Here is a 56824-nt window from a genome sequence, read left to right as displayed (position 1 = left end):
GCCCTCGACGCCGCCGTCCAGGGCGGCCTGGGCCATCTCTACTCCCGCGATGTGGTGGGTGGTCATCAGCTGCAGGTAGAGGATGTCGGCCGCCTCGCCCTCCGCGGCGCGCAACGACTCCATCTGCTCGGGGCTGGCCATGCCGGCCATGGGCGCGCCCTCGACCAGGTGCATGGTGTGGCCGGAGTGGTGCCCGTCCATCCACTCCATGCGGTCGCCGGGGCGGGCCATCGGCAGGCCCCACTGACGGATCCAGCCCTCCATCTGGCCCAGCTGGTTGCCCTGGGTGGAGGCGATGTCGGTGGCGAGGGCGCGCACGCCGTCGTCCTCGGTCGTCTGCAGGACCTCCAGGGACATCTCGACGGCCTGGGCGTGGTGCTCGGCCATGTCCCGGGTGAAGCCGGCGGCGACGCTGTCGTCGCCCGGTGTGGAGCCGCCGAAGACGACCCAGCCGAGCAGGGTGCCCAGGACGAGGCCGAGGACCGCCGTGCCCGCGACCACGCCGACCCGGACGCGGGCCCAGCCGCTCTCGGGCTGCGCTGCGGCCGTGCCCACCTCAGCCCCCGATGAGGTCGACCGAGGTCCCGCCCGTGCAGGCAGCACCCGGCTCGGGCGTCTGCGGTCCCTGGCGCCAGTCGCGGATGAACTGCTCGAGGCGGGTGTCGCTGCCGTTCTGGACCCCCAGCTGGCGGCCCCACGCGGTGGCCATGATCGGGTGCTCCTGCCCCTCGTTCGGCGAGAGCAGGATGAACTCCTGGGAGGCGAGGTCGCGCAGCGCGTCGAGGTCGCCCTCCGGGATGCCCGGCTGGTAGGTCAGCCAGATCGCGCCGTGCTCCAGCGAGTGCACGGCGTGGTGGTTGGGCACCGGCTCCTCATAGATCCCGCAGTTCAGCCAGGTGGGGTGGTGGTCTCCACCGACCGGCGGGTTCTGCTGGTACTCCACCGCGGTCTGGACGTGGTTGCGGCCCAGGTCGTCGCTGGGGTCGTCGAGCTCGTCGTAGGTCACGACGGCGCCCATACCGGGCCGGTTGGTGTTCTGGTCGACGACGGCCCACACCACCAGACCTGCGATGAGGACCAGGACCACGGCGAGGGCGACCCAGATCATCGAGGTGCCCTTGCGGTCCGCGGACCTTGCCTTCTTCTGGATCGCTGCCACCCGGGCCTGACGGTCGGCGGCGGCGCCCTGCGGCGCCTTGGCGCCCTTCTTCTTGCCACCCGCGGAGGCGTTGGTGGGCGTGGATCGGTCCGGCCTGGGCATGCTTCTCCTGCGGGTCGTGGGCGTCGAGGGACATGGTAGGTGCTGGACCTGGGATGCGGATAGCCGACCTTGGGCGTCCCGTCAGTAGGATCGAGGTCAGACCTGCGCGCGATGGAGGCCATGCGATGACCGACCTGATCGACACGACCGAGATGTATCTGAAGTCCATTCTGGAGCTGGAGGAGGACGGGGTGGCGCCCCTGCGGGCTCGCATCGCCGAGCGGCTGGGTCACTCCGGACCCACGGTCTCCCAGACCGTGGCACGGATGGAGCGCGACGGGCTGGTGACCCTGCAGGACGACCGTCACCTGCAGTTCACCGATCACGGTCGCCGCACCGCCGTCCGGGTGATGCGCAAGCACCGCCTGGCAGAGCGGCTCCTCGTCGATGTCATCGGGCTCGACCTGCCCCACGTGCACGAGGAGGCCTGCCGCTGGGAGCACGTGATGAGCGACCAGGTGGAGGAGCGGATCCTCGCGATCATCAAGGACCCGCTGATGTCGCCCTACGGCAACCCGATCCCGGGCCTGTCCGAGCTCGACCCGGAGTATGCCGTCACGGCGGGCGCGGGGGGACGGCACCTGCTCGACGTGCTGGCTGCCGAGGACGACCAGGAGGTGGTCGTGGTGCGCATCGGTGAGCCGGCCCAGGTCGAGCCGGACGTGCTCGCGCTCCTGGGTGAGGCCGGCGTGGCGCCGGGCCAGACCGTCCGGGCCAGCACCCAGGGTGACCGGGTCGTGGTCACCGGGACCCGCGACGGTGACACGGCCGTCTCGCTGCCCCACGACGTCGCCTCGCACATCTTCGTGAACAGCGCCGCCGGGACCGCTGACACCGATCCCCGGTAGACGTCGGCAGCCCTGCAGATGTTGCAGTGTCGTGATGTGAACTCACTCACAAGAACACTGGGAGTTTGACCAAGTCGCACGGGATCTGCGCAGGTCAACGGCGTTGTGGCGCCAGATCCGCCGTGAGTTTTCCACAGAGCCTTTACCGAAACGTGACAATCCGCGGATCGGGTGTGTACTCTCGTCTCGCTGCCTCTCCCCGGAGGAGCTCCACCCGCAGGCGCTGAGTCCTGTCACTGTGGGTGGATCTTTGAGTACACCGCTGGCAGGAGCGGGGGACCCACTACTGGGGCTTCGGCCCCTTGGGGCTAAGAGTTTCGGTTCGCCGTTGCTCCGGGCGCACTCCAGCCCGAGCCCGACAGCTCACCCCGTAGGCATTTGGAGAGGTACCACCGTGACCCACCGCACCCCCGGTCGCCACCGCGCGCCCAGCCGGCTCACTGCAGCAGGCGCCACGATCACCCGCTCGGCGAAGACGACCGCTGTCGTTGCGACCTCCGGTGGCCTCCTGGCCGCCGCCGTTGCCCCCGCGAGCGCCAACCCCCAGGGCATCGTCGACGAGGTCGCTACCGTGGTGACCGGCGCCGTCAACTCCCCGGTGAGCGTCGACCTCCTCGCGACCTCTATGCCGGTCATGGCCGAGCCCACGGACCTGCCGGCCGTGGCCGTCGCCGCACCGGAGGACGTTGACATCGAGTTCGGCTCGCTGGGCTTCACCGGCGTCACCCCGGTCGTCGAGGAGCCCGAGCCCGTGGCAGAGGCTGCCCCGGCCACCACCGACGACTCCGTGTCCTCCACGGACTCCTCCACCTCCGAGCGGTCCGGCTACTCCGCCAGCCGCAGCACGGAGCGCGAGGCGGCCCCGGAGCCGGCCCCGGCTCCCGCCCCGCCGTCGAACGGTGGTGGCGTCCTCGGCGTCGCCGCGGCCTACACCGGCATCATGTACCAGTACGGCGGCAGCACCCCGGCCGGCTTCGACTGCTCGGGTTACACCTCCTACGTGTACGCCCAGATCGGTGTGAACCTGCCCCGTTCCGCGGCTGCCCAGCAGGCCTACGCCACCCCGGTCAGCAACCCGGTGCCCGGCGACCTGATCTTCTGGGGCTACCCGGCCTACCACGTGGGCATCTACGCCGGCAACGGCATGGTCTACGACTCGGGCAAGCCCGGCATCCCGAGCCAGCTGCGCCCGATCTTCAGCGGCGTGAGCGGCTACGGCCGCGTCCTCTGACGCACAGCGCCCCGCACCACCAGGAAGGCCCCGCTCCGGCGGGGCCTTCCTGCGTCTGTGGCCCTCAGCCAGACCAGGGCCCGACGACTCAGGCGGGCGCGTCGGTGACGTGCCACTGCGCCGTCGGCCGCCCCGCGACGCGCCAGGCGTGCTCGTCCTGCAGCCTGGGCCACCCGTCGGGCGAGGTCTCCCACGCCTCCTGCCGCCCGTACACGGTGCGGTCGAGCAGGCCGTAGCTCCAGTCCATCACCTCGGTGCCGCGGCCCGTCGTCCACCAGGTCTCGAACACCCGCTCGCCGAGCCGCAGATAGCAGGCGAGCATGCCGAACCCGCGCCCCGCGACCAGCTCGTCCGCGGAGTCCCTGGCCGACCACCAGGGCAGCCGGTAGCCCATGAACTCCGCATACGGTGCGCTCTCCTCGTAGCTGCCCTCGCTGAGGACCGCCAGGGTGACGTCCCGGGCGTTGAGGTACTCCGGCACCTGGATCTGTGCCGTGGAGAAGGTGCAGCCCTCGCACTGCCCCGGCCAGGCATGGCCGTCGTGCCACATGTGGAAGTAGGCCACGAGCATCGACCGCCCCTCAAAGGTCTCCCGGAAGGGCACCGGTCCGTCCGGACCCACCACGGTGGCGGTCGCCGGCACCTCGGTCATCGGGAGCCGCCGCCGCGCCGCCGCGAGCGCATCGCCCTCCCGGGTGTGCGCCTTCTCCCTGGCCAGTTGCTCGGCAACGGCTGCTTCCCAGGTGGCGCGGTCCACGATCTCTGGGTGGTGGCTGACGGCCACAGGGTGTCTGGGCAGGCGCATGCTTCCTCCTCGGTATGCCGTACGGCTGGGTGAGGAGGTAGACCGGGGCTGTGCCCCGGACTCATCGCGGCACCGGCCCGGCCGGTGCCGCGCGGCGTGCGTTCAGCAGGCCGTGAGTCGGGTCAGGACATCGACGGCTGCGCCACCGGGGCCGGGTCCGGCTCCGGCTCGTCGGTCTCGTCGTCGAACTCACCGAGGATCTGCTCCAGGAGGTCCTCCAGCGAGATCAGCCCCACGACGGTGCCCTCGGGATCGCTGACCAGGGCGAGCTGGGCGCGCTCCTGACGCATGCGCTGGACGCCGTCGATGAGCGGCAGGCTCGCCGGGAGGGTGATGGCCTCCTGCTCGAGGTGGGTGACGGCATACTCCCGCTGGGCCGCGGCCGTGGCGCGCACCGCGTCGCGGACGTGGACCAGGCCGGTGATCCGTCCGTCCCGGGTCACGAACAGGCGGGACCGGCCGCTCTCCCGGCAGATCTGCTCCACGTCCCTCGCAGTGCCGGTGTGCGGCACGCAGACGGCCTCGGCGACGGGGAACATGACCGCGGCGATGGTCTCCTCCTCGAGCTTCAGGGCGCCGGTGAGGATCGCGTGGTCCTCGTCGTCCAGCACCCCGTGCTGGTGGGACTGGGCGAGCAGCAGCTGCAGCTCGGCGGGCCCGTGCGTCGCGCTCACCGTGTCGACCGGCTGGACCCCGCCGATCCGCAGCATGAGGTTGGCGAGCTCGTTGAGCACCCAGAGGAGGGGGCGGCTCGCCCAGGTGAAGCCGCGGAACGGCATCGCCAGGAGCACCGCCGAGGTCTCGGGGTGGGAGATGGCCCACGACTTCGGTGCCATCTCGCCGACCACCATGTGCACGAAGACGACGAGCGCGACGGCGATGATCACCGCGATGACGTGCGTCAGCGCACCCGGCAGGCCGGCCCAGTGCAGGGCGGGCTCCAGCAGCGTGGCGACGGCGGGCTCGGCGAGCGCGCCCAGGCCCAGGGTGCACAGGGTGATGCCGAGCTGGGCACCGGCCAGCATCAAGGAGAGCTCCTTGCTCGCGGCCACGGCCGACTTGGCGGCACGGCTGCCGGCGGAGGCGCGCTCCTCCAGCCGGTGACGCTTGGCGGCGACGACGGCGAACTCCGCCGCGACGAAGAACGCGTTGAGCACCAGGAGCAGGACGCTCACCAGCAGGGCGGTGCTCGTGCTCATGAGGCCACCTCCTCGACCGCGGTGGCCGCGTCGTCGGCCAGCGAGCCCGGCTGTGTCCGGGGTGCGTGCAGCCGGACCGTCTCGGGCACGTAGCGCTGCACCGAGAGGACGTCGAGCCGCACCCGGTGCACCACCGGCGCACCGCTCTCGTCCCGGCCGTCCCAGGCGACCTCCAGGGTGTCGCCCTCCTCGGCCACGCGGCCGAGGCGGTCCATGATCAGCCCGGACACCGTGTCGTAGTCCTCGTGCTCGGGCAGCGTGACACCGGTCATCTGGTGCACCTCGTCGAGTCGCAGCCGGGCCGGGACCTCCCAGGTGCCGTCCGGCTGGACCTCGACGGTCTCCTCCTCGAGGTCGCCCTCGTCCCAGATCTCGCCGACGACCTCCTCGGCGACGTCCTCGAAGGTGATGACACCGGCGAAGCCGCCGTACTCGTCGACGATGACGGCGATCTGCCGGTGCGCCTCGCGCATCTGCTCCAGGACCCGCGGCAGCGGCAGGCTCTCGGGCAGGATCAGCGCCTCACTCGCCAGGTCGCGGACGGTCGTCGTCGGGCGCTCGTGCGCGGGCACCTCCAACAGCTCGTGCAGGCCGATCACCCCGACGATGTCGTCGATGTCCCGGCCGATGACCGGGAAGCGGGAGTGCCCGGTCTCGAGCAGCTCGAGCACGCGGGCGGCCGGCTCGTCGGCCTGGACGGTCTCGACGTCGATGCGCGGGGTCATGACCTCCTCGGCCACGTGCTTGCGGAAGGCCAGGCCCCGGCCGAGCAGCCGGGACAGGTCGGCGTCGAGCAGGCCGCCGGTGTGGGCCTCGTCGATGATGCGGTGCAGCTCCTCGGGGGTCGCGCCCTGCGGGAGCTCCTCCAACGGCTCGATGCCGACCGCGCGGAGCAACCGGTTGGACGCCTTGTCGAACAGGCTGATGATCGGGCCGGCGAGCGTGAGATACAGCAGCGTCGACCTGGACAGGGCCCGGGCCAGCGGGACCGGGCGGGCGATGGCCAGGTTCTTGGGGCCGAGCTCGCCCAGGACCATCTGCACGCCGGTGGCGACGAGCAGGGTGACCGCGACCGACAGCGAGGTCGTTGCCGCGGGGGAGAGGTCGGTGACGCCGAGCACCCGGACCAGGCCCTGGCCGAGCAGGGGCTCGCCGGCGAAGCCGACGAGCAGCGCTGTGAGCGTGATGCCGAACTGGGCGCCGGACAGGGTGAAGGAGAGCCGCGAGGTGACCCGGAGCGCGCGCTCGGCGGCGGCATCGCCCTCGTCGGCGAGCTTCTGCAGCTGCCCGCGGTCGACGGCGACATAGGCGAACTCCTGCGCGACGAAGTAGCCGGTCAGCACAGTGAGAAGAAGGATGACGAGCAGGCCGCTGACGATGAGCATCAGAGGCTCCCCTGCCGGACGGTGTGGGTGGAGCGCCGGGCCTGGCCCGGCCCGGTACTACTGGGCTCCGAGGGTTCGTCCGTGGGTTCTGCCTGTTTATGCATGTCATCAAGGGTACTGGACGGTGGGGGCACCAGCGCATTTCCACAGTGGCCGAGGACCGGGTCCGGGACGGATCCGGGCTCGGCCGGTGAGCCAGCCCGGCTCTGTCGGTGGTCTCTCCTACGGTGAGGCCATCACTTCGGGAGGAGAGGCATGGTCCGGTTCCTGCACACGGCCGACTGGCAGATCGGCATGACGAGGCACTTCCTGCAGGGCGAGGCGCAGGCACGTTTTGCGGCCGCGCGGATCGACGCGATCCGGCGCCTCGGCGCCGTCGCCCGCGAGCAGGAGTGCGAGTTCGTCGTGGTGTGCGGGGACGTCTTCGAGACCAACCAGCTCTCCCGCCAGACCGTGGGCCGGGCGCTGGAGGCGCTCGCCGCCGTCCCGGTCCCCGTCTATCTGCTGCCCGGCAACCACGACCCGCTGGACCCGTTGACGATCTACCGCAGCCCCCAGTTCGTCCGCGACTGCCCCGATCACGTCCACGTGCTGACCGGCAGCGAGCCCGTGGTGGTGCGCGAGGGAGTGGAGCTGGTCCCTGCGCCGTGGTCCGGCAAGCACCCTGACACTGACCTGGTCGGCGCGGCCGTCACAGCCGCGCTGGCGGCAGAGGAGCGTATGCCGACAGCCGGCCGGGGCGGCACGGTCCGGATCGTGGTGGGTCACGGTGCCGTCGACGTGCTCGACCCCGACCGCGCGAACCGGGCCGCGATCGCCCTCGCGCCGCTGGAGCAGGAGCTGGCCGCAGGGTGTCTCCACTACGTCGCGCTCGGCGACCGCCACTCACGGACGGACGTCGGGTCCAGCGGCGCGGTGTGGTACTCCGGCGCTCCGGAGGTGACCGACCACCGGGAGGCACTGCCCGGGGACGTGCTCGTCGTCGAGCTCGACGACGAGCGTCCGCCGGTGGTGACTCCCGTGCACGTCGGCACGTGGACGTTCCGGACGCTCCAGCACGAGCTGACCGGGGCCGCGGACGTCACCGCCCTGGCGCGGGACCTGGCCGCCCTCCCGGACAAGGACCGCACGGTCGTGCGCCTGGCCCTGCGGGGTGTGCTGGGCGTCGCCGAGCACGCGGAGCTGTCCGACCTGCTGGAGGAGCAGGGAGAGGTGTTCGCGGCCCTCTACCTCTGGGATCGGCACACGGACCTGCGGGTCAGCACAGAGGCCACCGGGTTCGGCGACCTCCGGCTCGGGGGCTTCCTGGGGGCGGCGGCCGAGGAGATGCGCGACCTGGCCGGCACCCCGCTGCCTGTCGCGGAGCCAGTCGTTGCGGAGGGTCCTGAGCCGGGCGACGTCGACCCCCTGGCGTGGGACTTCACACCGGAGGCCGGACCCGACCACGAGAGCGCCACCGACGCCCTGACCCTGCTCTACCGCTTCTCCCGGGAGGTCGCCCGATGAGGCTGCACCGGCTGCACCTGCAGGACGTCAAGGGCGTGCACGACCGCACCGTCACCTTCCCGGACACGGGTGTCGTCGTCATCGAGGGGCCCAACGAGGTCGGCAAGACCACCCTCCTCGAGGCGTTCGACCTGCTCCTGGACCCGCGCGCCAAGGCCACCTCGCAGTCCCGGGCCGTCAAGGCGCTGAAGCCGCTCGGCCGGGACGCCGGCCCCCGGGTGGAGGCGGAGTTCAGCGTGGGCCGGCACCGGCTGCGCTTTGCCAAGCAGTGGCTGCGCGGCACCTCGACCGAGCTGGAGATCCTCTCGCCGGTGCACGAGCAGCACACCGGTGAGGCGGCCCAGCAGCGCCTCGACGGCATCCTCGCCGAGTCGCTCGACCGGCCGCTGTGGGACGCCCTGCGGTTCACCCAGGCCGGCGAGATGGGGCAGGTGGCGCTGACCGACAGTGCCGTCCTCACCGAGGCCCTGGACGGTGCCAGCGGGGTCGACCTGCACTCGGCCGACGGGGCGCCCCTCCTGGAGCGGGTGGAGGAGGAGTTCCTGCGCTACTACACCCGGACCGGCCGGGTCGGTGGCGAGCTCAAGACCGCGGCCGCAGCGGCGTCGGCTGCCCGGGACGAGGCGGTGCACGCCCACCAGGCGCTCATGGAGACCCAGGAGCTCGTGCAGCACCACGACCGGCTGCGTGACGAGATGGCCGCGCTGACGGCGCGGGACGCGGCAGTCGCGGAGGCCCTCGACCGGGCCCGGGCGCACGATGCCGAGGTCACCAGGGTCGTCCGGGCCCACGAGGAGTCCACAGCCGCCCTGGCCCGCGCCCGGAGGGACTCCGTGCAGGCGCGGGAGGCGCTCGCTCGCCGGGAGAGGGCGGTCCAGGACCTGGCCGACGCGCAGGAGCGGCTGGACCAGGCGGCCGAGTCCGTCGGAGAGCATCGGGTGGGGCTCGCGGCGGCGCAGGAGGCCACGACCGGTCTCGTCGCGGCCCGCGACACGGCCAGGGCAGCGCGCGACCGGGCGTCCGAGGTCGCCGACCTGGCGGCCGCCGACGTCGAGGAGATCGACACGGCCGAGCGGGTGGCACGGCTGTGCGCCGTGCTCGAGCGGCTCACCCGGCTGCGCGCCGAGGAGGCCACGGCCCGCGCCGAGCTCACCGAGTGCCCGGAGGTGGACAGCTCGACCGTCCGCTCCCTGGAGTCCGCCGAGCGCTCCCTCGTGCGGTTCCGGGCACAGCTCGAGGCGAGCAGCCCCCGGGTGGCCCTGGTGGCGCTCGGACAGCCGCGCACGGTGGTCATCAACGGTGAGTCCCTCACGGTGGACGGTGTGGACGGATCGGACCTGCCGGTGCGCGGGGGCCTGGAGCTCGAGCTGCCGGGAGAGCTGCGCGTCACGGTGCGACCCGAGCAGGGCTCCGCCCAGCTCGCGACCGACCTGGCGCACGCCGAGGCACACCTCGCCGACCTGCTCGAGCAGAGTGGCGTGAGTGACCTCGCGGACGCACGCGGTGCCGCCGAGCGCCGGAGTGCGACCGCAGCGCGGATCCGGCACGTCACCGAGCGGATCACCGACCTCTTGGAGGGGCGCAGCGAGGAGGAGCTGACCGCGGAGCTCCAGCAGCTGCGCGAGCGGACGGACGGACCGGGCGCCAGCCGGCCCGTGGACCACGCCCTGCCACCGGACGCTGCGACCGCCCGGGCCGTGGCTCGTGCCGCCGTCGCAGCACGCCGCACGGCCGACGAGCAGGTCGAGCTCGCTGAGTCGGCGCTCCGTCGCCACGAGCAGCGGTGCGCTCAGCTGGAGCTGCAGATCCAGAAGTCGCTGGGGGTCAACGAGACACTGACCGAGCGGCTCCAGCGGGATCGCGAGCGTCTGGCCGAGGGCCGCCAGGAGGCCTCCGACGAGGCGCTGCAGGAGGCGGTCCGGGCCGCCGGGGTCGCCTACGCCCAGGTGGAGGCCCGTGCGTCCGTGACCGGCAGGGAGCTGGAGGAGGCCGACGTCGACGGAGTCCGTGCGCGGCTCGCCGACGCCGACCGGGAGAGGGTCGAGCACGAGGCCGAGCTCTCGCGGGTCCGGCACGCTCTGGCACAGGTGCAGGGACAGGTCGAGATGGTCAGTGGCGAGGGGCGCCAGGAGACCTACGACCTGGCCGTGGCCGAGTTCGTCCGGCTGAGGCAGGAGCTCGACACCGTGCACCGACGGGCGCGTGCGGCACGACAGCTCCGTGAGACGTTGGGGCGCCACCGCGACGCCGCCCACCGTGCCTACGTCCGCCCCTACCAGCAGGAGATCCGCCGCCTGGGTCAGCAGGTCTACGGACCGTCCTTCGACGTCGAGGTCGCCGAGGACCTGACGATCACCAGTCGCACCCTGGAGGGCACCTGCGTCCCGTTCGACCAGCTCTCCGGTGGCGCCCGGGAGCAGCTCGGCATCCTGTCCCGGCTGGCGGTCGCGGGGCTGGTCGAGGAGGGAGCAGGCGTGCCCGTGGTGATCGACGACGCCCTGGGCTACACCGACCCGGAGCGGCTCGACCGGGTCGGCAGCGTCTTCGCGGGGCCGGGTGAGCGGACCCAGGTCGTCCTGCTCACGTGCACCCCGGAGCGCTACCGCGGCATTCCGGGAGCGACGACCATCGAGCTCACGGCCTGACGCGCCGCCCCACGTTTCTTGCTGGCACCTGAATGACCCCCGGCGTACACTAGGTGTTCATCCGATGTTTACCTAGGGAGCCAGTGATGGAGCTGCACAGCACGACCTACGAGCGCGCGATGGCCCGTGTGCTCACGGACCTGACCGAGCGCTACGCGGAGGGTGGCTTCCAGCCGGAGGAGATCGCGGCGGTCGTCGCACGGACCCGGTCCGCGCTGGAGCGGGCGGGCAAGCATGCAGAGTTCATCCCGGCGCTGGTCGAGCACGCTGTCCGGGACGAGCTGGCCTCCCTGGCCCGCGCGGAGGGCAGGAGCCTGTCGCCGCGACCCAAGGTCCTGTTCGTGTGTGAGCGCAACGAGGGGCGGTCCCAGGTCGCCGCGGCCCTGGCCGAGCACCTGTCGGACCGCCACGTCCTGGCCAGGTCCGCGGGGCTGCACCCGACCGGGCGCCTCAACCCGCACGCCTCGGAGGTGCTGGCCGAGCGGGGCATCGAGCTCCGTCACCCGCTTCCCTCGGAGGTCCAGGAGGACGTGCTGGACGCCGCTGACGTGCTGGTGCTCATCGGCTGCCCGGGCGCACCGCTGCTCGGTCGCCGCACCGTGCACTGGGACATCGACGACCCCTACGCCCAGGACCTCTCCACCGCGCGACGGATCGCGGACGAGCTCGAGGCCCGGGTGCGGGAGCTCCTCGGCGAGCTCGAGGTCCCGATCGCCCAGCGGCGCCTCGCCACCGCCTCCTGAGCGGAGCGTCACCCTGGCGTTCCACGATGCGGAGCGTCCCCCTGTCCGGATGAAATTGTTCGTTCGGGTTTGGCCAAGTACGCCGCAGTAGCTCAGCGCTGCCCATAGGTTCGGCCTCGTCCACCTCGGGGGAGGAGAGACCAATGGAGGTCCAGATGAGCAGAGGTGTTGTGGCAGCCGCCGTGCTGGCACTGGTGACGGGAACGGGCGGTGTCCTCGCGCTGGGGGGCGTCGCCTCAGGGGCGCCGCCATCGGCGGGGCTGGTGGTCGAGACCGTGTCCAGCGCCCCCGACATGGTCACCGGTGGTGACACTCTCGTCGAGGTCACCGTCCCGCGGACCGTCCCGCCTCATGAGGTGCGGGTCACCCTTGATGGCGCGGACACGACCGACGCCTTCTCCTGGGACGCGGAGCGTCGCGTCCTGGTCGGTCTCGTGGACGGGATGACCGACGGGGAGCACACGATCGAGGCGAAGGGCCCCGGCGACGGACGCACCGGCGCCAGCATCGAGGTGACCAACCACCCCGACGAGGGGCCGCTCCTCTCCGGTCCGCACGAGGACCCGTTCATCTGTCAGACCCACCAGTTCCGTGTGCCGGTCGTCAACCAGACGCTCGGTGCGCCGGTCGATGAGCACTGCGGCATCGACAACCGGGTCGACTACATCTACCTGACCACCGGCGGCGGGTGGGCGGTGTGGCCGGCGGGCGCCACGGCATACCCGGAGAACCTCGCCCGGACGACCACCTCCGAGGGCGCCGACGTGCCGATGATCGTGCGGATCGAGACCGGCACGGCCAACCGCGGCATCTACGAGCACTCCGTCCTGCACGACCCCCTCGCGGAGCCCGAGCCCACGCCGGTCGACCGGCCCGCAGGGTGGAACGGCAAGGTCATCTACACCCTCGGCGGTGGCTGCACGAACGGGTGGTACCGGCAGGGTGCCGGCACGGGCGGCGTCACGGACCGCTTCATGCTGCGCGAGGGCTACGCCGTCGTCTCGTCCTCGCTCAACGTCTTCGGCAACAACTGCAACGACCTGCTGGCCTCCGAGACCGCGGCGATGACCAAGGAGGAGTTCATCGAGGTCTACGGCCGGGACCAGTTCACGATCGGCTTCGGCTGCTCCGGCGGCAGCTACCAGGCGCACCAGACCGCGGACAACTACCCCGGGATCTTCGACGGCATCGTCGTGGGCTGCTCCTTCCCGGAGGTCGGGTTCGGCACGGTCGACTTCATCACCGACGCCCGCCTGCTGAACCACTACTTCAACGACAGTGCCCAGGTGGAGTGGACCGACGAGCAGAAGCGGCAGGTGACCGGCTTCCAGACCCTCGCCACGATGCCGAACGTCGCCAACGGTGCCCGTCGGATCGACCCGTCGGCCTTCTGTCCGGGCGAGCTTCCCGTCGCCCTGCGCTACCACCCGGACACCAACCCGGACGGTGCGCGCTGTGACGTCTATGACCACACGATCAACGCCTACGGCGCGGACCCCGAGACCGGCTTCGCGCTCCGTCCGCTCGACAACGTCGGGATCCAGTACGGGCTCAAGGCACTGCAGGACGGGACGATCACCGTCGACCAGTTCCTCGACCTGAACGCGGCCGTCGGCGGTTACGACCATGACGGCCAGTACCGGGCCGAGCGGTCGGTGGCCGACCTGCCGGCAGTCGAGGCGGCCTACCAGACGGGGCGTCTCACCAACGGCGGTGGGGGCCTGGCGAGCACGCCGATCATCGACTACCGCGCGTACACCGACGACGCCCGCAACGGTGACATCCACGTCCGCTACCACACCAACTCGATGCGGGAGCGGCTGATCGCGGCCAACGGCAGCGCCGTCAACCACGTCAGCCTCCTCGAGAACAGTCGGTACGGCGGGTTCAGCACCAACAGTCCGTTGCTGCGGCACGCCATCACCCAGATGGATGCCTGGCTGACCGAGATCGGCGTGACCGATGACGAGCTGCCCTCGCTGGACGACATCGGCGCGGCCCGGCCGGAGGCTCTCGTCGAGGGCTGCATGACCCGGGACGCCGCGCCCGAGTTCCTGCCGATGACGCTCGACCGTGACCCGTCGACGGAGTGCGAGCAGCTCTACCCCTCCGCGAGCTTCCCGCGGGAGGTGGCCGGTGAGAGCGTGCGCGCTGACGTCATCAAGTGCCAGACGACCGCGCCGGTCCGGGAGGACTACCCGGCCATGAGTGACACCCAGTGGGGCCGCCTGCTGGAGGTCTTCGACGAGGGTGTGTGCGACTACACCGTCCCCGGTGTCGAGCAGCAGGGTCTGATCGGGACCTGGTTGCGCTTCTGACCCGGCCCACACCGTGATGTCCCGCGACACCTCAGGGTGGTGTCGCGGGACATCACGCGTCCGCAGGCAGTGACCTACCGGATCCTGTCGAGGCCCGAGGCGCCCGCGGTTGACCGCACGTGGGCGCGGCGTGCGTAGTTCGTGTTGGCGGTGTCGATGATCTCCTGAGCGATATCGCGGAGCTTGACGTTGCTGGTCGTGGAGACACGGACGAGGAACTGGAAGGCGCGGTCCTCATCGATCTCGTAGCGCTCCATCACCATGCCGATGGCCTGCCCGATCACCTTGCGGGTGCCGATGGCCTCGCTCAGCTCACTCTCCCGGCGGGCCCGACCGAGAGCGAGAGCGGCGTGGGAGGCGAAGAGCTCGGCCGTGTGCACCTCATCCGGATCGATGGTGTCGGCCTCGACGGAGTAGAGGTTGAGGCCACCCAGCGTCTTCTCCTCGACGTAGAGCCGCAGGCCGATCTGCGCCCGGACGCCCATCCGCACCGCGCGTGGCACATAGTTCGGCCAGCGCTGGTCGTGGCGCAGCTTGTTCGCCACGGTCACCGGTTCGATATCGATCGCGTGGGCGCAGGGCCCCTCGCGGAGGGCGTACTGCAGGGCATCCAGCTCCCAGACGAGCTGCCCCGTGCCGGCCCTGGTCTCCACCTTGCCGTTGCGGTGTGCGACCGAGATGCCGGCGTGATCCATGCCTGGCAGGGCGCCGACAGCCGTGTGGACGATGCTGTCGAGAGTGGCCTCGAGGTCGTGGCTGGCGTTGATCTCCCGGGCAGCGAGGGCGAGTCCCTCTGCGATGCGTGCGGCGTTTTCCATGACTGGTCCGAACGGAGTAGTGCAGGTGGACAACCTCGACGAGACGTTCGGAAGGACACGTGGCGACGGAGACAGGTGCACACATCTGACCAGGCTGTGGATCAGCTCGGCTCTCACTCATCGTACTCGGATCGGCGACCACCAGGCGGGTGGAGCGCGAGGGCTCTGACATCGGGGTGGGAATGCGACTTGTGTCAATAAAGTTGACTCTTCTAGACTCAAGGTAGCCACACGGGGTGGCTACTGGACCACAGAGGAGGAACCGTGAACACCTTCAGCACGTTTGACCCGTTCCGTGAGATCGACCGTGTCCTCGGTTCGGTGACCCGCGGTCAGGCCGGCCCGGGTATGCCGATGGACCTGTACCGCGAGGGTGACCGCTTCGTCGTGGAGGTCGATCTGCCGGGCGTCGACCCGAGCACCATCGACATCGACGTCGACGACCGCAGCCTGACCATCCGCGCCGAGCGCGCGCCACGGAACACCGAGGCCGGCCAGTGGCTGACCCGCGAGCGCCCGACGGGCACGTTCGCGCGCCAGCTCACGCTGGGTCGTGGGCTGGCCACGGACAGGATCGACGCCAGCTACGCCGACGGCGTGCTGCAGCTGGTGATCCCTGTCGCGGAGGAGGCCAAGCCGCGCAAGATCGAGGTCGCCCACGGCGGGCAGCGCACGCTGACCGCCGGGGCCGGTGACCAGGAGGTCGAGCAGACCACCGGCGCCGCCTGACCTACTAGTCCGGCCCTGCCCGGGCAGGGCGACCGCAAGGCCCCCGACCTGGCGAGGTCGGGGGCCTTCGGCCTCTACCCGGCGGCCGCTCCGACAGCGACCAAGGCTGCGCGACCGTTCCGCTGATTGCCCGGAGGTCGCGGGGAGCGGAGGGGGTGTCGTTGCTTTCCGATCGCCTTCAGTCTTCATGCTCGTTACGGCCGCGAGCTGTGGACAGTCGCCGGGGGTGTCTATGCCTCCAAGCCATGGCCGGCGCTGATCCTGCAGGACGACCTTTTCGAGGGCACGGCGTCGGTGACGGTCGCACCGTTGACGAGCGCGGTGGTTGACGCTCCGCTGCTCCGGGTTCGAGCTGGGGCGGATGAGGTCACCGGTCTGCGGCACCAGAGCCACGTCATGGTTGACAATCGATAACGCACGCCCTCCATGGCGCTCCTGGGACCGGCCAGGTAGGTGCGGAGAGGGCTGCTCCACCGACATCCAGCATCTGACCTGCACGGATACAACGTGCCCCCGGCAGGATTCGAACCTGCGACACCCGCTTTAGGAGAGCGGTGCTCTATCCCCTGAGCTACGAGGGCGGGGACGGCGAGAACCCCGGCGCAGGGCCCCGTGTGACCCTGCTGCTGGCCTGATCGCCGGGGGCGAGCCTACCGCGATGCCGCGCGCAACTCCTACCCTGAGGGTATGCGGCTCCTCTTCCCGCACGGCACCGTGTTCGAGGCATGGGCGACAATCGCCGCCCAGCTCCACGAATACTCCACAGGTGGTCATCAGCTCGACGACCGGATCGAGACCATCGCGGCGGACGCCCTCGCCGAATGCTGATCACTCGCCGAGCCCGGCCGGGTCCGTGTCTGTCCGGTTCGCTCATCGACACTGGTTAACCTGGCACGGTGAACCAACCTGTCGACGTCCCGGGACCCAGCGTCGACGCGACCCCGGACCGCAGGCACCGCGCTGCCATGGAGTCGGCACAGGACCGCTGGCGGGCAGAGCTCGTGGACCTCGGCGGCCGCAACAGCCTCATGTGGCACCGGGAGCTGCCCACCGGCACGATCGACCTGACGGTGGCCCACCCGGGCGGGGTCGCCAAGCTGCTGGCGGGGCACAACACCCTGCTGTCCGAGCTGGTGCGCGAGTCCGTCGCTCTGGCCGAGGCGCGCCGGCGGGTGTCGGCCATCCGGGCCAAGGGGGTCGAGCTGCAGCGCGAGTACGGCATGAGCACCCTGTTCCTTGCCGTCGGCATGGCGTCCTGGCAGTTGCCCCGTGCTCCCATCCCTCCGCGTGCACCAGTGCTGCTGCGTGGCGCCCGGATCCGTCCGACGGACGCCTCGCGCCGCGACTTCGTCCTGCGCCTGGACTCCGACGTCGTGCTCAACCCGGCTCTCGAGCACTACCTGCGTGCGGAACGAGGGCTGGAGCTGGACGGTCACGAGCTGGCGCGGGCCAGCAACGGACGGCATGGCTTCGACCCGCGTCCCACCTACGACCGGCTCGAGGCGATCTGCGCCGGCGTGCCAGAGTTCGGCATCGGTCCGCAGCTGGTGCTCAGCACCTATCCGCTGGCCAAGCTTCCCCTGATCGCGGAGCTGTCGGGGTCGGCCGACGCGCTCACCCGCCACCCGTTGCTGGTGGCAATGGCCGCGAGTTACCCAGACGCCGAGGAGGCCCACGCTCCGGGGGAGCCGTCGCCACCGGCGGGGGAAGTCGATGCTGCCGAGGAACAGCCGCCACCAGCGGGGGAAGTCGATGCTGCCCAGGAGGAGTCGACACCGGCGGGTGAGGCCGACGGTGCCGAGGAACAGTCGCCACCGGCGGGGGAAGTCGATGCTGCCGAGGAACTGCCGCCACCGGCGGGCCACGCCACGACGGTCCTGGAGGCCGACCGCCCGCAGCGCGCGGTCCTCGACCTGCTGGCTCGTGGCAGGTCGGTCGTGCTGGACGCCGAGCCGGGCACCGGACGCACCCAGACCATCGTCAACGCGGTGGCGGACGCCGTCGCCCGCGGAGGCTCGGTGCTGGTCGCGGCGGAGCACCGCCGGGCGCTCGAGGATGTGCACGAACGGCTGCGCGGCATCGGGCTGGGAGAGCTGGTGCTCGAGGTCAGGGAGACTCCTGCCGCGGCCCGCCGCGCCGGGGCAGAGCTCGTCGACGCCCTGGACAGGCACCAGGCCGCGGCCAGCTCCACGGAACCGGCTGCTGAGGGAAGCGTTGCCGACGACCACCCCGCAACCGCCGAGGGCGACCCGGTCGAGGTGCTCCGGGCGCACGAGGAGCACCTGCACGGTCGGCACGAGCCCTGGGGGGTCTCCCTCGCCGAGACCCAGGACGTGCTGACCCGCCTCGCCGCTCTGCCCCAGCCGCCGGCGTCGCACGTGCGGCTCGAGCCGGACGTGCTCGCCGGGCTGACCCGCGAGGGCATGGACGAGGTCCGGGCCGCCCTCACCCGTGCCGTGGCCGCGGGAGCCTGGAAGCGGCGGGGTGAGGACCCGTGGTTCGGTGCGCAGATCAGCACCGAGCCCGAGGCCGAGCGAGCGGCAGCCATCGTCAACGACCTGGTCAGTGGGCGGTTCACCCAGGCCCGCGAGGACCTCGTCGCCCTCGCCCGGTCCGCGGGTCTGCCGGCCCCCACCAACCTCCAGCAGTGGACGAGCACCTTCGACCTGCTGCGCAGGGTCCGGGACACCCTGGATGTCTTCACGCCCGAGGTCTACGAGGCACCCCTCGATGACCTCGTGCGGGGCACCACCAAGCATCCCCGAGGCAGTGGCGACAAGCTGCCGGCGATGACGAGGAGCAGGCTGCGCCGTCAGGCACGGGCCCTCCTGCGTCCAGGAACGCCGCCGCCGGACCTCGCCGAGCGCCTGGCGCACGCCCGCGCCGAACGGACCGAGTGGGAGTCCCTGGCCGGACGTGCGGCCCGTCCGAGCACTCCGCGCGGCTGGGAGGAGGCTGCCGACGAGTATGCGGCGATCCACCGTGACCTCGAGTGGCTCGCAGGAGCGCTGGCCGGCACGGCGCACGGGCGGGATCTGGAGACCACCCACCTCGACCTCCTGCTGGAACGCCTGGTGCGCCTGGACGCCCACACCGACCGGCTGCCGGTCGTGGCCGCGGTCCATGCGGACCTCCAGCCACTGCGCGACCGCGGGTTGGGCCGACTGGTCGACGACCTGGCACGGCGCGGAGTGCAGGCCGAGCACGTCGAGGCCGAGGCCGACCTCGTCTTCTGGGCCTCCGTGCACGACCGGCTGACCGCCGAGGCGTCGCACGCGACCAGTGCCGAGCTGCGCAAGGCGCTGGTCGACCTGGACACCCGGGAGCGGGCGCGCGCGGACACGGCTCGGAGGAGGGTGCTCGCCGCGGCGCGGGAGCGCGTCGATGCGGTCCTCGTTGAGCACCCCGAGCAGGCCGACGCCCTGCGGAGCATCGTCGATGCCGGTCCACCGCTGTTGCTGCTCGACCTGATCAGCGCGGCACCTGATCTCGTGCGTGCCCTGCGACCCTGTTGGCTGGCCAGTCCGCTCACCGTTCCGGCCACGATCCCGAGCGACACCGAGCTCGACCTCGTCGTCCTCGACGAGAGCCACCGCATCCCGCTCGCGCACGCGGTGCCCTCCCTCGCCCGGGCAGCCAGCGTGCTGGTCGTGGGCGACTCCGGGGGCCTGCCCGGCCTGCCGTTTGTCGGGGTCGTTGACGAGCAGCAGGCCGAGCGGGACCAACGCGGGGAGACGGTGCACGCCGCCGCCGTGCGCGTGCTGCCGGTCCGGAGCCTGGACACCCACTACCGGGCGCTGGACCAGCGCATGGTGCCACGTCGCCGCGGCTCCCGCGTCGAGGGCTTCCCGGGTGTCCTGCGCCAGTCCCGGATCGCGGTCGTCGAGGTCCCGGAGCGTGAGGAGCTTGTCGGCCGGGTCGTCGACACCGTGCTGGATCACGCCCGGCGCAGTCCCCGGCACTCGTTGGGGGTCCTCGTGGACGACGTCGAGGTGGTCGCCCAGATCGAGGAGGAGCTGTGGGCGCGCGTCGCGCAGGAGGCGGACCTCATCGGTTCCTTCCGCGAGGACGTCGCGGAGCCCTTCCTCGTCGGCACCGTCGAGCGCGCCGCCGGTGATGTGCGCGACCGCGTCGTGCTCGTGCTCACCGGCCGGACGGACCTGTCCGAGGCGTGGGCAGCGACCGCGCTCAGCACCGCCCGGCGGTCCGTTGTCGTGCTGCTCGACCGGCCCCCGGCAGAGCTCACCGGCTCGCCCGGCGCCGATCTGCTGCGGGAGACCATGACCCGGGCCGCTGCCGACCCGGAGGCTCCCGGCGACCAGAGCCCGGCGGACCCAGCCGGTGCGGCCCTGGTGGCGGACCTGGCGGCCCGCCTCCGTGCCGAGCACCTGACGGTGCGGCCAGGGTTCGGCAGAGGCCCCCACCGGATCGAGCTCGCCGTCGACGACCCTGATGATCCGGGTCGGCCGCTCCTGGCGATCGACAGCGACGCACGGCCGGAGGCAGGCGGACTGGACCCGGACCGTCTCCGCACCCGGTCCCTGCACCTGCAACGACTGGGCTGGACGCCGGTGCAGGTGTGGACGACCGATGTGTTCCGCGATCCGGCGCGGGAGGTCGCGCGGATCGTTGACGTGGCCCGTCGCGCGTCCGCGAACCGGCGGCGATGACCGAGGACGAGGCTCCCCAGCGCCGGCGTCGGCACCGCAGGGTGGTGGCCCCGGCCACCAACGCGCGACCCGAGGACTCCCCGGACTTCACCGAGCCCCGCCACGATCTCGACGAGGGCGACCATGCCGTCGCTGACGGTGCGCAGGAGGTGGGGAGCGATGACTGGTGGCGCGCCCAGCGTCCGCCCCACTGGGGTTAGCCGGCTGCCCGACCGGCCGGGCACCACACAGAGAACCGGCCACGGCGTTCGGATGAACGCCGTGGCCGGTTCCGTGGTGCCAGGGTGGTGCTCCGTCGAGAGGTGGTCAGCGGTTCTCGCGGGCCAGGAGGTCGCGGATCTCGGTGAGGAGGACGACGTCCTCGGCGGGAGCGGCCTCCTCCTCCTTGCCGAAGCCCATCCGCTCGTTGACCTTGTTCATCGGGACGACGATGACGAAGTAGACCACCGCGGCGGTGAGCAGGAAGACGATCAGCGCGTTGATGATCGCGGCGAAGTCCATGTAGGTCGCCGGGTTGCCGCTGATGATGTGGAAGCCGAGGCCGCTGGCCTCTGCACCACCCATCGCGTTGAGCAGCGGCGTGATCAGGCTGGAGACGACCACGTCAACGACCGCGGCGAACGCCGTGCCGATGACCACCGCGACCGCGAGGTCGACGATGTTGCCCCGCATGATGAAATCCTTGAATCCCTGAATCATGATTCCTCCGGTTCTTCCACCCAGTGCGGGTGTCGTGATGCCAATGAATCCTGAGCCGCCTTTGGCGCAGGGCGAGCAGACAATAGCGCACTGAGGCAACGGATCCCACTCTGTGGAGCCGAATGTCGAGAACCCGAAGTGACGATCGGGTAACCGCGCAGCGGACTCCAGCGGACGGTGACGGCGAGGCGGACCGCCGTGGTTCTGGGGGAGCGCCGGGTCGTCCGCACGTCGCAGGACGACGGTGGGGCGGGCCCCTCTCAGCGGCGCAGGACGACCGTGAGGCCTGCCCCGGGGACGTCCCGGCCGCCTGCCACGGCCAGGCTGCTCGCGTCCTCGGGGGTCACCGCCACGAGGAAGCCCAACGCCCCGTCGCTGTCCGCCGGCGACACCTGTCGGACCACCACGACGTCCTCGGCGAGAACCGTCCCGTCCACCGTGGTCAGGACGTCCACCCGGCTCCCGGGCCGCAGCACCCCGGCGAGGTCCGGACGGGTCAGGGGCAGGTGCGCCAGCACCAGGTCGGGGTCCAGCCCCTCGAGGGGGCCGTCCGGGGCCACCCGCAGGTCGGTGAGGATCTCCCCGGCCCGCAGCGGAGCGGTCGTCACCGCGCCGTGCGCCGAGTCGGCGTCGGTGAGGGCCCCTCTGGGCACCAGGTCAGCGGGCACGTGCACGGCGCGCACCGTGTCCGGAGTCAGCTCCGCCCCGACGGCCACATCCGCACCGGCGACGAGCACCAGCGGGCCGGGATCGGGTGGCGGGGGCGCGAGGGCCGAGGTCGCGGCATACACCGCGCCACCGAGGATCAGTGCCGCGGCGGTCTTGCGGGCAACACCCCGTCGCCACACCGAGCGACGATCGCGCCCGCGCAGCAGGAGTCGTGTGGGTCTGGACACCCGGCCACGCTAGGCGGCGGGTCAGGCGCTGGCTGCTGCCTTCGAGGAGCCTGTGGACGCGGAGCTGCCCGAGGACCCACCTGTGGAGGACGAGGAGCCCGCACCGCCGGAACCGCCGCTCGAGGACGAACCGCTGGAGGACGAACCGGTCGATGACCCACCGGTCGAGGAGCCGCCGGACGCGGAGTCGGCGGCTGTCTTGGCGGGGGACGGGGGGACCGAGCCGTTACGCGAGTCGGTCCGGTAGAACCCCGACCCCTTGAAGACGACGCCGACGGATCCGTAGCGCTTGCGCAGCGTCCCGCCGCACTCGGCGCACACGGTCAGGGCGTCGTCGCTGAAGGCCTGCTGGATGTCGAAGGCGTTGTCGCATTCCTTGCAGGCATAGGAGTAGGTCGGCACGGTGCACGATTGTACGTGGGTTGCGCCGAAGCACCGATTCGGTGGCTTACGCTCGGAGCGTGCCCCGAAGTCTCCTGCGCCGCGTCGTCGTCCCCCTAGCCGCGGCGCTGGTGCTGGTGATGGTGGCCGCGGGCGTCCTCGGCGTCGGGCTGGTGCGCCGGTCCTTCCCCCAGGTGGACGGCGAGCTGAGCATGCCCGGCCTGTCCGGGGAGGTCGAGGTCCTGCGGGACGCGCGGGGCGTGACGCACATCTACGCCGACACCGCCGAGGACCTGTTCCGGGCTCAGGGGTTCACCGCGGCCCAGGACCGCTTCTTCCAGATGGACCTGCGACGCCACGTCACGGCCGGCCGGTTGTCCGAGCTGGTCGGTGAGCCCGGCCTGGAGACCGACAAGGTCATCCGGACCATGGGTTGGCGACGGGTCGCCGAGCAGGAGCTCCCCATGCTGGATGCGACCACCCGGCGCTACCTGTCCTCCTACACGGCGGGGGTCAACGCCTACCTCGACCAGCACGGCTCGCCCTCCCAGGTGGCGCTGGAGTACGTCGTGCTCGGGCAGACCGTTCCGGACTACCGGATCCGGCCGTGGGACGACGTGGACTCCCTGGCCTGGCTCAAGGCGATGGCCTGGGACCTGCGGGGCAACTACGAGGACGAGCTGGCGCGGGCCCGGCTGGTCGGCGAGATCTCCCGCGGTCAGCTGCGGTCGCTGTATCCCGAGTACCCCGCAGAGACCCACGCCCCGATGCTCTCGGAGGACGAGTGGGAGCCGCCGGTGACACCGGAGGTCGACCAGGGCAGCCGCGGCGGCGCCGCGCCGGCTGTGCCCGGCCCGGCAGCCACTCTCCCGAGCACCCCCGGTGGTGGCGCGGACCCGGCCGCTGTCGCCGCGGCATACGGCAGCACCCTCAGCGCCCTCGACGCGGTGCCCCACCTGCTCGGCGAGGGGTCTGGCATCGGGTCGAACTCCTGGGTCGTCTCCGGAGAGCACACCGAGTCCGGGATGCCGCTGCTGGCCAACGACCCGCACCTCGGCGTGACCCAGCCGGGCATCTGGATGCAGGTCGGGCTGCACTGCCGGGAGGTGAGCCAGGCCTGCCCCTTCGACGTCACGGGCTACACCTTCGCCGGCTTCCCCGGCGTGATCATCGGCCACAACAACGACATCGCCTGGGGCTTCACCAACCTCGACCCGGACGTCACCGACTTCTACCTCGAGGAGATCAACGACGACAACCAGGTCCGGCGGGGAGCGGCCTGGGAGCCCCTGGAGTCACGGACCGAGGTGATCCGGGTCGCCGGCGGCGAGGACGTGTCGATCACCGTGCGGGAGTCCCGGCACGGGCCGATCATGTCCGATGTGCTGGACGGCGTCCGGTCGGCAGGGCAGACGGCTCCCATCAACGGGGTCGAGAGCCTCACCTCCTACGACGTGTCGATGGCGTGGACCGGGCTGGAGCGCAGCCGCACCGCCGACGCGGTCTTCCTGCTCAACACCGCGACGGACTGGGAGTCCTTCCGCGCCGCTGCACGCAAGTTCGCGGTGCCCAGCCAGAACCTCGTCTATGCCGACACGCAGGGCAACATCGGCTACCAGGCACCCGGTCTGGTCCCGATCCGCGAGACGAGCACCAACGGGGAGCCGCCCGGGTTCTACCCCGCGCAGGGCTGGCTGCCGGCCTACGACTGGAAGGGCTGGGTGCCGTTCAGCCAGATGCCCTCCGCCCTCAACCCGGCCGACGGCGTCATCGTCACGGCCAACCAGCCCGTGGTCGAGGGTAGCCGCCCCTTCCTGACGAGTGAGGCCGACCGGGGCTACCGGTCGCAGCGGATCCTCGACCTCCTCGAGGAGAAGATGGCGCAGGGCCCGCTCACCGTCGAGGACATGCGGGAGATCCAGGGAGACACCTACAACAGCTTCGCCGAGGTGCTCGTCCCGGCGCTGCTGGAGGTGGAGGTGCCCAACTCGGACTTCTACCGTGAGCCGCAGCAGATGCTCGCCGACTGGGACCACACCGCCCCGGTGGACGGCGAGCAGTCCGCGGCCGCGATGTACTACTACGCGGTCTGGGCCAACATCCTGGACCTGACCTTCGACGACGAGCTGCCCGCGGACCTGTCCGCTGACGGCAACTCCCGGTGGATGCTCGTCGTGACCAACCTGCTGGAGCGGCCCGAGGACGACTGGTGGGACGACCAGCGCACCGCCGGCGTGGTCGAGACCCGGGACGAGATCCTGCGCCAGGCGATGATCAACGCACGGCTCGAGCTGACCAGGCGCAGCAGCAAGGAGCCCGCGGCGTGGCGGTGGGGTGAGCTGCACAACGTGCCCCTGCGGCACGAGGTGCTGGGCGGCGCCGACCTCCCGGGCCTGGTCCTGTGGGCCTTCAACGACGGCCCCTACCCCGTGGCCGGCGGCTCGGCGCTGGTCAACGCGTTCAACTGGGAGGCCGGTTCCAACAGCTACCGGGTCACCTCCGGCCCGTCGATGCGCATGGTGGTCGACCTCGCCGACCTGGACGCCTCGACCTGGGTCAACCAGGGAGGCAACTCCGGCCACCCGTTCCACCCCAACTACAACGACCAGACCGAGTCGTGGCTCGCCAACGAGACCTATCCGTGGCCGCACAGCCGCCGGGCGGTCGAGGAGAGCGCCATCCACACACTGACCCTCAGCCCGTAGGGCCCGGTCAGCGCAGGCGGGTGACTCCCGCGGTGGTCAGCACCGCGTCCACCGGTATGTCGTGAGGCCCGTGCGGCACGACCCCCTCCGGCCCGGCGGGGGTGCCGTCCGGCAGCTCGTGGTCGTGCAGGGCGACGATGACCGGCACCCCGGGACGGACCAGCGGCAGGGCACGGTCGTAGTAGCCTCCGCCCTGCCCGAGCCGGTGTCCGGTGCGGTCGACGGCCAGGCCCGGGATCAGCGCGATGTCGACGTCGCCCAGCGCGTCGGGGCCCCACTCCGTGCCGTCCGGCGCGGAGGCGAGGACCCAGTGCAGCCGCCGGCCCTCCCGGACCGTCACCGGCAGCAGCACCCGCAGGCCGGCGTCCTGGGCGGCGCGGACCAGCTCATCGACCGGGGGCTCGGTGGCCATCGGGTCGAAGGCGGTCACCGTCAGACCGGTGAGGTCCGCGCGACCCAGCCCCGCGGCATACTCCCGGGCCCAGGTGAGGAACGCCTCGGCGAGCCCGGCAGCCTGTGCGCGCCGTCCCTCCGGCCCCTGGCCGTCCACCACCTCGCGACGCCGGGCGCGCACCCGCGCGCGTGCTTCCTTCTTGGCCGCCGCCCGGTCTTCCATCCAGGCATTGTCCCCGACCTGACCCGGCCCGTCACCGCCAGTAGTGTTGGGGGGCATGAGCGAGCCCACACCGCGCCCGCGCAAGGCAGTCATCCCGGTCGCCGGCCTCGGCACCAGGTTCCTGCCAGCGACCAAGGCCGTGCCGAAGGAACTCCTGCCGGTCGTCGACCGCCCCGCGATCGAGTACATCGTCGAGGAGGCCGTCCGCGCGGGACTGTCCGACGTGCTGATGATCACCGGGCGCGGCAAGGGGGCCATCGAGGACCACTTCGACGGGCACCCCGAGATCGAGCGGGCGCTGGAGGCCAAGGGCGACCAGGAGCGGTTGGACCGGGTCAGCGCCAGCACCGACACCGAGGTGCACTTCGTGCGGCAGGGGGTGCCCAAGGGGCTGGGCCACGCGGTGCTGTGCGGCCGCTCGCACGTCGGCGACGAGCCCTTCGCGGTGCTCCTCGGCGACGACATGATCGACGCCAGGGACCACCTGCTGGAGCAGATGATCGAGGTCCAGGCCGAGCGGGGCGGCTCGGTCGTCGCGCTGATGGAGGTGCCGGCCGACCAGGTCGACAAGTATGGCTGCGCCGCCATCGACCCCGCCGACGAGGGCCGGGACGTCGTCCGGGTCACCGGGCTGGTGGAGAAGCCCACGGTCGAGGAGGCCCCCTCCAACCTCGCCGTGATCGGCCGCTACGTGCTGCACCCGAGGGTCTTCGACGTGCTGGAGCACACCGAGCCGGGTCGGGGCGGGGAGATCCAGCTGACCGACGCCCTGCTCGAGCTCGCAGGAGCCGAGGGCGAGGGCTCCGGCATGACGGGGGTCGTGTTCCGTGGCCGGCGCTATGACACCGGGGACCGGCTCGACTACCTCAAGGCCGTCGTCCGGCTCGGGCGGGAGCACCCCGAGCTCGGCGCCGACTTCAGCGAGTGGCTGGACGACCTCGTGCGGGCGGACGCGCCGTGACCACGGTCGCCGAGCACCTGGAGTCCGTGCTGGCCGAGATCGTGCCGGTCGAGGCGGTGACCGTGCCGCTGGCCCAGGCGCACGGGCTCGTGCTGGTCCAGGACGTGACCAGCCCCGTGGACCTGCCCCGCTTCGCCAACTCGGCGATGGACGGGTATGCCGTGCGGGCCGAGGAGGTCTCCGGCGCCTCGCCCGAGCAGCCCCAGCTGGTGCCGGTGCTCGGCGACATCCCGGCGGGCGACGGCACCGCGCACACCCACCGCACGGGGCACGCCTGGCGCATCCTCACCGGCGCGCCCGTGCCCGAGGGTGCCGACGCGGTCGTGCGCCTGGAGGACACCGACGGCCACCCGCGGGAGGTCATGGTCAGGCACGCCGTCGAGCCCGGGGCCAACATCCGGTCGGCCGGGGAGGACGTGCGCGCCGGCGAGGTCATCCTCCCCGCCGGCACCCGCATCGGCCCCGCCCAGCTCGCGGTCCTCGCCTCCGCGGGGGTGCCGGAGGTGACCGTCACCGGCCCGGTCCGGGTGGTGGTGCTGTCGACCGGGGATGAGCTGGTGCCGGTGGGGGAGCCGATCCGCCCCGGGCAGATCCACGACTCCAACGGCCCGATGCTCGCCGCCCTGGTCCGCGCCGCGGGACACTACGCCGTGCACGCCGGGCACCTGCCCGACGACGAGAAGGTCATCAGGGCCGAGCTCGACCACCACCTCGACCACGCCGACCTGGTGATCACCAGCGGAGGCGTCAGCAAGGGTGGCTCCTACGACGCGGTCCGGGAGGTCCTGACGGGCAGCGGATCGATGGTCTTCCGCGAGGTCGGCATGCAGCCCGGCAAGCCGCAGGGCTTCGGCCTGCTGGGTCGGCGCAAGGTCCCGGTGTTCACCCTGCCCGGCAACCCGGTCAGCGTGCTGGTGAGCTTCGAGGTGTTCGTGCGGCCGGCGCTGGCCCGTCGCGCCGGTCAGCGCTACGAACCCGTCACCGTGCCCGCCCTGGTGCTCGACGGCTGGTCCTCCCCGGAGGGGCGCCAGCAGTACCACCGGGTGCGGCTGCACCGGGACACCAGCGGCGCGTATGCCGCGGAGCCGGTCGGCGGGCCGGGCTCGCACCTCGTGGGTGGCCTGGCCGCCGCCGACGGCCTGGCCGTCATCCCGGCAGAGGTCACCGAGGTGGCCACCGGCTCGGAGGTGCCGGTGCTGCCGTTGCGCCCGCTGTGGGAGATCGAGGGCCGACTCGGCGGTGAGCAGCCGGACGGTCCGGACAGCGCTGCCGCCGGCCCCGGTCGCGGCAGGCACCGGGAGAACGCGTGACCGAGCCGCTGCGCCACCTGCGGGCCGACGGCACGGCGCACATGGTGGACATCAGCCACAAGGAGGTCACCGCGCGCGAGGCGACCGCCACCGGTCGGGTGCGCCTGACCGCGGAGGCCGTCCGCGCGCTGCGGGAGGGGACCGCCCCCAAGGGTGACGCGCTCGGCGTCGCCCGGCTGGCCGGCATACAGGCTGCCAAGAAGACGCCCGACCTGGTCCCGCTCGCCCACCCCGTCGCCGTGCACGCCGTCGAGGTGGACCTGACCGTGGTGGAGGACGGCGTGGAGATCCGGGCTACCGTCCGGACCGCGGACCGCACGGGCATCGAGATGGAGGCGCTGACCTGCGTCACCGTCGCCGCGCTCGCGATGGTCGACATGATCAAGGCCGTGGACAGGATGGCCGTCATCACCGACGTGATGGTCGTCGCCAAGTCCGGCGGACGCTCCGGCGACTGGACCCGACCGTCGTGATGAGGTGGCCCGTCCGGCTGCGGGAGGTGCGCACGGACGGAACGGAGATCGTGCTGCGCCCGCTGTCCCGCCACGACCGTGCCCGCTGGCTGCAGATGCGTGCCGAGAACGTCGACTGGCTGCGACCGTGGGAGGCGACCGTGCCGACCGGGCCGGAGACGCCCATCGGCTTCACCCGGCTCCGGCGGGTCCTGGACCGCGCGGCGCGGGAGGGGCGGTTGCTGCCGTTCGTGATCGAGGTCGACGGGCTGCTCGTGGGGCAGATGCAGCTGTTCGACATCGCGTGGGGGACACGCTGGACGGCATCGGCGGGCTACTGGCTGGACCAGCACGCCACCGGTCGGGGGCTGGCGGCCTGGTCGCTGGCGATGCTGATCGACCACGCCCTGCACGACGTGGGACTGCACCGCGTGGAGGTCGCGATCCGGCCGGAGAACACCGCGAGCCTGGCCGTCGCCCGCCGGCTGGGGCTGCCGGACGAGGGCTTCCGCGCCGGGCTGGTGCACGTCGACGGCGCCTGGCGCGACCACGTGGAGTTCGCCCTCACGGCCGAGCAGCTGGGATCCGAGCGACTGGTGGACCGGCTGCGCCGGGCGGAGCGGTCGGGGGCCGTCTGAGGCGGAGCGCGGCTCGTGTCGCCCCCGCACCGTCAGTCACACCCGTCACTTCCGCGACACGCAACAGAACTCCCGGGTAACGGCTGGTCGGCTACCTAGAGTTCAGGTGTGCCCAACAGTCTGATCTTCGTGGTCATCCTCGCGGTGTGGGCTGCCTATCTCATCCAGCACTGGATCCGTCGTCGGGACCATGTCGCCACCGCCAAGTCGGTCGACCGGTTCTCCGAGGCGATGCGCGTCCTGGAGCGTCGGCAGAGCATGCCGCGCGCTGACATCTCCGCGCCCTCTCCGCGCTCCTACTCGGTCTCGCTGACCCGTCCGGCACACCCGGACGTGGTCGTGAAGCGGGCACGGCCGAGTGTCCCCGCCGGGGACCGTCGACCCAGCACGCGACGACCGCTCCACCGCTTCCCGGTGACCCAGCGGCGCGCGGCAGCCCTCGCGGCCGGTGCGCTGGCGGCGGTCAGCGGTGTCCTCGTCGCGGCCCTCAGCCCCCTCTCGTGGTGGGTTGCCCTGGCCGGTGTGTCCGGCCTGCTGCTCGCGATCACCTACGTGCGGCACTCCGTCAGTGCGGAGAGCCGCGGCCGCGCGACCTCTCCCGTGCGTCCCGGTCGCTCCCGGTCGGCCTCACCGGTGCGGGCCGGTGCGTCCCGGTCGACCTCTCCGGTGCGGGCCGGCTCCACCCGTCCCGCCTCGAGGAGTGCCGGCGCCGGCGCAGCCCGCGGCGGGTCCACCTCCGTCCGCCCGGCCGCAACCCGACCTGCCGCTGCACGGTCCGCCGCGTCGTCGTCCGTGACCGTCCCCGAGGTGCACGAGGTCGTGCAGCAGGAGACCGTGCCGGCAGCACGGCCCGCCCGCCGCGCCGCCCGGGCCACCGAGCTCTACGACCTGCAGGCCTTCGAGGCGCCGGCCGCGGTTCAGCCGCCGGCCGACCTCGAGCCCGAGGCTCCTGTCGCGGCCACCGAACCCGCGCCTGGCACGTGGGCTCCCGTCCCGGTTCCCCCTCCGACCTACACGCTCAAGGCGCGCGCCCCGCGGCGCGAGCCCGAGCAGGCACGTGACCGCCGGATGAGCACCCAGGTCGAGGACCTGCCCTTCGACGGCCACGCCCTGGCCCTCGACGAGGAGTTCGAGGACCTCCCACCGGTGCACTCGGTCGGCTGACCGGGTGGCGGGCCACCGCCTGCGAGCCGGCGCTCCAACCCCTCAGGTGGCGCGTCGGAGGGTGTCCGTCGTCACCACAGCGACTGGCAGCTCGATGGGCTGTTTGCTGGGGCAGCGCCGTGACCTGCGGGTGTGTTGCGGGCAGCCCACCGGGCCGCGCGAACTGCCAGTCCCCGTGGTGATCGGCAGACCGACTGTCCGGCAGCCCGGTGCCGCCTACTCCAGGGTCCGCAGACGGTCCAGGACCTCCGGGCCGATGGCAGCCGTCCCGCCGAGCACGAAGATCCGACCCGGGTCGAGGCGGTCGAGCTGTGCCCAGGTGGCTCCCGGGATGAGAGCCTCCTTGACCAGCAGCACCGGTGCGTCCGTGGCGCCTGCCCGGGCGGCTCCGGCGAGGGCGTCCGGCCAGTTCTCACCGGTGGCCACGAAGATGTCCTGGGACGTCTCCCAGTCCTTGGCCAGCTCGGCCGCGGTCTCGTAGCGGTTGGCGCCGGCCACCCGGTCCACGGTCCCGTACGCGCCCAGTCTCGTCGCCACCTGCTCGGAGACCGCGCTCGTGCCGCCGAGCACGACGATGCGCTCCGGCCCGAGCCGTTCCAGCTGGGCGACGGTGGCCTGGGGCACGGCGTCCGGCTTGACCAGGAGCACCGGCGCGTCGACGGAGGCGGCCCGCGCCGCACCGGCCAGCGCGTCGGGGTAGTCCAGCCCGGTCGCGACGTAGACGACCTCGGAGGCCGCGAACTCGCCGGCGATCAGCGCTGCGGTGTCGTAGCGCGAGCTGCCCGCGTGACGGGTGAAGGAGGCCTCGGGCAGGAAGGCCCGCAGCTCCTGCTCCACGTCGTCGGAGACGGCCGCGTCGCCGCCCACGATGACCACGTTCGCCGGTGCCAGCCGGTCCAGCTCGATCCTGGTCACCGCCGGGACCGCGGAGGGCTTGACCAGCAGCACCGGTCCCTCCAGGCTCCCGGCGCGGGCCGCCGCGGCGAGCGCGTCGGGGAAGCCGGCACCGGTCGCGACGAAGACCGTGTCAACGCCCGGGGCGAACTGGTGGGCGATCCGCGCGGCGGTGTCATAACGGTCCACGCCGGCGACCCGCAGCACCTCCGGGGGCACGGGCTCGGGGTTCTCCTGGCACTCCTCGTCGAGCATCGAGAAGTCCTGGACCACCGTCCCGCCGCGGATGAGATCCACCAGGTGGGTGTCCGGGCGGTAGCCCTCGAGCAGCGCCGTCATCCGGAGCTGACCGATCTGCGTGTTGATCCACCGGGCGTAGATGCCCTCGTGGTCGGTGTGGATGACCCAGCCGTCGCCGACGTCGCGCACCGGGGCGACGTCGATGGTGATGCTGTCACCGGCGACCTGACCGCCCGCGCAGTCCTCCAGGTATGCCGTGCCCGTCACCTTGCCCCACGTCAGGGGTGGGGTGACGTTCATGGTCACGTCCACCGGGGCGGGCCGCTCCGGGACGTTCGCCGCGATGCCGACGCCGGCCGTGTAGGTGCCGGGCTGGCTGACCGCGGAGCTGTCCGTGGTCACGGTGACCGTCACGCTCTCACCGGGCTCGAGCACGGCCTCGGTGAGGTCGAGGGAGAGCCACTCGACGTCGGCCCCGCCCTCGGCGCAGATGTCGAAACCGGGCAGCAGCTCGGCGGAGTCGGTGGGCACGAACCCGCCGAGGTCGCCGCCCACGCGGGCGAAGCCACAGGCCCCGCCGCCGCGGTAGACCGCCTCGTTGGCGTTCGGCAGGGCCGACCAGCTGTCGCCGGCCGGGTCGTAGGCCCACGAGGCGTTGGTGACCATGCCCTCCTGGATGCCACCGACGACGAGCAGCTGGTCGTTGGCTGTTGCGGCGGCGGCGCCCCACCCGGCGACCGGCGCGTCAGCGAGCTCGGACCAGGTGTCCGCCGCGGGGTCGTAGAAGTGTGTCGCGTCGAGCTCGGCCTCGCCGTCGTCGACACCGCCGGCGCAGACGATGCCGCCGTCGATCCCGCCACAGGCGGGGAAGGCCATCGTGCTCGGTGCCGGTGCGGACTCGGTCCAGCTGTCCGCGGCCGGGTCATAGGCCTGCACCGTGCTGACGATCGGGAAGCACCCGCCGGTGGTGCAGCCGCCGATGGAGTAGACGAGGCCGTCGGCCACGGCCACCCCCATCGAGGACACGGGGGTCGGCATCGGCGCACCGGCGGTCCAGGTGTCGCTGGCCGGGTCGTAGATCCACGTGTCGGACGTCGGGTCACCGTTCTGCCAGCCGCCGGCGACGACGATCTGACCGTCGACCACCGCGGCCACCGGCAGCTGGGCCGGTGCCGGGAGCGCGGCCACCTCGACCCAGGTCAGTGCCGCCGCGTCGTAGCGGAAGACGTGGGAGAAGGACTCCATCCCGTCCGTGCCGCCGATGGAGTACCACGTGCCGTCGAGGGAGACCACGCGGTTGTCGAGCAGGGGAACCGGCAGCGGTGCCAGGTCGGTCCACGGCTCCTCGGCGGTGCGCGGCGGGAGCGCCGTGACCGCGTCGGGACGTGCCCTGTCGGCATATGCGCTCACCGAGTGGTCGACCTCGCGACGCACGAGCGGTGCGCCGCTGGAGTCCGCCACCTCGTCGGCTCCCAGGGTGCTGCCGTCCGCACGGAGGATCTCGAAGTCACCCGTGCGCTCGCTGAAGGCGAGCTCCGCCGTCCCCGTGCCGGTGTTGGTGACCGTCACCTCGGACGTGTCGGAGCCGCCCAGCACGACCGTGGTCTCGATCGCGGTGGGGTCGACCTCGAGCACGCCGGCACCGAGCACGAAGTCTGCCCGGGCGACCCCGCCAGCGGCCACCGCGACGTCCTGCTGGTCGGTCCCGTGGTTGCGGGCGGTCGCCTCGAACGCGTGCGTGCCGGTGAGGTCGGAGTGCAGCCAGTAGAAGCCGTCCTCCAGGCCCTCGTCCTCCGGGGTCGCCCGCGTGGTCCCGGCGTCGCCCGGGTTGTCCAGCGACGTCACCCTCGCGCCGACGATGCCGGCGCCCTCCTGGTCGTCCTGGACGTAGCCCACGACGAGCCCGCCGCCGGTGGGCTCACAGGTCCGGCTGCCGACGAAGACGTCGTCCACCTGCCACCACAGGTCCCACTCGGCCTGGTAGCGGAAGCGCACCTGGATCTCGGTGGTGCCGGCGGACTGCCCGGTGAGGTCCAGGATGACCTCCTCGATGCCAAAGCTGGTGCGCTCCCAGACCGGCTCCCAGGTGGTGCCGCCGTCGGTGGTCAGCTCCACGGCCGCCGACCCGGCACCGAACGTATCGAAGTAGGACTTGAACACCAGCGTCCGGTTCTCCAGCGTGCTCACGTCGACCACCGGTGACACGAGCACGGCGTCCCAGACCGACTCGGGGTAGAAGTCGCTGTTCGCCACGGCGAAGCCGCCCTCGCCGCCGGTCTGGTTGGGGATGCCCCACGGGTCGATGAACTCCCAGTTGTGGCCGGTGGCGTCCAGGTCCTCCAGCGTCCACCCGTCGGGCAGCTGCTCCTCGTCGAAGGTCTGTGTGAGGCCGTCGAGGACGAGCTCGTAGCCCGGTGCGTTGCAGGTGATCGGGTCGACGCCCAGGGCGAAGTCCTCGGTGGCAGTGATCCCGTCGGTGATGACCACCTCGCGGACCTCGGCCAGGTACCCGGGAAGCTGGGACGTGGCCCTGACGACATGCGTCCCCGCCGGGAGCGTCAGCGTGTAGCCACCGGTCTCCGGGTCGGTGAAGGCCGCGACCCCGGGCTGGCCCTCGACGCTGATCCGCGCATACAGGGGCCAGCCCTGCCCGGAGCCGTCGGTCACCGTGCCGGACAGGGTGCCCGTGGGTGCCGGGGCCAGCGCCACGTCGTGCACAACGGTCTCGTCGAGCGGCACGGTCACGGTCGCGCTGTCCGGGAGGTAGCCGAACCGGCTGATGGTGGCGTCCCAGTCACCGGTGCCGAGCAGCATCCCGTAGGTGCCGTCGGCGGCCGTCGTCGTGGAGCGGGTCCGCTCCCGCACGAAGGTCGCGGTGGCACCGGCGACGGGCTCGTCGGTCGAGGCGTCGGTCACCGTGCCCTCGACCCGGCCGGTGTCACCGATGGGTGCCGTGCCGAGGAGCTCCAGCGCGTCGAGACGGCCCTCTCCGTAGACGTTGTTGTCCTCGGCCGTGCCGCCGCACTGGTCGTCGGGGGTGTCGGTCGCCGAACCGTCGAGCAGCTCCTTGGTGAACGCGGTGTCACCGATCAGGTCGGGAGCGGCCGACCACAGCAGCGCCACCGTGCCGGCGACGTGCGGCGCAGCCATCGACGTGCCGTCGAAGGCCTCGTAGTCCCCGCCGGGCACGGCCGAGCGCACGCCGACGCCGGGAGCTGAGATGTTCGGCTTGGTCTCACCGTCCTGGCCGGCGCCACGGGAGGAGAACCCGGCGATCTGGTTGGCGACGTCGTAGGCGCCGACGGAGTAGTTGATGGTGCGGCTGCCCGGAGAGCCGGAGGTCTCGCAGTCGGGGCCGATGTTGCCGTTGGACCACACGCCGAAGATGCCGGCGGCCTCCCACGCCTGGGCGACGTCCTCCATGAACGGGTCGTTGGACGGGCTCGTGGAGCCCCACGAGTTGTTGATGACGTGGGGACGCATGGCGGGCAGCGGGTTCTCGCCGGCGAGGTCGGTCGGGGCGAGCATCCACTGGCCCGACTCGATGAGAGCAGCGTCGGAGGGGCAGCAACCGTTGGCCGCGATCCAGGTGGCGCCGGGTGCGACGCCGATCTGGTTGGCCCCGCCGTCACTGCCGACCATGGTGCCCATCGTGTGGGTGCCGTGCGCCTCGAAGTCGACGGGCTCGTCCGAGCCGGTCCCGGCCGCGTCGAACCAGTTGTAGTTGTGGTCGAAGGTGCCGTCCCCGTTGTTCCCCCGGTACTGACCGACCAGCGCGGGGTGGGTGTAGTCGACCCCGGTGTCGATATTGGCGATGACCAGGCCCTCGCCGGTGACGCCGAACTCGGACCACACGTCGTCGGCGTTGATGTTGGCGATGCCCCACTCGACGGCACCGGGGGCCAGGTCTGCCTCGCTGACGCGCGGCTCGGGGATGTCGTACTCCGTGGGCAGGTAGACCCCCTCCACCCCGGAGTCCGCGGCCACGGCGGTGAGAAGCGCCTCGTCCCCGCCCCTGACGAGGATCGCGTTGCTGATGAAGAAGGTCTCGAAGTCGGCTCCCGCGCGCTCGAGCGAGGCCCGGACACCGGCCTGGGTGCGGTCCGCGGTGCTGGTCAGCGCGTCGTACACCGCCTGCCCCCTGGCGTCCCAGTCGTCGATGGAGGAGAACGGACCCAGGTCGGGGCGTGCCGCGAACCGGATCAGGACCGTCGCGCGGCCCCGCTCGTCAAGCTCCTCGACCACCTCGGGCCGCAGCTTGTCGGCCGGGTCCGCCGTGGTCGGTGCGTCCGGGAGTGGCGCCGCGGTCGCGCCGGCGCTGCCGCTCGTGGCGCCGGCCGCCACCACGATCCCTGCGACGACGACGGCCAGCCATCGTCGTCCGGTCCTGTTGCCCCGAGCCCCGAGTGTGTGGTGTCGCATGAGTCTGCATCCCCTGTCCCAGCGCCTGCGCCGGAGCCAGTCCCCGACCGACGACGCCTGACTCGAACCTAGGCCCGCACCGCACCCCCCGGCATCGGTGGAAACACCGAGAGAGTGCCGGTCAGTGGTCGGCGGGCCGGAGCGCGTACCGGACGGCGAGGGCGGTGCGGCTCCGGAGGTCCAGCTTGCGCAGGATCGCGCCCACGTGGGTCTCGACGGTGCGCTCGGAGAGGAACAGGAACGCGGCGATCTGCCGGTTGCTCATGCCCTGCGAGACCAGGCTCGCGACGGTGTGCTCCCGGGCGGTCAGCGGGTCCGTGCCGTGCTCCGGGACGGTATGCCGTGGGGCCGGCAGACCGGGTGTCCGGCCGGTGGGCACGGGGTCAGTGGGGGAGTCGGGGACCGAGACCGTCAGGGTGAGGATGTGCCGGATCTCGGCCTCCATCGACCGGTTGTTCGTCGCTGCCCGGATGCGGAGCAGCCTTCGGACCTCGTCATCGAGGTTCCGGACCGTCACGGTGGCCATGACGGCGATGCTAGCGGTGCTGGCATACCCGCACCAGAGGAATTCTTTGCGCGCGGATTACGCGTCGGCGCGGTCGTAGCTCGTGACCGTGGCGACGTGGAGCGGGAAGGTGATCGGGAAGGTGCCGAACAGCAGCCGACCGGCGCTCCGGGCGGACTCGCGGACGATGTCCACGACCTGTCCGGCGAGGTGCTCGGGGGCGTGGACCACGATCTCGTCGTGGAGGAAGAACACCAGGTGCGGGCGTCCCTCACCCGGCTGACCGACCGGCGGGGCGGGCTCGCCAGGGGTGACCGGCGGCAGCTCCCGCAGGCGGCGCCGCGTCTCGGCCATCCAGCACAGCGCCCACTCGGCCGCGGTGCCCTGCACCACGAAGTTGCGGGTGAACCGTCCCCGGTCGCGGGCCTGGCTGCGGGCCCGGCGCTCATCGGTCTGGACCGCGTCGGACTCCCCGGCCCGCCCCTGCACCTGCCGCCAGGACGGTCCGGGTGGTGGGCTGGTGCGACCCAGCCAGGTGCGGACCGTGCCGCCGCTCTCGCCGACCTGGGCGGCCCGGTCCACCAGCCCGGTGGCGCGGGGGTAGGCCCGGCGCAGCCGCGGCAGGATGGCGCCGGCCTCGCCCGCGGTCCCGCCGTAGAGGGCCGAGAGCATGCCGACCTTGGCCCGGTCTCGGGTGTCGACGACGCCCGAGGCGACCAGTCCGGCATACAGGTCACCGTCCCGTCCGGCCGACGCGAGCGCCTCGTCGGCGGCCATCCCCGCCAGGGCGCGCGGCTCGACCTGTGCCGCGTCCGCGACCACGAGCACCCAGCCCGGGTCGGCGACCACCGCCGCGCGGACCGCCTTGGGGATCTGCAGCGCCCCACCGCCGCTGGTCGCCCAGCGTCCGGTGACGACACCGCCGGGCACGTAGTCGGTGCGGAACCGACCCGGCCGACCGTCCACACCGGGCGTCACCCAGGTGTCCAGCCACGTCCACCCGTTGGCCGACAGGAGCCGGGCGAGGCGCTTGTACTCCAGCAGCGGCGCGACCACCGGGTGGGGCTTGTCGCGCAGCTCCCACTTGGCGGTGGACTGCAGGTCGAGCCCGGCGTTGCGCAGGGCCTTCAACAGCGCCGCCTGCGAGTCGGGGTTGAGCCCGGGTGAGGCCAGCAGCTCCCGCACCTGCGCGGCCAGCTGCTCCAGGCGGGCGGGGCGGAGCCCGGGGGCAGGGCGGGGGCCGAGCTCCGCGGTGAGGACGGCGTCGTGCCGGTCGCGGTCCCAGGGGAGACCGTCGGCGTGCATCTCGGCCGCGATCAGCGCACCGGCGGACTCGGCGGCGAGCAGCAGGCGCAGCCGCGACGGTGCGCTGCTGGTGGTGAGGGCGGACAGCTGCCGCTCGTACTCGGCGACGACCTCGGACAGGGCGGGTGTCTCGTCCGGGGTGAGGTCGTCCAGGAGGCTGGGTGCTGCGGACTGTGCCGGCGGGGGTGCCAGCCAGGCCGGGGCCGGCCAGGGGTCCGAGGTGGCCAGCTGAAGGATCGCGTGGCACAGGCGCAGGTCGTGGCAGCGCTCCACGCGCACACCGGCTGCCAGCAGGCGCGGGTAGAACGAGGCGGTGTCGGGCCACACCCACCGGACGCCGTCGCCCGACGACTCCCGGGTCCGGACCCAGGGGGCCAGGTCGTCCCAGCCGATCAGCTGTCCGCCGCCCGCCACGGCCGTCGGGTCGGTCACGAGCGCCCCCGCACGGGTCGGCACGAGCACCAGGTCCACGACAGGTGAGCGTATGCCGTGGGGCTGACACCCGCGTGCCACCGCACCGTGGTGGGGTCCCCGGTCGCGGACCGAAGGCAGGGGGCGGGACCTACACTGCCTGTCATGTTGGAGTGGGGACCCAAGAGCGGTGGGCTGGTGCCGATCCTGTTGGACGGGGAGCAGGTGGCCACCGTCGACCCCGAGTTCTGGCGCGAGGGCGCCGAGCTCGAGATCGGCGGCCGGACCTGGCAGTTCGCGCGCGACGGCCGGGACCGCGTCGCTCGGCTGCAGGGGAGTGCGGACCCCGCTCTCCGCGCGACCCGCCCCAGCTTCTTCAGCTCGGCGTGGGCGGTCCACGGTGAGGGAGTGGGCTACGAGGTCAGGCGCGCGAGCCTGTTCGGCAATGAGCACCTCGTCCTGCGCGAGGGCACTCCCGTCGGCACCGGCCGCACGGCCTCCTTCTGGTCGGGCCGCGCGACGCTCGACCTGGACCCTTCGGTGCCCCCGGTGCACCAGCTGTTCCTGCTCTGGATCTCCCACCTCATGCGGCAACGGGCCAACGCGGCGGCGGCCTCCGGCTGAGCGCTTCCGGGACCGTACTGTGGTGCCATGACTGAGATGACCTACCGCCCCCTGGGCGACTCCGGCCTGCGGGTGAGCACCGTCGGCATCGGCTGCAACGCGTTCGGTACCCGGATCGGCGGCGACCGGGTCCAGGAGATCGTCGACGCGGCGATCGAGGCGGGCATCACGCTGTTCGACACGGCCGACACCTACGGCCGGGGCGAGTCGGAGACGCTGCTGGGCGAGGCCCTGAACAACCGGCGCGACGACGTGGTGGTCGCGACCAAGTTCGGCATGGACATGCACGGTGCCAACGGTCCGGACTGGGGCGCCCGCGGCTCACGCCGCTACATCCGCAGGGCGGTCGAGGCGAGCCTGCGCCGCCTCGGCACCGACTGGATCGACCTGTACCAGCTGCATACCCCCGACCCGGCCACTCCCATGGAGGAGACCCTCGCTGCCCTGACCGAGCTGGTCACCGAGGGCAAGGTGCGCTACATCGGGTCCTCCAACCTCGCCGGCTGGCAGGTCGTGGACGCCGACTGGACGGCCCGGACCAGCGGCTACGCGCCGTTCGTCTCGGCGCAGAACAAGTACTCCCTGCTCGACCGCGAGGCGGAGGACGAGCTGGTGCCCGCGTGCGAGATGGTGGGCGTCGGGATCCTCCCGTTCTTCCCGCTCGAGTACGGCCTCCTCACGGGTAAGTACCGCCGCGACCAGGCGCCGCCGGAGGGCTCGCGCCTGGCCCTGGACAGCCAGGCCCAGCGTCTGGCGGGCGCGGACTGGGACGAGATCGAGCGGCTCGAGGCGTATGCCGAGCAGCGCGGCCTCACCATGCTGCAGGTCGCGATCGGGGGCCTGGCAGCCCAGCCCGCTGTCGCCTCCGTCATCGCCGGGGTGACCAGCTCCGACCAGGTCCGCAGCAACGCGGCCGCCGGCCTGTGGGAGCCCACCGCCGAGGACCTGGCCGAGCTCTGAGCGCTCGCCCCCCAGAAATCGGAGATCGGGGTATGCCGGTGCTACAGTACGTAGCCGCCGGTACACCTTGGGGCTGTGGCGCAGTTGGTAGCGCGTCTCGTTCGCAATGAGAAGGTCAGGGGTTCGAATCCCCTCAGCTCCACCCAAGTCGAGTCGTACGAAACCTGCCCCGCCCTGATGGCGGGGCAGTTTCATGTCCGGGGTTGCCGTGGTGAGGGGTTTGAGTGTTGCGAGCAGATGAGGCCGGGGCCCTGCGGGCTGCTCACGCCCGTTCCCGGATCCAGTGGGTGTTGCTCGCTGGCCTGATGGTGCTGCTGGCCGTCCTCCCGACCCTGCTCTACGTGGTGACAGATGGGCGCCTGGATCATCTGCTCGGGCGTGACGAGCAGGTGAGTGCCCGGGTGGACGCTATCCAGGAGGACGGGAAGTGCAGGTACCGGCCGAAGTACTGGGTCGAGGTCTCCTGGTCGGGGCACACTGCCGGAAGTGGCGGGTACAAGCGGTGCGGCGAGGTTCCGGAAGTTGTTGGCCAGACCGTTCAGGTCTGGGTCGGCCAGGACGGTGAACCCATCCCGTCGTCACCCACCACAGACCGCCTCGGTCTGGGGACGCTCGGGCTGGGCCTGGCAGCCATCGTCGGTGGACTCGCGGCCTACTTCGTGATCAGGGCGGGGCGCGCACGGATCGCACTGCTCAGAAGGGGTGGCAATCTGCTGCAGTCCGCGGTGCCGGTTGAGGTCTCGAACGGTCACCAGGGTCGGCCCCAGCTGCGCGCCACCGTCCCCACGTCCGAACTGGCCACCCACCCCTTCAGGATCACGGGGCTGGTCCACACCCGCCCCGGCTCGGCTCCGACGACCGGAAAGCTGCGCGACCTGGCGGGAACGTGGTCCCTCTCCCTGGCCACGGAGACCGGCTCGCGAGAGCGAATCGGCCTCCTCGAACGCGGTCAGGAGCGTTGTTGGGTCGCGCTCCGCCAAGCGTCAACCAGGTGACGACCGAGGCACCTCCGTCGTCAGTCAGTGGGCCGTTGCGCGGGGGAGCACCTGGCGAGACGCCCTGCGCACGGGCTCACGCAGCACGGGAAACACCAGGTGGGTGACCCGGTCGCCCTGCACGCAGACCCTCGGGTTGTCGAGCATGACGTCCTCGGACGAGAGATCGCCGAAGAATGGGCGGTTGCCCGCGCCCATCACCACCGGGACCAGGTCGACGGCCACCTCGTCCAGCAGCCCCAGGTCCAGGCACTGCCTGGCGATGGTTCCCCCGGTGACGGAGACGACCCGGTCGCCGGCAATCTCCTGGGCACGTGCGATGGCGGCCGGCACTCCGTCGGTCACGAAGGAGAACGGCGCGTCGGGGTGCGCGTCGACCCACTCCGAGGGCACGTGGTGCGTGACCACCACGACGGGGACGTCCAGCGAGTGCCGTCCCTTCCAGCCGTCAGTCACCTCGAACAGGGTGCGGCCACAGACCAGGACTCCCAGCTCGGAGACCCACCCCCGCCAGTGCTCCGTGCTCGCTGGGTTGAGGTGGACCTCGAAGTCCCCGGCCGGGGTCGGTATCGCCACCTCGCCGTTCTGGAGCCAGTCGAACAACCGGCCGATGGTGTTGTCCTGTTTGGCGACGTACCCATCCAGGGACATGATCGCCTGCGCCTGCACCGTGCCCATCGGTCTTCTCCTCGGTCGCCGTCCCTGACGCGTGTGTCGATGGAGTAGGGACTGCGGGTCCCGGCAGAACTCATCGGCTGACGTGGTGACGGGGCTCCGGACCGCCGACGGGTGTGGGCCCGTTGCGGGGGACTTGTCGTCCCGTCAGGACAGGCCGGTGATCGTCCCGTCGGGGGCCAGCTCGATCCGCTCGGCGTTCGGGTGCCGCGAGAGGCCCGGCATGGTGCGCATGTCGCCGGCGATCGCGTAGACATAGCCGGCGCCCACACTGGCGCGCACCTCGCGCACCGGGAGCCGCCACCCGCGTGGTGCGCCCATCAGGGTCGGGTCCGAGCTGATCGACAGGTGGGTCTTGGCGATGACGATCGGCAGGCCACCGAAGCCGGCGTCCTCATAGGTCTGCAACGCCGTCGTCGCGGCCGGTGAGTAGTCGACGCCGTCCGCGCCGTAGACCCTGGTCGCCACGGCCTCGATCTTCTCCGCGAGCGGGTCCTCCAGCGCGTAGGTGGGCGTGAAGTGGGTGGGCTCCTCGGCGGCGGCCAGCACCTCGCGCGCCAGGTCCTCCGCGCCGGCGCCACCCTCGGCGACGTGCCTGGTCACGGCGCAGCGGACGCCCAGCTCGGCGGCCAACCCTCGGATCACGTCGTGCTCGCTCTCGTGGTCCTGCGGGAAGGCGTTGATCGCCACGACCGGGCTCACCCCGAAGGAGCGGATGATCTCGACGTGGGCACGCAGGTTCTCCAGGCCGGCGCGGACCTCGTCCGGGTTCTCGGCGAGCAGCCGCTCGGGGAGCGGGCGCCCGGCCCTGATGTCGTAGTTGCCGGAGTGCACCTTCAGGGCGCGCACGGTGGCTACGACCACGGCGGCGTCCGGCTCCAGGCCGCCGACCCGGCACTTGACGTTGAAGAACCGCTCGGCCCCCATGTCGGCCCCGAAGCCCGCCTCCGTCACCACGACGTCCGCGTGGCTCAGCGCGACCTGGTCGGCGACGACCGACGACGTGCCGGTGGCGATGTTGCCGAAGGGGCCGCAGTGCACGAGGGCGGGGCCACCCTCCAACGTCTGCAGCAGGTTGGGCTTGAGGGCGTCCCGCAGGATGACCGCCATGGCGCCCGCGACCCCGAGGTCCTCGGCGCTGACCGGCTTGCCCTCGCCGGTGTAGCCGACGACGATCCGACCGAGCCGCGAGCGCAGGTCCTGGTAGGACGTGGCCAGGGTCATCAGCACCATCACCTCGGAGGCGGCGGTGATGTCGAAGCCGGTCTCGCGCACCAGCCCGTCGGCGCGGGTGCCCATCCCGACCACGATGTTGCGCAGGGACCGGTCGTTGACGTCCATCACGCGGCGCCAGGTGATGTTGCGCAGGTCGAGCCCGAGCTCGTTGCCGAAGTGCAGGTGGTTGTCGACTGCGGCAGCCAGCAGGTTGTGGGCGGCGGTGATCGCGTGGAAGTCACCGGTCAGGTGCAGGTTGAGCCGCTCCATCGGCACCACCTGGCTGTAGCCGCCGCCGGCCGCGCCGCCCTTGATCCCGAAGGTCGGCCCCATCGAGGGCTGGCGCAGGGTGGCCACGGCGTTGGAGCCCAGCCGTCGCAGCGCCTGCGTCAGGCCCACGACGGTCGTGGTCTTGCCCTCGCCGAGGGGGGTCGGGGTGATCGCCGACACCACGACATACGTCCCGCGGGGCTGCCCTTCCGCAGCGGCGAGGTCGATCTTGGCGACGTCCCGGCCGTACGGCTCGACGTGCTCGGCGGCGATCCCCAGGTCGTCGGCGACGTCGGCGATCGGGCGGAGTATGGCGGAGCTCGCGATCTCCAGGTCGCTCGGCAGGGGAGTGGGTCGGCTCATGGCTCAGAGCCTATGCACGACCCCCGTCGGTCACGCCGAGGAGTCCCGTCAGGGTCAGACGTAGAAGCCCTCGCGCAGGTTGATGCCGTGCTCCACCCAGGCCTTCAGGGCGTTCAGCATGCTGGTCCAGCCCTCGCAGTTGCCGAAGGCGTTCTCGGCCCCCTTGGCCGTGGGCTGCCAGCTGGACTCGGTGATGGTGACCAGCGTGCGGGTGTCGTCGTCGAGGGGCTCGAACTCGAAGGTGGTCGTGGTCCGGTCCGACTGGTCGATGGTGGCCTCCCCGCCCCAGCTGATGACGATGCGGCGCGGCGGATCCGCCTCGACCACGGTCACCGGGAACCGTCCCGGGAAGTCGTGGAAGTCCCACGTGACGTCCGCTCCGGCCTCGAGGCGGCCACGGGCGCCGCCGGTGGTGAAGTAGCGGGACAGCTGCTCCGGGTCGGCGACCGCCTCGAAGACCTCCGCGCACGGCCGTGCGACGCGCCCGGAGACGGTGAAGGACAGTTCGGTGAGCTGCGGTGTCGTTGTCATGTGATATTTATATAACATGTCGAAGGCAGCGCGCAAGAGGGAGTCCGTGGGTGCCGACCGCCCCGCGCGGAGGGACGTGACGCCCTCGGACACCGACGACGACCTCGTCTTCCGTGCGCTCGGCAACGCCACGCGCCGGCGGATGCTCGACGTCCTCCGCGACTCGCCCCGCACCACCGGAGAGCTGTGCGGGCAGTTCCCTGAGCTCGACCGGACGACGGTCCTGCAGCACCTGCGCGTGCTCGAGCGGGCGGACCTGGTCATCGGCCGGCGCGTCGGCCGGGAGCGGCACCTGACGCTGGCGCCGCAGCCGATCAAGCGCATCCACGACCGGTGGATCGGGGAGTACACCCGCGCCGCCGTCGCGTTGCTGGACGACCTCGACCGGCAGTGAGCCACGTCGTCAGGGCAGGGCGCGCTCGACGGCCACCGCCTGGTGCCGGTGCCCGACCGTCTCGTAGCCGACGATGACCACGAGGGGAGCGCCGGCTGCCAGCAGGATGCCGGTGCCGATGGAGGCGCCGGCGGCGACCGCGAGGACGGCTGCGGTCAGGACCGCCAGCGCGCCGACCACGAGCCAGGTGTGGAACGGGTCGAACTGGAGCAGCAGCAGCGAGTACAACGTGATGAGCGCGACGGTGAAGACCGCGACCGGCACCACCACGGTGAGGATGGCCCCGACGGGGCCGAGGTGGGCCTCGTGCTCGATGACGTTCGCCGCCACGTGCAGGCCCGCGCCGGTCGCGGCGAGGGAGCCGAACAGCACCATGTGGCCGTAACCCCAGGGGAAACCGCGCCGGCGGTGCGCCGCCAGGATCTCGCCCGACGGCATCGTGAAGTAGACCCACCACAGGCCGAAGGCGAGCATGACACCGCCCGAGGCCACGAGGACCGCCTCCACGCTCCAGCCCTGTTCCTCGACCACCGCCGAGATCGCCAGGATCGTGCCCAGGATGACCTCGCCCAGCGTGATGATCACCAGCAGGCTGTAGCGCTCGGCGATGTGGTGGGCGTGCCACGGTGTGCGGGCCCGTCGCTCCGCGATGGCGGGGATCGCCATCTCGAAGGTGACCAGCGCGACGGTCACCGCCACCGTGACCGGGAGCGGCGGATAGATGAAGATCTGGATCACCCAGGCCACCTGCGCGAGGGCGATGAGGCCGGCATAGGTCTGCGTTGCGGGGCGGCGCCGCGGGTCGTGCCTGCCCGCGCGCAGCCACAGCGCGATGGTCGAGACCCGCATGACCACGTAGCCGGCCACCACGATGCCGTTGTCGACGTGGAGCCCCTCGTCGATCGAGTGGAACAGGGCGGGCATCCCCAGGGCCATGACCAGCACCCCGAGCATCTGCACCATCGTGGCGACGCGGAAGAAGATGTCGTCGTTGTCGTATGCCGAGGCGAGCCAGGAGTAGTTGATCCAGGCCCAGCAGATCGCGAACAGGGAGAACGCGAAGGCGCCGACCGCCGCGGCGATGTGGCCCAGCTCGAGCAGGTGCGCCATCTGGGTGCCCGCCTGGCTGAAGGTGACGACCAGCGTGAGGTCGAAGAGCAGCTCGAGCGGCGTGGACGCGCGGTGTGTCTGGTCCGGGTCCCGGCCGGTCATCCGCTGGATCCGGTGGTCCCGCCCGGACGGCTGCGTCATGCCGCTCATGGTGACACGGCACGACGCGTCAGCGCGCGCAGAAGGGGCTCAGAACTGTCCGGCCCACAGGTGCGCCGTGGCCCAGCCGCGGTGCGGCCGCCACGCCTGCGACTGCTCCTCGGCGGACCGGGGCCCCGCCCCGTCGAGGGCGCGCCGCACGACAGCGTCGGAGGCGGGGAAGGCGTCGGGGTCACCCAGGGCGCGCAGCGCGAGGTACTCCACCGTCCACGGTCCGATGCCCGGCACCTCGAGCAACCGGGCGCGGGCGGTGCGCGGGGCGGTCCCGGGGCCCAGTCGGAACCCGTCGGCGAACAGGCCGGCGACCGCGTGCACGGTCGCTGCCCTCGCGGTCGTCAGCCCGACGGTGCCGCGCAGCTCCTCGAGCGGCGCACCGGCCAGGGTGTCGGCCGCGGGAAAGACCCGCAGGCCCTCCACCACGGCAGGGGAGTATGCCGCTCGCAGGCGTGCTCCGAAGAGCCTGGCCGAGGAGAGGGTCACCTGCTGGCCCAGCACGGTGTCGATGGCCGCCTCGAAGCCCGCCGGGTGCCGCAGCGGGCGCAGCGCCGGGAGCCGGGCGACCAGGGGTGCCAGGCGGGGGTCGGCGGCGAGGGTCGCGGCGACCGGTGTCGGGTCGGTGGCCAGGTCGAACCACCAGGTGACCACGTCGGCGGCCTCCTGCAGGACGGGGGCCGGCACCTCGAGGGTGATGCCCTCGGTGTCGAGGTGCAGGGTGACCGCGGTCGGTGCCCCGCCGAGGTCGAGCAGCCGTCGGTAGGTGCCGCTGACCGGTGCCCCCTGCCGACCAGCCGGCTGCTCGTGCGCGACGACCACCTCGCTGCCCGGCGTCGCGTGGTTGAGCAGGGTCGTCAGGACCGCACCCGACTCCAGCCCGCCGGTCGCGGGCAGCTCCCTGCATGTCACGAGGACATGCCTAGCACCTGCCCGTGACACCCTGCGGCGCACCCGCGGAACGGCACGTTCCCGGCACGAGCCGGAGGGGCCGGGGTGCGGGCCGGTGGGGGCAGGAGTGCGATGCTGGTCCTGAGCACAGTTGACTATGCACCGACCTGACCGGGGGCTGCCCGCGCGGCGAGCACGCCGGGGGTCGGTATCGGCAGGAAGGACGCACGAGATGGCCGTTGACCTCCGGGGCAGGAGCCTGTTGAGCCTGCGCGAGGAGACGCCGGAGGAGATCCGCCACCTGCTGGACCTCGCTGCCGAGCTCAAGGCCGCCAAGCGGGCCGGGACCGAGCAGCGCCGCCTGTCCGGCAGGAGCGTCGCCCTCATCTTCGAGAAGACCTCGACCCGCACGCGCAGCTCCTTCGAGGTCGCCGCCCACGACCAGGGCGGCGCGACGACGTTCCTGGAGCCGAAGTCCACCCAGATCGGCCACAAGGAGAGCATCCGCGACACGGCGCGCGTCCTCGGGCGCATGTTCGACGCCATCCAGTACCGCGGGGCGGACCAGTCGGTGGTGGAGGAGCTGGCCCGGTATGCCGGGGTGCCGGTCTACAACGGCCTCACCGACGACTGGCACCCCACCCAGATGCTGGCCGATGTGCTCACGATGATCGAGCACTGCGACAAGCCGCTGGAGCAGATCTCCTACGCCTACGTCGGGGACGCCCGCAACAACATGGGCAACTCATTGCTCCTCATCGGCGCCAAGCTCGGGATGGACGTGCGGATCGGGGCGCCCCGGGCGCTGCAGCCCACGGACGAGCTGGTCGCCCTGTGCCGTCAGATCGGTGAGGGCACCGGCGCCCGGCTCACCCTCACCGAGGACCCGCACGAGGCGGTCCGCGGGGTCGACTTCGTGCACACCGACATCTGGGTGTCCATGGGGGAGCCGGCCGCCGCCTGGGCGGAGCGGATCGACGTGCTCCTGCCCTACCAGGTCAACGCGGCGCTCATGGCCGCCACCGGCAACCCGGCCGCGAGGTTCATGCACTGCCTGCCGGCCTTCCATGACACAGGCACCGAGGTGGCGCGTGAGCTCGTGGAGCGCTACCCGCACCTCGCCGAGGGCGCCGAGGTCACCGACGAGGTCTTCGAGTCCGCGGCCAGCGTCGTGTTCGACCAGGCGGAGAACCGGATGCACACCATCAAGGCGCTGATGGTCGCCACCATCGCCGGGCCGGCATGAGCTCGGTCACCGGTGACCCAGCGCTCCGGGACCCCGCCCGCAAGGTGTCGTCGCGGGCGATCGCCTACTGGACCACGACCGCCCTGGTCTGGGAGGGGATCTTCCTGGCGGTCCTGGTGGTCGTCTACCTCTTCGTGCTGCCCGACCGCTGGTGGTGGGCCACGGTCATCCTGGCCCTTGCCGTCGCCGGGGCGCTGGTGGAGATCCTCGTCGTGCCGCGGTTCAAGTACGCCGTGCACCGCTGGGAGGTCACCGACACCGCGATCTACACCCGGTCGGGCTGGCTCAACGTGGAGCAGCGCATCGCACCGCTGTCCCGGGTGCAGACCGTCGACTCCGAGCAGGGGGCCATCCAACGGATGTTCCGTCTCGCCTCGATCACGGTGACCACGGCCTCGGCGGCCGGCGCGATCGAGATCAAGTGCCTCGACCAGGACGAGGCCCGGCGCGTCGTCGCCGACCTCACCGAGATCACCGGGCGTGACGAGGGCGACGCGACATGACCCTGCCCCCGCGGGACGACGGTCGGGACGGTGCCCTGGACACGCCGCCCACCGGACCTGCCTACGACCTGCCTGCGCCGCAGGCGGTCCGGGACCGCGAGTGGCACCGGCAGTCGCCGCGGATGCTGTTCATCCACCCGGTGAAGGTCCTCTGGTCGATGGCGGTGCCGATCGTCATCGCCTTCGTCGGGATCCGCCAGTCCGCGGACACGACCTGGTCCGTGCGACTCCTGCCGGTCCTGGTCCTCGGGGCCCTGGCCCTCGGTGTCATCCCCTGGTTCACCACGCGCTACCGGTTCACCGAGACCCAGCTGCAGGTGAAGACGGGGCTGATCAACAGGTCGGAGAAGACCGCGCCGTTGGACCGCGTCCGGAGCGTCGACCTCGAGTCGCCGCCGTTGCACCGCATCCTGGGCCTGGCGCGGGCCCGGATCGGCACCGGCGTGGACGAGTCCCGCGTGGAGCTCGACGGGCTGGCCAGGGAGGACGCGGGCCAGTTGCGCGAGTACCTCCTCCTGCGCGGCGCCGGGGCGCGCGGCGCCCAGCAGACTGCGGCGCGGAGCCCCGGGGATGCGTCGCTCGGGAGTGAGGGGGACGTGCCCGGACTCCAGGGAGCCCCCGGAGCCCAGGGCTCCCCGGAGCCCGGGCTGCCCCCGCCCCCGCCAGCGCAGCGCCCGGGACCCCTCCGGCCGGAGGAGGTCCTCGCCGAGATCGACTGGTCCTGGTTGCGGTTCGCGCCCTTCAGCCTGTCCAGCCTGGTCATCGTGGCGACCGCGCTCGGTGTGCTCTTCCAGTTCGGTGACGACTTCGGCGTCCTGAGCCAGGACCGGGTGACCGGCACCTACGAGTGGGTGCTCGCCCAGGCGCTCGTCGCGATCGTCCTGGTGGGGCTGTTCGTCCTCCTCGTCGGCTGGCTCGTGGTCTCCACCCTCAACTACGTGCTCCAGTGGTGGAACCTGCGCCTGGTGCGTGAGCCGGGTGGCACGATCCGGTTGACCCGCGGCCTGCTGACGACCACGTCCACGACGGTCGAGGAGGCCCGCATCCGTGGGGTCCAGCTGACCGAACCGCTGCTGCTGCGGGCCGTCGGCGGTGGCGAGCTGACGTCGCTGGCGACCGGCGTGGGCACGGGCGGCACGACCAAACTGCTGCCGCCGTGCCCCCGCCCGGTGGCGGAGTCGGTCGGCCACAGCGTGCTGGGCACGGGGGAGCGTCTGCTCGACCCGACCGGTGACACCCCGCGGGACCCGGGCACGGGTGGCGACGGACGGCTCGACGGGCCGCTGACGGTGCCGGTCCGCAGCCACGGACCCGCCGCTCACCGCCGGATCCTCGTCCAGAGCCAGTGGGCCACCGCGTTCCTCACCGGCGTCGCCGCCGGGCTGACCTGGTGGCTGGGGTGGGACTGGTGGGTCGTCGCGGCCGTGGCTGCCGGGACCGGGCTGGCCAGCCTCGGTCTGGGCGAGCTGTCCTACCGCAACCTCGGCCACCAGCTCACCCCGGAGCACCTGGTGAGCCGCTCAGGGGCCCTGCAGCGGCAGCGCGTCGTGCTCGAGCGCGCGGGGGTCATCGGCTGGGTGGTCCGGCAGTCGTTCTTCCAGCGGCGCCGCGGCCTCGCCGACCTGCTCGCCACGACGGCCGCGGGCCCCGAGGTCGTCACCGTCGCCAACATCCCGCTGCCGTGGGCCCTGGAGCTCGCGAGCCGCACCACCCCCACCGTGGTCGACCAGTTCCGGTCGACCGGAGAGGAGCCGTGATGGCCGAGGACCTCACCCGGATCTACGACCGGGCCACGTTCCTGTTCGAGAACAAGGAGTACGCCAAGGCCGCCGGGCTGTTCGCCCAGCTGGTCGCCGAGGAGCCCGACCACCTCGAGGTGCGTATGCTGCTGGCCCGCTCCTACTACCACTCCGCCCAGCTCGGCCGGGCAGAGGAGGTGCTCACCGCCGTCGTCGGCCGCTGGCCCACTGAGGCCTACGCGCACCTCCTGCTGGCCCGCACGCTGCAGCGCTCCGGACGTGCCGAGGAGGGCAAGCAGCACCTCCTGCTGGCCGAGGCGATGGGCCTGACGGAGTAGCCGGTCAGGTCCAGAAGTCGAACCACATCCGCAGGGTCCACTGGTCCCGCGGGATCGTCTGGGCGGTGTAGACGGGGTAGTACCAGACGAACAGTGCGACCGCCGCCGTCACGTAGAGCACCACGATCGCCGCCCCCCACCGCCGGCGCACGAGCGGGTCCTCCGCGCGTCCGTGGACCAGGGCCAGGCAGTAGGTCACCACCAGCACCAGCCACGGCACGAACGCCACCGCGTAGAAGCTGTAGATGGTGCGGGTCTGGTAGAGGAACCACGGCAGCCAGCCGGCGATGATGCCCGACAGCGCGGCACCGGCCCGCCAGTCCCGCCCGATGAGCCACATGAACGCGACCACCAGCAGCCCCGCGGTGGCCCCCCACCAGACGAACAGGTTGCCCAGCGAGGCGATGTAGGTGACGCAGTCGGTCGCGGTGCAGCCGTCCTCCCCGAGCTTCGGCCAGCGTGAGTAGAACAGGGTCGGGCGCCCCTGGACGATCCAGGACCACGGGTTGGAGGACCACGCGTGCTCGTTGGCCAGGCCGACGTGGAAGCTCATCACCTCCTGGTGGTAGGACCACAGCGAGCGCAGCGGGTCCGGCACCAGCGAGGCGAGACCGAGGACCGGGTTCTCGCTGGCCCACTGCCGTTTGTAGCCGTGGTCGGTGAGGAACCACCCGGCCCAGCTGGCCACGTAGGTGACCAGAGCCACCGGGACCAGCTGGACGAAGGCCGGTATGCCGTCGCGCACCACCGAGCCGAGGAACCACTTCTCCGCCCCGGCGGCGCGGCGCGCCCCCATGTCCCACCACACGGTCATCAGGCCGAACGCGGCCAGGAAGAACAGGCCCGACCACTTGGTCCCGACGCACAGCCCCAGGCTGACCCCGGCGGCCACCCGCCACCAGCGGATACCGAGGCCCGGGCCCCACGTCATATTCCCCGGTGGTGGCGCCAACGCAGCGACCCGCGCGGCGAGACGTCGGCGACCCTGCTCCCGGTCGGCGAGCAGCAGACAGAACGCGGCCAGGGCCCAGAACATCACGAAGACGTCGAGCAGGCCGGTGCGGGAGTGGACGAAGTGGTGGCCGTCCGAGGCGAGCAGGGTGGCGGCGGCCGTGGCCAGCAGGGGGTTGCGGAACATCCGCCAGGCGGCGCGACCGACCATCAGGATCGACAGGGTCCCCACCACCGCCGCGGCCACCCGCCAGCTGAACGGGTCCTCCACCCCGAACAGCCACTCGCCCAGGCCGATCATCCACTTGCCCACGGGTGGGTGGACCACCATGTCCGGCGTGCTGCCGAACACGTCCGGGTTGCCGGCCGTGAAGAGCACGTCGGGCTCCTCGAGCCCCTCGCGGACCTCCATCTCGGTCCCGTACTCGATGAGGGACCAGCCCTGCTTGACGTAGTAGGTCTCGTCGAAGATCAGCGAGGAGGGGTGCCCGAGGTTGACGAACCGGACGATGCCGCCGAGCACCATGACCAGGAGCGGTCCCCACCAGCCCCAGGCGGCGGACCGTGCACCGGCCGCCGGCCCGAGCAGGCGCGCGCGGAGACGGGAGAGCCCCCCGGTCGGTTCGGTCACGGCGCTCATAGTAGGCGGCAGAACCTGTGAGATCCTCAACACAGGCGCAGGTAGCGGCGGGTATCCGTCAACGGGCGGCAGGCCGAGTAGTACAGTCCTGACCGTGGCCACCTCAACGATCTCCGCAGGCAAGCGGCCCAGGACACGGAGCATCCTGCTCAAGACGGTGATGGCCGTCACGGGGCTGATCTTCGTCGGGTTCATCCTCGCGCACATGTACGGCAACCTCATGATCTTTGCCGGCGAGGACAGCTTCAACGAGTACGCACACCACCTGCGCGAGTTCGGCACGCCGATGCTGCCGGAGTCCGGGTTCCTCTGGATCATGCGCATCACGCTGCTGGTCAGCGTCGTGCTGCACGCCGCGTCCGCCTTCATCCTGTGGGGCCGCGCGGGCAAGGCACGCTCGGTCCGCTACATCCAGCGGCGGGGCGAGTGGGCGACCTTCGTCAAGCGCTCGATGCGCTGGGGCGGGGTCGCGCTGCTGGTCTTCGTGGTCTTCCACCTGCTGCACTTCACGACGCACACCATCAACATCGGTGGCACCCACGACACGCCCGCCGGGCGGCTGGTCGCCAGCTTCGGGGTCTGGTGGGCCGTCCTCATCTACCTGTTCGCGGTCGCCTGCCTCGGCATGCACCTGCTGCACGGCATCTGGTCGGCCGGCATGACGCTGGGGCTCAACACCAGCCTCGACATGGCCGAGCGCCTGCGCCTGGTGTCCATTCTCGTGACGGTGGTCGTCGTGGTCGGCTTCGCGCTGCCGCCGGTCGCCATCTTCCTCGGACTCATTCCATGACCGGTCGGCACGACAGGACGGAGCAGACACGATGACCGCACCCCTGATCGAGGGTCTCTACCGCGAGGGTGACCCCATCGCCGACACCGCGGCCCCTGCGGGCCCGATCGCCGAGAAGTGGACCAAGCACCAGTTCGACAACAACCTGGTCAACCCGGCCAACCGGCGCAAGCTCGACGTGATCATCGTCGGAACCGGCCTGGCGGGCGCCTCTGCGGGCGCGACGCTCGGCGAGGCGGGCTACAACGTCAAGTCGTTCTGCTACCAGGACAGCCCGCGCCGGGCCCACTCGATCGCCGCCCAGGGCGGGATCAACGCGGCGAAGAACTACAAGGGCGACGGCGACTCGATCTACCGTCTCTTCTACGACACCGTCAAGGGCGGCGACTACCGCTCCCGGGAGACCAACGTCTACCGGCTGGCCGAGGTCAGTGCCGACATCATCGACCAGTGCGTCGCCCAGGGCGTGCCGTTCGCGCGCGAGTACGGCGGTCTGCTGGACAACCGCTCCTTCGGTGGCGTCCAGGTCTCCCGCACCTTCTACGCCCGCGGTCAGACCGGCCAGCAGCTGCTCATCGGCGCCTACCAGGCCCTGGAGCGGCAGATCGCCGCCGGGACCGTCAAGATGTACGCGCGTCACGAGATGCTCGAGCTGATCGTCGTGGACGGCAAGGCCCGCGGCATCATCGCCCGTGACATGGTCACCGGTGAGATCGAGACCCACCTGGCGGACGCGGTCGTGCTCGCCTCCGGCGGCTACGGCAACGTCTACTACCTGTCGACCAACGCGATGGGCTGCAACGTCACCGCCAACTGGCGGGCCCACCGCAAGGGTGCCTATTTCGCCAACCCCTGCTACACGCAGATCCACCCGACGTGCATCCCGGTGGCCGGTGACCACCAGTCCAAGCTGACCCTCATGTCGGAGTCGCTGCGCAACGACGGCCGCATCTGGGTGCCCAAGCGCCGCGAGGACTGCGACAAGGACCCCCGGGAGATCCCTGAGGAGGACCGCGACTACTACCTGGAGCGGATCTACCCCGCCTTCGGCAACCTGGTGCCGCGTGACATCGCCTCTCGTCAGGCCAAGAACATGTGCGACGAGGGCCGCGGTGTCGGCCCCAAGGTCGGTGACTTCCGCCGGGGTGTCTACCTCGACTTCAAGGAGGCCATCGGCCGACTCGGCGAGGACGCCGTGCGGGCCAAGTACGGCAACCTGTTCGACATGTACAAGCAGATCACCGGTGAGGACCCCTACCAGGTGCCGATGCGCATCTACCCGGCGGTCCACTACACGATGGGTGGCCTCTGGGTCGACTACGACCTGCAGTCCAACGTGCCGGGGCTGTTCGTCACCGGCGAGGCCAACTTCTCCGACCACGGCGCCAACCGCCTCGGCGCCTCGGCGCTGATGCAGGGGCTCGCCGACGGCTACTTCGTGCTGCCCAACACGATCCGCAACTACCTGGCCAACGGACCGTTCGAGAAGGTCGACCTGACGCACCCGGCCGTGGTCGAGGCGCAGGACTCCGTCGAGGGCCGGATCCAGGAGCTGCTCGGCATCAACGGTGAGCGTTCGGTCGACTCCTTCCACAAGGAGCTCGGCAACATCATGTGGGAGTACTGCGGCATGGAGCGCACCGAGGAGGGCCTGCGCAAGGCGATCGACCTGATCCGCTCGCTGCGCGAGGAGTTCTGGCGCAACGTGCGCGTGCTCGGGTCCGCCGACACACTCAACCAGTCGCTGGAGAAGGCCGGCCGCGTGGCCGACTTCCTCGAGCTGGGGGAGCTGATGTGCATCGACGCGCTCCACCGGCGCGAGTCCTGCGGCGGTCACTTCCGTGCCGAGTCCCAGACCGAGGACGGTGAGGCGCTGCGCCACGACGACGAGTTCGCCTACGTCGGCGCGTGGGGCTGGGGCGGTGACGACGGCAGTCCGATCCTGCACAAGGAAGACCTGCAGTACGAGTTCATCGAGCTGAAGCAACGGAGTTACAAGTGATGTCCACCCCACAAAGCCACCCCGCGAAGTGCTCGCTGGCGCTCGCTACTTCGCAGGGACCCCGGCGCTCTACGTTCGTGCCTCACTCCGATACCTTGCGGGGGCCCCGATGAGACTGACCCTGAAGATCTGGCGGCAGAGCGGCCCGAGCGACAAGGGCGGCGCGGTCACCTACCCGATCGAGGGCGTGTCCGAGGACATGTCCTTCCTGGAGATGCTCGACGTCCTCAACGAGGGGCTGATCGCCAAGGGCGAGGAGCCGGTCGCCTTCGACAGTGACTGCCGCGAGGGCATCTGCGGCATGTGTGGCGTGATGATCAACGGCGAGGCGCACGGCCCCGAGCGGACCACCACCTGCCAGCTGCACATGCGCTCCTTCCGGGACGGCGACGAGATCGTCATCGAGCCGTGGCGGGCCGACGCCTTCCCGGTCATCAAGGACCTGTGCGTGGACCGCGGGTCCTTCGACCGGATCATCCAGGCCGGCGGCTACATCTCGGCCAACACCGGCTCCGCGCCGGACGCCCACGCCACCCCTGTGCCCAAGAGCCAGGCCGACCGGGCCTTCATGGCGGCCGAGTGCATCGGGTGCGGCGCCTGCGTGGCCGCCTGCCCGAACGCCTCCGGCATGCTCTTCATGGGCGCCAAGATCACCCACCTGGGCGAGTTCCCGCAGGGCCAGCCCGAGCGGGACGCCCGCGTGCTGTCGATGACCGCGCAGCACGACGAGGAGGGCTTCGGCGGGTGCACCAACCTCGGCGAGTGCTCCCGCGCGTGCCCCAAGGGCATCCCGCTCAACGTCATCTCCCAGATGAACAGCGACCTGCTCCGCGCCCAGCGGCACCAGGCCTGATCAGCCGGCTGACGGCATACGGTCGGGGTGCCGGTGACCACTGACCGGGCGGCGCTCGTGCTGGCCGCGACCCCCATCGGTGACTCCCGGGACGCCTCCCCGCGCCTGCTCGAGGAGCTGGCCGGTGCGGACGTGGTCGCAGCCGAGGACACCCGCCGGCTCCGGCGGCTCACCGACAGGCTCGGGGTGAGCGTCGGTGGCGACGTGGTCAGCTACCACGAGCACAACGAGGCCTCCCGCACCCCCGACCTGGTGGCCAGGATCGGCGGCGGCGCCCGGGTCCTGCTGGTCACCGATGCCGGGATGCCCTCGGTCTCCGACCCGGGCTACCGGCTCGTCGCGGCCTGTGTCGAGGCCGACCTCCCGGTGACCTGTGTGCCGGGCCCGTCCGCGGTGCTCATGGCCCTGGCCGTCAGCGGGCTGCCGGTCGACCGGTTCTGTTTCGAGGGGTTCCTGCCCCGGCGCCCCGGGGAGCGGGAGCGGGTGCTGGCCCAGCTCGTGGCCGAGCCGCGCACGATGGTCTTCTTCGAGGCGCCGCACCGGCTCGCGTCCACGCTGACCACGATGGCCACGGTCCTCGGCGGGGACCGCCCGGCTGCCGTATGCCGTGAGCTCACCAAGACCTACGAGGAGGTCCGGCGCGGGGGGCTGGCAGAGCTGGCCGCCTGGGCGGCGGACGGCGTCAGGGGCGAGGTCACCGTCGTCGTCTCCGGTGCGGGCTCCGCGACCGAGGCAGCGGTCACCGTGGAGGAGGCGCTGCCGGAGGTCCTGGAGCGCAGCGGCGCCGGTGAGCGGCTCAAGGACGTGTGCCGGGACGTGGCCCGCCGGACGGGTCTGTCCTCCCGCGAGCTCTATGCGGCCGCCCTCGCCGCGCGCTGAGCCCTCCCGGCCCTCGGACCCGGGCGCTCCAGCGGGCGCGACCTGACGGTCCCCGACCAGAGTGCGCGTGCTCAGCCGTAGTAGGCGCCGACGGCCTGCTCCCGCTCGCGTCGCCGGCGCCGCGCGCTGCGCCACAGCGCGATGCCGCCCCACAGCATGAGCAGCAGCAGGAAGATCACGATGATCGGGAAGAAGATCGCCACGATGCTCAGGCCCACGGAGGCGGTGTCCTCGGCGGTCGAGACCAGGGGTGCGCCCACGCCGAGGGTGCTCGCGTTGACGACGGGGCGGGTGACCGCCTTGCCGGTGTGCACCACGCCGGCGGTGATGATGCCCAGGACGACACCGATCCACGGGTTGTCGGCCATCAGGGAGGAGTTCTGCTCGAGGTCCTCGGCAGCCTGGGTGGCGGCGAAGATGAGACCACCGGAGGCGGGCCGGATGAAGGTGCCCACGGCGTCGTTGATGTGGTCGACCACGGGGATCTTGTCGAAGACGACCTCGCCGACCAGCAGCACCGCGGCGCCGCCGATGGCCCAGTCGGACTCGATCCAGGCATACTGCGCGGGCAGGTTGATGAAGTCGGTGAACCTGGAGACCAGGGCCACGATGAGGAACGGGATGTAGGCGTTCAGGCCCGCAGCGGCGGACAGCCCTGCTCCGGTGAGTGCAGCGAGCATGGTGAGCCTCGCCCCCTTCGTCGTTCGGCGTGCCCCGGCGGGGCGCGTCAGGTTCAGTCAACCACGGCGGCCCTGTGACGTGTTCCCACGCCGCCCGGTTCCGCGACACAGTGCCTCGGTTCCGCCACACGCTGCCCCGCCGGCGCCCGCAACACCGGGCGGCTCCGGCACATGAGACGGGTGGACCCGCCCCGCGAGATCTCGGGACGGGTCCACCAACGGTGCTGCGACTAGCTCACGGCGTGTACCTGATCGCCCGCAGCTCGTC

General features: G+C 71.7%; 50 protein-coding genes, 2 tRNA genes and 1 riboswitch (2 of these 53 running past the window's edge). Of the genes, 30 read left to right on the top strand and 22 right to left on the bottom strand.

What is annotated here, in order from left to right; all coding sequences use genetic code 11:
* Together DA085_RS12890 and DA085_RS12885 are read right to left on the bottom strand one after the other, a co-directional pair.
* A protein-coding gene (locus DA085_RS12890) for a DUF305 domain-containing protein (protein ID WP_202619221.1) crosses the window boundary here: on the bottom strand, positions 1-555 show its 5' portion. The gene continues 207 nt to the left of window position 1, outside the view; only the first 555 of its 762 coding nucleotides appear in the window; its start codon is at positions 553-555; its stop codon lies off the left edge, out of view.
* 1 nt (position 556) lies between these two features.
* A complete protein-coding gene (locus DA085_RS12885) occupies positions 557-1261 on the bottom strand; it encodes a DUF3105 domain-containing protein (protein WP_109473388.1) in 705 nt (234 codons plus the stop codon).
* A gap of 125 nt (positions 1262-1386) precedes the next feature.
* On the opposite strand from DA085_RS12885, the gene DA085_RS12880 reads away from it, so the two are divergent.
* Both DA085_RS12880 and DA085_RS12875 read left to right on the top strand, forming a co-directional pair.
* Complete coding sequence (locus tag DA085_RS12880) at positions 1387-2109, top strand: iron-dependent transcriptional repressor DtxR (protein ID WP_109473387.1); 723 nt, start codon at positions 1387-1389, stop codon at positions 2107-2109.
* 247 nt (positions 2110-2356) lie between these two features.
* A riboswitch (cyclic di-AMP (ydaO/yuaA leader) is annotated at positions 2357-2500 on the top strand.
* Positions 2501-2503: 3 nt separating this feature from the next.
* Positions 2504-3340: a C40 family peptidase gene (locus tag DA085_RS12875; RefSeq protein ID WP_109473386.1), complete on the top strand. Its 837-nt coding sequence runs from the start codon at positions 2504-2506 to the stop codon at positions 3338-3340.
* An 88-nt stretch (positions 3341-3428) separates the two neighbouring features.
* On the opposite strand, the gene DA085_RS12870 is transcribed toward DA085_RS12875, so the two are convergent.
* The 3 genes from DA085_RS12870 to DA085_RS12860 form a co-directional block, all read right to left on the bottom strand.
* Entirely contained in the window at positions 3429-4145 is a 717-nt protein-coding gene (locus tag DA085_RS12870; RefSeq protein WP_109473385.1) for a DUF899 family protein, read from the bottom strand.
* Between the two features lie 122 nt (positions 4146-4267).
* Positions 4268-5344 carry a hemolysin family protein gene (locus DA085_RS12865; protein WP_109473384.1) on the bottom strand — a complete coding sequence of 359 codons (1077 nt, stop codon included), beginning with the start codon at positions 5342-5344 and terminating at the stop codon, positions 4268-4270.
* Positions 5341-6729 carry a hemolysin family protein gene (locus tag DA085_RS12860; RefSeq protein ID WP_109473383.1) on the bottom strand — a complete coding sequence of 463 codons (1389 nt, stop codon included), beginning with the start codon at positions 6727-6729 and terminating at the stop codon, positions 5341-5343. Before DA085_RS12860 ends, DA085_RS12865 begins: the two co-directional genes overlap by 4 nt.
* A 255-nt stretch (positions 6730-6984) precedes the next feature.
* Here DA085_RS12860 and DA085_RS12855 point away from each other — a divergent pair, with 255 nt between their 5' ends.
* The 4 genes from DA085_RS12855 (at position 6985) to DA085_RS12840 (ending at position 13941) form a co-directional block, all read left to right on the top strand.
* Positions 6985-8235: a metallophosphoesterase family protein gene (locus tag DA085_RS12855; protein WP_109473382.1), complete on the top strand. Its 1251-nt coding sequence runs from the start codon at positions 6985-6987 to the stop codon at positions 8233-8235.
* Positions 8232-10880 carry an AAA family ATPase gene (locus tag DA085_RS21865; protein ID WP_109473381.1) on the top strand — a complete coding sequence of 883 codons (2649 nt, stop codon included), beginning with the start codon at positions 8232-8234 and terminating at the stop codon, positions 10878-10880. Before DA085_RS12855 ends, DA085_RS21865 begins: the two co-directional genes overlap by 4 nt.
* A gap of 86 nt (positions 10881-10966) precedes the next feature.
* Positions 10967-11623: an arsenate-mycothiol transferase ArsC gene (locus DA085_RS12845; protein WP_109473380.1), complete on the top strand. Its 657-nt coding sequence runs from the start codon at positions 10967-10969 to the stop codon at positions 11621-11623.
* A gap of 155 nt (positions 11624-11778) precedes the next feature.
* The gene (locus DA085_RS12840; RefSeq protein WP_237565484.1) at positions 11779-13941 is read left to right on the top strand and encodes a DUF6351 family protein; all 2163 of its coding nucleotides are present in this window, start codon (positions 11779-11781) and stop codon (positions 13939-13941) included.
* A gap of 74 nt (positions 13942-14015) precedes the next feature.
* Here DA085_RS12840 and DA085_RS12835 read toward each other — a convergent pair whose 3' ends face one another.
* Positions 14016-14759 (bottom strand): ANTAR domain-containing protein, encoded by a 744-nt coding sequence (locus tag DA085_RS12835; protein ID WP_109473379.1) that lies wholly within the window; start codon positions 14757-14759, stop codon positions 14016-14018.
* Positions 14760-15023: 264 nt separating this feature from the next.
* Between DA085_RS12835 and DA085_RS12830 the strand changes: the two genes are divergently transcribed.
* Positions 15024-15488: an Hsp20/alpha crystallin family protein gene (locus DA085_RS12830; RefSeq protein WP_237565483.1), complete on the top strand. Its 465-nt coding sequence runs from the start codon at positions 15024-15026 to the stop codon at positions 15486-15488.
* 126 nt (positions 15489-15614) lie between these two features.
* Positions 15615-15902, top strand: a complete 288-nt coding sequence (locus DA085_RS22045) for a type II toxin-antitoxin system PemK/MazF family toxin (RefSeq protein WP_202619220.1) — start codon at positions 15615-15617, stop codon at positions 15900-15902.
* A 94-nt stretch (positions 15903-15996) separates the two neighbouring features.
* Here DA085_RS22045 and DA085_RS12820 read toward each other — a convergent pair.
* A tRNA-Arg gene (locus DA085_RS12820) sits at positions 15997-16069 on the bottom strand.
* Positions 16070-16175: 106 nt separating this feature from the next.
* Between DA085_RS12820 and DA085_RS20980 the strand changes: the two genes are divergently transcribed.
* The 3 genes from DA085_RS20980 to DA085_RS12810 all read left to right on the top strand — a co-directional run bounded on the left by DA085_RS20980 (position 16176) and on the right by DA085_RS12810 (position 20358).
* Positions 16176-16316, top strand: coding sequence for a hypothetical protein (locus DA085_RS20980; protein WP_154402194.1), 141 nt, complete (start codon positions 16176-16178; stop codon positions 16314-16316).
* A 68-nt stretch (positions 16317-16384) separates the two neighbouring features.
* Positions 16385-20158 (top strand): DUF4011 domain-containing protein, encoded by a 3774-nt coding sequence (locus DA085_RS12815; RefSeq protein WP_109473378.1) that lies wholly within the window; start codon positions 16385-16387, stop codon positions 20156-20158.
* Complete coding sequence (locus tag DA085_RS12810; RefSeq protein ID WP_109473377.1) at positions 20155-20358, top strand: hypothetical protein; 204 nt, start codon at positions 20155-20157, stop codon at positions 20356-20358. Before DA085_RS12815 ends, DA085_RS12810 begins: the two co-directional genes overlap by 4 nt.
* Before the next feature lie 106 nt (positions 20359-20464).
* Here DA085_RS12810 and mscL read toward each other — a convergent pair whose 3' ends face one another.
* The 3 genes from mscL to DA085_RS12795 all read right to left on the bottom strand — a co-directional run bounded on the left by mscL (position 20465) and on the right by DA085_RS12795 (position 22155).
* Entirely contained in the window at positions 20465-20857 is a 393-nt protein-coding gene (mscL, locus tag DA085_RS12805; protein WP_109473376.1) for a large conductance mechanosensitive channel protein MscL, read from the bottom strand.
* A 260-nt stretch (positions 20858-21117) separates the two neighbouring features.
* Positions 21118-21753 carry an SAF domain-containing protein gene (locus DA085_RS12800; protein ID WP_109473375.1) on the bottom strand — a complete coding sequence of 212 codons (636 nt, stop codon included), beginning with the start codon at positions 21751-21753 and terminating at the stop codon, positions 21118-21120.
* A 21-nt stretch (positions 21754-21774) separates the two neighbouring features.
* Complete coding sequence (locus DA085_RS12795) at positions 21775-22155, bottom strand: FmdB family zinc ribbon protein (RefSeq protein WP_109473374.1); 381 nt, start codon at positions 22153-22155, stop codon at positions 21775-21777.
* Between the two features lie 59 nt (positions 22156-22214).
* Between DA085_RS12795 and DA085_RS12790 the strand changes: the two genes are divergently transcribed.
* Positions 22215-24839 (top strand): penicillin acylase family protein, encoded by a 2625-nt coding sequence (locus DA085_RS12790; protein WP_109473373.1) that lies wholly within the window; start codon positions 22215-22217, stop codon positions 24837-24839.
* A 7-nt stretch (positions 24840-24846) separates the two neighbouring features.
* Here the strand turns inward: DA085_RS12790 and DA085_RS12785 are convergent, their stop codons facing one another.
* Positions 24847-25455: a 5-formyltetrahydrofolate cyclo-ligase gene (locus tag DA085_RS12785; protein ID WP_161958499.1), complete on the bottom strand. Its 609-nt coding sequence runs from the start codon at positions 25453-25455 to the stop codon at positions 24847-24849.
* A 55-nt stretch (positions 25456-25510) separates the two neighbouring features.
* Here DA085_RS12785 and DA085_RS12780 point away from each other — a divergent pair, with 55 nt between their 5' ends.
* The 5 genes from DA085_RS12780 to DA085_RS12760 all read left to right on the top strand — a co-directional run bounded on the left by DA085_RS12780 (position 25511) and on the right by DA085_RS12760 (position 29980).
* Positions 25511-26416 (top strand): UTP--glucose-1-phosphate uridylyltransferase, encoded by a 906-nt coding sequence (locus tag DA085_RS12780; protein ID WP_109473371.1) that lies wholly within the window; start codon positions 25511-25513, stop codon positions 26414-26416.
* Positions 26413-27726 carry a molybdopterin molybdotransferase MoeA gene (locus tag DA085_RS12775; protein ID WP_109473370.1) on the top strand — a complete coding sequence of 438 codons (1314 nt, stop codon included), beginning with the start codon at positions 26413-26415 and terminating at the stop codon, positions 27724-27726. The genes DA085_RS12780 and DA085_RS12775 overlap by 4 nt, the downstream gene beginning before the upstream one ends.
* A complete protein-coding gene (gene moaC, locus DA085_RS12770) occupies positions 27723-28199 on the top strand; it encodes a cyclic pyranopterin monophosphate synthase MoaC (RefSeq protein ID WP_109473369.1) in 477 nt (158 codons plus the stop codon). Before DA085_RS12775 ends, moaC begins: the two co-directional genes overlap by 4 nt.
* Positions 28199-28816, top strand: coding sequence for a GNAT family N-acetyltransferase (locus tag DA085_RS12765; protein ID WP_109473368.1), 618 nt, complete (start codon positions 28199-28201; stop codon positions 28814-28816). Before moaC ends, DA085_RS12765 begins: the two co-directional genes overlap by 1 nt.
* A 108-nt stretch (positions 28817-28924) precedes the next feature.
* Positions 28925-29980: a hypothetical protein gene (locus DA085_RS12760; RefSeq protein ID WP_109473367.1), complete on the top strand. Its 1056-nt coding sequence runs from the start codon at positions 28925-28927 to the stop codon at positions 29978-29980.
* A 216-nt stretch (positions 29981-30196) separates the two neighbouring features.
* Here DA085_RS12760 and DA085_RS12755 read toward each other — a convergent pair whose 3' ends face one another.
* From DA085_RS12755 to DA085_RS12745, 3 genes are all read right to left on the bottom strand, one after another.
* Positions 30197-35536: a cell wall-binding repeat-containing protein gene (locus DA085_RS12755; RefSeq protein ID WP_109473366.1), complete on the bottom strand. Its 5340-nt coding sequence runs from the start codon at positions 35534-35536 to the stop codon at positions 30197-30199.
* A gap of 121 nt (positions 35537-35657) precedes the next feature.
* The gene (locus DA085_RS12750; protein ID WP_109473365.1) at positions 35658-36062 is read right to left on the bottom strand and encodes a helix-turn-helix domain-containing protein; all 405 of its coding nucleotides are present in this window, start codon (positions 36060-36062) and stop codon (positions 35658-35660) included.
* A 57-nt stretch (positions 36063-36119) separates the two neighbouring features.
* Complete coding sequence (locus tag DA085_RS12745; RefSeq protein ID WP_109473364.1) at positions 36120-37817, bottom strand: bifunctional 3'-5' exonuclease/DNA polymerase; 1698 nt, start codon at positions 37815-37817, stop codon at positions 36120-36122.
* Positions 37818-37922: 105 nt separating this feature from the next.
* Here DA085_RS12745 and DA085_RS12740 point away from each other — a divergent pair, with 105 nt between their 5' ends.
* The 4 genes from DA085_RS12740 (at position 37923) to DA085_RS12725 (ending at position 40336) form a co-directional block, all read left to right on the top strand.
* Positions 37923-38381 carry a hypothetical protein gene (locus tag DA085_RS12740; RefSeq protein ID WP_109473363.1) on the top strand — a complete coding sequence of 153 codons (459 nt, stop codon included), beginning with the start codon at positions 37923-37925 and terminating at the stop codon, positions 38379-38381.
* A gap of 27 nt (positions 38382-38408) precedes the next feature.
* The gene (locus DA085_RS12735) at positions 38409-39341 is read left to right on the top strand and encodes an aldo/keto reductase (RefSeq protein WP_202619219.1); all 933 of its coding nucleotides are present in this window, start codon (positions 38409-38411) and stop codon (positions 39339-39341) included.
* A 69-nt stretch (positions 39342-39410) separates the two neighbouring features.
* Positions 39411-39483, top strand: a tRNA-Ala gene (locus DA085_RS12730).
* 82 nt (positions 39484-39565) lie between these two features.
* Complete coding sequence (locus tag DA085_RS12725; protein ID WP_154402192.1) at positions 39566-40336, top strand: hypothetical protein; 771 nt, start codon at positions 39566-39568, stop codon at positions 40334-40336.
* Between the two features lie 24 nt (positions 40337-40360).
* Here DA085_RS12725 and DA085_RS12720 read toward each other — a convergent pair whose 3' ends face one another.
* The 3 genes from DA085_RS12720 to DA085_RS12710 form a co-directional block, all read right to left on the bottom strand.
* A complete protein-coding gene (locus DA085_RS12720) occupies positions 40361-41014 on the bottom strand; it encodes a dihydrofolate reductase family protein (protein WP_109473360.1) in 654 nt (217 codons plus the stop codon).
* Positions 41015-41158: 144 nt separating this feature from the next.
* The gene (locus DA085_RS12715; protein WP_109473359.1) at positions 41159-42859 is read right to left on the bottom strand and encodes a formate--tetrahydrofolate ligase; all 1701 of its coding nucleotides are present in this window, start codon (positions 42857-42859) and stop codon (positions 41159-41161) included.
* A gap of 54 nt (positions 42860-42913) precedes the next feature.
* A complete protein-coding gene (locus DA085_RS12710; protein WP_109473358.1) occupies positions 42914-43390 on the bottom strand; it encodes an SRPBCC family protein in 477 nt (158 codons plus the stop codon).
* A 16-nt stretch (positions 43391-43406) separates the two neighbouring features.
* Between DA085_RS12710 and DA085_RS12705 the strand changes: the two genes are divergently transcribed.
* Entirely contained in the window at positions 43407-43784 is a 378-nt protein-coding gene (locus DA085_RS12705) for an ArsR/SmtB family transcription factor (protein ID WP_109473357.1), read from the top strand.
* A 9-nt stretch (positions 43785-43793) separates the two neighbouring features.
* On the opposite strand, the gene DA085_RS12700 is transcribed toward DA085_RS12705, so the two are convergent.
* Positions 43794-45035, bottom strand: coding sequence for a low temperature requirement protein A (locus DA085_RS12700; protein ID WP_109473356.1), 1242 nt, complete (start codon positions 45033-45035; stop codon positions 43794-43796).
* A gap of 48 nt (positions 45036-45083) precedes the next feature.
* Positions 45084-45956, bottom strand: a complete 873-nt coding sequence (locus DA085_RS12695; RefSeq protein ID WP_154402191.1) for a DNA-3-methyladenine glycosylase family protein — start codon at positions 45954-45956, stop codon at positions 45084-45086.
* Positions 45957-46167: 211 nt separating this feature from the next.
* Here DA085_RS12695 and DA085_RS12690 point away from each other — a divergent pair, with 211 nt between their 5' ends.
* The 4 genes from DA085_RS12690 to DA085_RS12675 are packed head-to-tail and all read left to right on the top strand — an operon-like array spanning position 46168 to position 49761.
* The gene (locus DA085_RS12690; protein WP_109473354.1) at positions 46168-47181 is read left to right on the top strand and encodes an ornithine carbamoyltransferase; all 1014 of its coding nucleotides are present in this window, start codon (positions 46168-46170) and stop codon (positions 47179-47181) included.
* On the top strand, positions 47178-47684 hold the full coding sequence (locus tag DA085_RS12685; protein WP_109473353.1) for a PH domain-containing protein: 507 nt from the start codon (positions 47178-47180) through the stop codon (positions 47682-47684). Before DA085_RS12690 ends, DA085_RS12685 begins: the two co-directional genes overlap by 4 nt.
* A complete protein-coding gene (locus tag DA085_RS12680; RefSeq protein WP_109473352.1) occupies positions 47681-49441 on the top strand; it encodes a PH domain-containing protein in 1761 nt (586 codons plus the stop codon). The genes DA085_RS12685 and DA085_RS12680 overlap by 4 nt, the downstream gene beginning before the upstream one ends.
* Positions 49441-49761, top strand: coding sequence for a tetratricopeptide repeat protein (locus tag DA085_RS12675; RefSeq protein WP_109473351.1), 321 nt, complete (start codon positions 49441-49443; stop codon positions 49759-49761). Before DA085_RS12680 ends, DA085_RS12675 begins: the two co-directional genes overlap by 1 nt.
* A 4-nt stretch (positions 49762-49765) precedes the next feature.
* Here DA085_RS12675 and DA085_RS12670 read toward each other — a convergent pair whose 3' ends face one another.
* Positions 49766-51352 (bottom strand): dolichyl-phosphate-mannose--protein mannosyltransferase, encoded by a 1587-nt coding sequence (locus DA085_RS12670; protein WP_202619218.1) that lies wholly within the window; start codon positions 51350-51352, stop codon positions 49766-49768.
* 94 nt (positions 51353-51446) lie between these two features.
* Between DA085_RS12670 and DA085_RS12665 the strand changes: the two genes are divergently transcribed.
* From DA085_RS12665 to rsmI, 4 genes are all read left to right on the top strand, one after another.
* Positions 51447-52142 (top strand): succinate dehydrogenase cytochrome b subunit, encoded by a 696-nt coding sequence (locus tag DA085_RS12665; RefSeq protein WP_109473350.1) that lies wholly within the window; start codon positions 51447-51449, stop codon positions 52140-52142.
* Between the two features lie 31 nt (positions 52143-52173).
* Positions 52174-54144: a fumarate reductase/succinate dehydrogenase flavoprotein subunit gene (locus DA085_RS12660; protein WP_109473349.1), complete on the top strand. Its 1971-nt coding sequence runs from the start codon at positions 52174-52176 to the stop codon at positions 54142-54144.
* Between the two features lie 109 nt (positions 54145-54253).
* Positions 54254-54997, top strand: coding sequence for a succinate dehydrogenase/fumarate reductase iron-sulfur subunit (locus DA085_RS12655; RefSeq protein WP_109473348.1), 744 nt, complete (start codon positions 54254-54256; stop codon positions 54995-54997).
* Between the two features lie 33 nt (positions 54998-55030).
* On the top strand, positions 55031-55876 hold the full coding sequence (gene rsmI / locus DA085_RS12650) for a 16S rRNA (cytidine(1402)-2'-O)-methyltransferase (RefSeq protein ID WP_109473446.1): 846 nt from the start codon (positions 55031-55033) through the stop codon (positions 55874-55876).
* Between the two features lie 71 nt (positions 55877-55947).
* On the opposite strand, the gene DA085_RS12645 is transcribed toward rsmI, so the two are convergent.
* Together DA085_RS12645 and DA085_RS12640 are read right to left on the bottom strand one after the other, a co-directional pair.
* The gene (locus tag DA085_RS12645; protein WP_109473347.1) at positions 55948-56556 is read right to left on the bottom strand and encodes a DUF4126 domain-containing protein; all 609 of its coding nucleotides are present in this window, start codon (positions 56554-56556) and stop codon (positions 55948-55950) included.
* Positions 56557-56791: 235 nt separating this feature from the next.
* On the bottom strand, positions 56792-56824 hold the end of the coding sequence (locus DA085_RS12640; RefSeq protein ID WP_109473346.1) for a S8 family serine peptidase. The gene runs 3576 nt beyond the window's last position; the window shows 33 of its 3609 coding nt (coding positions 3577-3609); its start codon lies off the right edge, out of view; it ends in the stop codon at positions 56792-56794.

Origin of the sequence: Ornithinimicrobium cavernae, from assembly GCF_003121625.1 — a bacterium.
GTDB classification, from domain to species: domain Bacteria; phylum Actinomycetota; class Actinomycetes; order Actinomycetales; family Dermatophilaceae; genus Ornithinicoccus; species Ornithinicoccus cavernae.
This window is presented reverse-complemented; position numbering and strand designations above follow the sequence as displayed.

What these genes read in the sequence shown, in the direction of transcription:
- DA085_RS12885 (WP_109473388.1), bottom strand. Translation starts at nt 1,261, where the DNA reads ATGCCCAGGCCGGACCGATCCACGCCCACCAACGCCTCCGCGGGTGGC.
- DA085_RS12880 (WP_109473387.1), top strand. Translation starts at nt 1,387, where the DNA reads ATGACCGACCTGATCGACACGACCGAGATGTATCTGAAGTCCATTCTG.
- DA085_RS12870 (WP_109473385.1), bottom strand. Translation starts at nt 4,145, where the DNA reads ATGCGCCTGCCCAGACACCCTGTGGCCGTCAGCCACCACCCAGAGATC.
- DA085_RS12865 (WP_109473384.1), bottom strand. Translation starts at nt 5,344, where the DNA reads ATGAGCACGAGCACCGCCCTGCTGGTGAGCGTCCTGCTCCTGGTGCTC.
- DA085_RS12860 (WP_109473383.1), bottom strand. Translation starts at nt 6,729, where the DNA reads ATGCTCATCGTCAGCGGCCTGCTCGTCATCCTTCTTCTCACTGTGCTG.
- DA085_RS12855 (WP_109473382.1), top strand. Translation starts at nt 6,985, where the DNA reads ATGGTCCGGTTCCTGCACACGGCCGACTGGCAGATCGGCATGACGAGG.
- DA085_RS21865 (WP_109473381.1), top strand. Translation starts at nt 8,232, where the DNA reads ATGAGGCTGCACCGGCTGCACCTGCAGGACGTCAAGGGCGTGCACGAC.
- DA085_RS12845 (WP_109473380.1), top strand. Translation starts at nt 10,967, where the DNA reads ATGGAGCTGCACAGCACGACCTACGAGCGCGCGATGGCCCGTGTGCTC.
- DA085_RS12840 (WP_237565484.1), top strand. Translation starts at nt 11,779, where the DNA reads ATGAGCAGAGGTGTTGTGGCAGCCGCCGTGCTGGCACTGGTGACGGGA.
- DA085_RS12835 (WP_109473379.1), bottom strand. Translation starts at nt 14,759, where the DNA reads ATGGAAAACGCCGCACGCATCGCAGAGGGACTCGCCCTCGCTGCCCGG.
- DA085_RS20980 (WP_154402194.1), top strand. Translation starts at nt 16,176, where the DNA reads ATGCGGCTCCTCTTCCCGCACGGCACCGTGTTCGAGGCATGGGCGACA.
- DA085_RS12810 (WP_109473377.1), top strand. Translation starts at nt 20,155, where the DNA reads ATGACCGAGGACGAGGCTCCCCAGCGCCGGCGTCGGCACCGCAGGGTG.
- mscL (WP_109473376.1), bottom strand. Translation starts at nt 20,857, where the DNA reads ATGATTCAGGGATTCAAGGATTTCATCATGCGGGGCAACATCGTCGAC.
- DA085_RS12785 (WP_161958499.1), bottom strand. Translation starts at nt 25,455, where the DNA reads ATGGAAGACCGGGCGGCGGCCAAGAAGGAAGCACGCGCGCGGGTGCGC.
- DA085_RS12780 (WP_109473371.1), top strand. Translation starts at nt 25,511, where the DNA reads ATGAGCGAGCCCACACCGCGCCCGCGCAAGGCAGTCATCCCGGTCGCC.
- DA085_RS12765 (WP_109473368.1), top strand. Translation starts at nt 28,199, where the DNA reads ATGAGGTGGCCCGTCCGGCTGCGGGAGGTGCGCACGGACGGAACGGAG.
- DA085_RS12755 (WP_109473366.1), bottom strand. Translation starts at nt 35,536, where the DNA reads ATGCGACACCACACACTCGGGGCTCGGGGCAACAGGACCGGACGACGA.
- DA085_RS12750 (WP_109473365.1), bottom strand. Translation starts at nt 36,062, where the DNA reads ATGGCCACCGTGACGGTCCGGAACCTCGATGACGAGGTCCGAAGGCTG.
- DA085_RS12740 (WP_109473363.1), top strand. Translation starts at nt 37,923, where the DNA reads ATGTTGGAGTGGGGACCCAAGAGCGGTGGGCTGGTGCCGATCCTGTTG.
- DA085_RS12735 (WP_202619219.1), top strand. Translation starts at nt 38,409, where the DNA reads ATGACTGAGATGACCTACCGCCCCCTGGGCGACTCCGGCCTGCGGGTG.
- DA085_RS12720 (WP_109473360.1), bottom strand. Translation starts at nt 41,014, where the DNA reads ATGGGCACGGTGCAGGCGCAGGCGATCATGTCCCTGGATGGGTACGTC.
- DA085_RS12715 (WP_109473359.1), bottom strand. Translation starts at nt 42,859, where the DNA reads ATGAGCCGACCCACTCCCCTGCCGAGCGACCTGGAGATCGCGAGCTCC.
- DA085_RS12710 (WP_109473358.1), bottom strand. Translation starts at nt 43,390, where the DNA reads ATGACAACGACACCGCAGCTCACCGAACTGTCCTTCACCGTCTCCGGG.
- DA085_RS12705 (WP_109473357.1), top strand. Translation starts at nt 43,407, where the DNA reads ATGTCGAAGGCAGCGCGCAAGAGGGAGTCCGTGGGTGCCGACCGCCCC.
- DA085_RS12700 (WP_109473356.1), bottom strand. Translation starts at nt 45,035, where the DNA reads ATGACGCAGCCGTCCGGGCGGGACCACCGGATCCAGCGGATGACCGGC.
- DA085_RS12690 (WP_109473354.1), top strand. Translation starts at nt 46,168, where the DNA reads ATGGCCGTTGACCTCCGGGGCAGGAGCCTGTTGAGCCTGCGCGAGGAG.
- DA085_RS12685 (WP_109473353.1), top strand. Translation starts at nt 47,178, where the DNA reads ATGAGCTCGGTCACCGGTGACCCAGCGCTCCGGGACCCCGCCCGCAAG.
- DA085_RS12680 (WP_109473352.1), top strand. Translation starts at nt 47,681, where the DNA reads ATGACCCTGCCCCCGCGGGACGACGGTCGGGACGGTGCCCTGGACACG.
- DA085_RS12675 (WP_109473351.1), top strand. Translation starts at nt 49,441, where the DNA reads ATGGCCGAGGACCTCACCCGGATCTACGACCGGGCCACGTTCCTGTTC.
- DA085_RS12670 (WP_202619218.1), bottom strand. Translation starts at nt 51,352, where the DNA reads ATGAGCGCCGTGACCGAACCGACCGGGGGGCTCTCCCGTCTCCGCGCG.
- DA085_RS12660 (WP_109473349.1), top strand. Translation starts at nt 52,174, where the DNA reads ATGACCGCACCCCTGATCGAGGGTCTCTACCGCGAGGGTGACCCCATC.
- DA085_RS12655 (WP_109473348.1), top strand. Translation starts at nt 54,254, where the DNA reads ATGAGACTGACCCTGAAGATCTGGCGGCAGAGCGGCCCGAGCGACAAG.
- DA085_RS12645 (WP_109473347.1), bottom strand. Translation starts at nt 56,556, where the DNA reads ATGCTCGCTGCACTCACCGGAGCAGGGCTGTCCGCCGCTGCGGGCCTG.